This window comes from Haliea sp., assembly GCF_040221975.1.
Classification (GTDB): domain Bacteria; phylum Pseudomonadota; class Gammaproteobacteria; order Pseudomonadales; family Halieaceae; genus Haliea.
Genome location: NZ_JAVJWR010000033.1, coordinates 517399 through 575069, shown reverse-complemented (window position 1 = coordinate 575069; position 57671 = coordinate 517399). Strand labels below are relative to the sequence as shown.

Sequence of the window (57671 nt, the reverse complement as noted above, 5' to 3'; positions counted from 1 at the left end):
GCGCTTCCACGTGGCCTTTGGTCAAGCCTTTGTCCACATCTGTCAATACCGCTTGGAAGCGACGGCACTAAGATCAGTGGCTCCGAAAACGTTAACGGAGCCCGAGATGAAACAAGCGATAAGAAACTGGGCGAGCGCGATTGCAGGAAGCCTGCTGACCGTCGTGGCCGCGCAACTCTCTGCCGCTGACACCGCTGGTGCCGCTGCGGATACCATCTATCTCAATGCGCGCATCTATACCGTAAATCCCGCCCAGCCCTGGGCCGAAGCCGTCGCAATCAGGGATGGATACTTTGTACACGTGGGCGATCGCGCCGGCGCGGAGGCTTTTCGTGCGCCGACAACCTCAGTCGTCGACCTGCAGGGCGCCATGGTCATGCCGGGCATCAACGATGCCCATGTCCATGCCCAGCGCGGTGGCGTAAAAAGCCTCTATGAATGCAACTTCCCGTTCTCGTCCACGCCGGAACAGATTGCCCGGCGCGTGGCGGAGTGTGTAGCCGATAACCCGGATGCGCTTTGGATACGCGGCGGGCAGTGGGATAGCGGCTTCTTTGATACCTACAAGATTGAGTCACCGAAGGCGTTTCTGGATGCGGTCTCGGGTGACAAGGCCGTGTTGCTGAGTGACGACAGCAACCACAATGGCTGGCTCAACAGCCGTGCTCTCGCGCTTGCCGGGATCGACCGTGACACCCCGGACCCTGCGGACGGCACGATCGTCCGGGATCCGGTGACCGGGGAGCCCAACGGCTTGCTGCTGGAAGGTGTCAAGAAAAGGGTGTCGGACCTCCTGCCGGAGTGGAGCGACGAGGAAATGGAAGCTGGCGCCCGGGAGGCCCTGCGCATTGCCAACAGTTTTGGCATCACCGGCCTCAAGGAAGCCTATTCTGAGCCGCGCGCGATGGCTGCTTTTCAGGCGCTTGAACGAGCGGGCGATATTACTGCCCATCTGGCTCTGGGTATCCAGACACCCTACGGTCACCGTAGCGGACCTCTGGACTACGCAGTCATAGATGAGCAGCGCGACCACTACGCCAGCGACCGCTTGCACACCGCATTTGTCAAAGTCTTCATGGACGGCGTTCCCACCGCATCGCGAACAGCCGCGATGCTGGAACCCTACACGCCGGAAAACACCCACGCCGATTCCCATCGGGGCATGCTGCATCTGGATCCCGGGCTGCTGACACGGGATATCATTGAGCTGGACAAGCGCGGCTACACCGTCAAGATCCACACCGCCGGCGACCGGGCGGTGCGCGTGGCACTGGATGCCATCGCTGCCGCCCGCGCGGCGAACGGGGACTCCGGTCTCCGTCACGAACTGGCCCATGCCGGCTATATCGACCCGGAGGACCTGCCGCGGTTTGCCGAACTGGACGCGGTGGCGGATCTGTCTCCCTATCTTTGGCACCCCTCACCGATTATTGATTCCGTAGTGAGTGCCGTTGGCTCTCCGCGCGGCGATCAGTATTTTCCGGTCAGGAGCCTGCTCGAGGCCAACGCACCGGTACTGGCGGGCTCGGACTGGCCCGCCGCAGTGGAAACGATCGACCCATGGCTGGGTATCGAGGCTCTGGTGACAAGAGAGGACCCCCGCGGACAAGTCCCCGGCAGTTTCTGGCCTGAGCAGGCTGTCAGCCTTGCGGACGCGCTGCGGATCATGACTCTTGATGGCGCCAGGGCCATGCGCCTGGAGCAGACCACAGGTTCTATTGAGGTCGGCAAGTCTGCGGAAATGATCGTGCTGGACCGAGATCTTTTCGCCATTGAACCACAGGAAATCAGCGAAGTTGGGGTGCTGCGCACCCTGTTCGCCGGCAACACCGTCTACAAAAAAAGCGGCGCGGAGGATTAGCTCCCCGCCGCAATGCAGGTACGTATTCAACCACTGTCTTTTTAGGGGAAATATCATGATTGCTAGACATCAGATAACGGGATATCAACGCCGCAAGCTTGGCACCGCAGTACTGCTGGCAACGCTGACCACCCTCGGCACAGTTGCCAACGCCCAGCTTGAAGAAGTTATTGTGACCGCCCAGAAGCGCGCCCAGAGCGCCAATGACGTGGGCATTACCATCAACGCTTTCACCGGTGACCAGCTGCGGGATTTCGGGGTTCTGACTGCGGAGGATATCGCTTTGCTCACACCCGGCCTTACGGTGAACGAGACCGCTGCTACCGGTGTGCCGCTCTATACAATTCGTGGTGTGGGATTCCAGGATTACTCCACAGCGGCATCCTCCACCGTCGGCATCTATTTCGACGAAGTCGCCATGCCCTATACGGTGATGACCCGGGGTCTGGTATTCGATACCGAGCGGGTTGAAGTCCTCAAGGGCCCCCAGGGTGATCTCTACGGCCGCAACACCACCGCGGGCCAGATCAATTTCATCAGCAACAAGCCTACCCAGGAGTTCGGCGCGGGGGTCACCGCCAGCTACGGCAGCTACTCCACCTTCGATCTGGAGGGCTTTGTCACCGGCGGCAGCGACCTCGTCCAGGGCCGCCTGGCCTTCAAGACGATCCAGTCCAGCGAAGGTTGGCAGGAGAGCCTGACCCGGAACGACGAGCTGGGCGAGAAAGACGCGACCGCGCTGCGCGGTATCGTCAATTTTGACATCAGTGACACTGTGCGCCTTATGTTGACTGCCCACTATGTAAAGGATGAGTCGGAGAACAAGGCGAACACCGCTTACAGCGGTACGCCGCTCGGGCTGGGCGAGTTCACCAACCCCTATACGCCGCTCGATCAGTACTTGTTGCCGACGGGTAGCAACTTCGGCGAGACCCCACCCTGGTATTCCACCGGCGACAGTGAAGCTGCAGACTGGACCAACAGCTACACCAGCCCGATTACCGGCAGGACCTTCAATATCCGGCCCCAGCGGGACAACGAGCTCACCGGCTTTGCGGCCAGGCTGGAGTGGGATATCGGCAGCATGACTCTGACCTCGATCACCGGCTACAACGAGTTTGAACGGGTGGAAGCCAATGATTGGGACGGCGGCTTCTACAACGATTCCAGCAATATCAACACCACTGACCTGAAGGTGTTCTCCCAGGAGCTGCGTCTGGCCGGTGATGTCGGCCAGCTGAACTGGATAGCCGGCCTGTATTATTCGCAAGATGAAATGGATGAGTACTACCATTATTTCATGTCTGACTCGGTGTTCGGTTTGGGCTCGATTCCCTGGGGGGTTGATCTGTTTGCCGCTACGCCGATCCGGGAACTCGATACCAAATACAGCCAGGAAACTGATTCCCTGGGCGCCTTTGGCCATGTGGAATGGCAGTTCACCGACGCCTGGCGCCTGACCGTGGGCGCCCGCTACACCGAGGAAGACCGGGACTGGGCGGGCTGCACATTTGTCGCCGATGACGGCAGCCTGGGTAACTTCCTCAATGCAAACTTCGGCGCCAATCTGAGTCCGGGAGATTGCGGGACCATCAATGATGACCCATCCTCACCGGATTTTATCTTCTCGGTCATTGGCACACCTGATGTCAACAATGCGTTCCAGGTTTACGAAGACACCATCAGCACGGAGCGCTGGATGGGCAAGCTGGGACTGGATTACGCGATCAATCAGGATGTCCTGCTGTACGGTATGGTATCAGTAGGCTTCAAGTCCGGTGGTTTCAATGGCGCCAACTCCAATACCACCCAGCAGCTGGCTCCCTACGACGAGGAAAAGCTGACCTCCTACGAGCTGGGGATGAAGGCGACTTTGTTGGAGGGCAGGATGCAGCTCAATGCTGCGACGTTCTTCTACGACTATGAGGACAAGCAGGAGCAGGATATTGCCGTGACTTTCGTCGGCAACATCGCCGGCCTGACCAATGTGCCCGAGTCGGAAATCACCGGTGCCGAGATTGATCTCAAGTGGCAACCGCTGACCGGGCTCAACGTCAATCTGGGTGTTGCCTGGCTGGATACGGAAGTGACCAAGTGGAACGCGGTTGATCCGGTACAAAGCAGCTGGCCGGTGACGGTACGGCGCGATGTTTCCGGCATTGAGCTGGCGCAGGCGCCGGAGTGGTCCTATGCGGCTCTGGTCAGCTACGAGTGGCCGCTGGCCAACGGCTTGGTGATGGAAGTGGCGGGTGACCTCAGCTTCACCGATGAAACCTCTGGTGGTGTTTCTCCCGAGAACGCGACCGAGGACTACACCCTGTTCAATGCGCGGCTGGGAATCGGTTCGGCCGATGGCCAGTGGCGGGCCCTGCTGTGGACGCGCAATCTCACCGATGAAGACTATTATCCCGCCGCCTACACGGGAGGCAATGGTCCCTTTGTGCGCAGTTATGGCATGCCCCGCACCTACGGGGTGACGCTGAACTACAACTTCGGCCAATAGGGTTCGGGCAAATGGATGTAGCGGAATACCTGCAATACGACGGTCTGGGGCTGGCGCAGCTGGTCCGTAGTCGCGAGGTTACTGCGGCGGAACTGGCGGACTGTGCACTGGCTTTGGCCACTGACTGGAATCCCCGGATCAACGCGTTGGTAGAGGTCTTCGACGATGTCGCTGCCAGCCTGGCGGCAATGCCGCCGGATGCCGCCTTTGCCGGGGTGCCGTTTCTGATCAAGGATCTGGTACTGCAGGCCGAGGGCCGGCGCTCCGAGATGGGTTCCCGGCTGGGCCAGGGCCTGGTCGCGCCCGCCGACTCCGATCTCATGGCCCGTTTTCGGCAGGCGGGGCTGGTGACCCTGGGGCGGACAACGGTGCCAGAGATGGGGTACAACGTTGCCACCGAGACCGTGGCCTGTGGCGCGACCCGCAATCCCTGGGATGTGTCGCGCAGTCCCGGTGGTTCCAGCGGTGGCAGCGCCGCCGCGGTGGCCGCGGGGATCGTGCCGCTTGCCCACGCCAACGATGGTGGCGGCTCCATCCGCATTCCGGCGTCCTGTTGCGGACTGGTGGGGCTCAAGCCGGGTCGTGGGCGGGTTCCCATCGGCCCGGGTGCCGCCGACGGGCTCGGGGGCCTGGGTATCGAATTCGTGCTCACCCGCACGGTGCGCGACTGTGCGGCCATGCTGGACGCGGTGCAGGGTCCGGGCATCGGTGACCCCTATGTTATCGCGCCACCGGATCGACCCTATGCAGAGTCCCTGCAGTTGCCGGCCGGGCTGCGCATTGCGTTTACCGCCGAGCCCTGGTCGGGGGTGCCGGTGGATCCCGAGATTCGTGCTGCCCTGGAGGCCATCGCAAGGCTGCTGGCAGACATGGGGCATCAGGTGGAGGAGGCTGCGCCGGCACTGGATGGGGACCGTTTTGCCGAGGCCAACACGGATCTCTGGTCTGCCCACATTGCACACTGGGTGGTGGACATCTGTGCCGCTACCGGGCGCAAGGCCGACAGTGACAGCCTGGAGCAGGCGACACTGGCGATTCACGAGCACGGCTTGCGCCTGTCGGCTGTGGATTTGCTGCATGCGGAGGACTATTTCAATCGGGTAAGCCGCGACTTCGGGCATTTTTTTACCCGCCACGATATCCTGGTGACTCCGACAGTGGCACAACTGCCCTGGGCCATTGGCGAGCATGCATCCGCCGGAGGCAATTTCACGGCCCGCAGCTGGACCGATCACGTTTTCCGCGAGGCTCCCTTTACCGCAGTGTTCAACGTCACCGGACAGCCGGCGATTTCCCTGCCCCTGGGGCGCAGCGAAAGTGGCCTGCCGTTCGGTATTCAGTTCGCCGCCAGCCAGGGTCGGGAAGACCTGCTGCTGGCCCTGGCCGCACGCCTGGAACAGGCACGGCCCTGGCCGCTGATCGCGGACCAGTCCATCCACCAAACCCAGTCCCGGAGCTAACGCCATGCAGGCTGCTACGCGCAAAACGGGCTTCGTCGCCCACGAGCTTTACATGTGGCACAACACCGGTAATTACGCCGGGCCGATGCCCTATGGCAATCCGGTGCAACCGGATACACATGCAGAAAACCCGGAAACCAAGCGCCGCTTTCGCAACCTGCTGGAGGTGGCCGGTCTGACCCCGCAGCTGCATGCCATCGCACCGCGAGAGGCCACGGAGGAGGAGATCCTGCGCTTTCATACCCGCGAGCACCTGGAGAAAGTCAGGGCGCTGAGCGCGGACGTCGGTGGCGATGCCGGCCCTTTTACTCCCCTGGGACGCGGCAGCTACGAGATTGCCATGCTCTCGGCGGGTGGGGTGCTGGCAGCGCTGGAGGCTCTCATGAGGGGGGAGATCGACAATGCCTATGCCCTGGTGCGGCCTCCGGGTCATCACGCCCTGGCGGATATGGGCATGGGCTTCTGCCTGTTCGGCAATGCTGCCATCGCCGGTTTCCACGCCTTCGAACAGTTCGGGCTTGAACGCGTCGCCTTTGTCGACTGGGACGTACACCACGGCAACGGTACCCAGAGTGCGTTCTATGATGACCCGCGGGCGCTGACCATCTCGGTGCATCAGGACAACTGTTTTCCGCCCGATTCCGGCTATCGACACGAGAACGGTACCGGCGCCGGCACCGGCTTCAATATCAACGTGCCACTGCCGCCCGGTAGCGGTGTCGGTGCCTATGAGGAGGCCTGGGATCGGGTGGTGATACCCGCGCTCGACCGCTTCAAGCCGCAGCTTATCGTCGTGCCTTCGGGTTTCGATGCCGGCGCCTACGATCCGCTGGGGCGCATGCAGATGCACAGCGACGGCTACCGCAGCCTGACCCGCAAGTTGCTTGATGCCGCGAATCGCCACTGTGACGGCAGGCTGCTGATGTGCCACGAAGGTGGCTACAACACCTGGACCGTGCCCTTCTTCGGGCTGGCGGTCATGGAGGAGCTCAGTGGCGCCGTCACTGGTACCGTCGACCCCTTTCTGGAGATGCATGCAGCGCTCGGTGGCCAGGATCTGCAGCCGCACCAGGCCGAGGCCATCGCTTTGGCGGAAGTCCTGCTGGAGACGCTGCCGTGCCAGAACTGAACTGCGCGAGAGCCACATCGCCGTCGGAGGCACGCTGATGGCACGCGCAGAGCCACTGGCGGCGGTGCAGGCCGTGATCCAGTCCTACATCGGTGCCTGCGCCCGCGGCGACGTGCTGGCACTGCGGGCCCTGTTCCATCACTCCGCAGTACTGAGCGGCTACCTGGCAGGTGAACTCGTCACCGGTAGCCCGGAGCCTTTCTTCTCCGCGGTAGGCGCCAATCCGGCGCCGGTGGATTCCGGTTTGCGCTACGAGGCCCGGATTGATACCGTGCATATTGACGGCCGTATCGCCACGGCCGTACTGCGGGAGACGGGGTATCTGGGCATGGACTTCGTCAACCATTTCCAGTTGCTGGAAATCGATGGCCAGTGGCATATTGTGGCCAAGTTGTTTGAGTCCTTGTAATCGGGTGTAGCCATTGTCATGAGACCTGCCGGCCGGAGCGAGCTGGAATCGCTGTATTTCGAGTATCCTGAGTATCCCTTCCGCAAGCCAGCAGAGCTCGACGGTGCCAGGCCCCGGCACCCGGTCATCATTGCCGGGGCCGGACCGGTCGGTTTGACGGCGGCACTGGCGCTGGCGCGATTGGGCGTGGCTTCGGTGGTGGTGGAAAAGAAAAACACCGTCAATGACGGCAGCAGGGCAATCTGCATTTCCCGCTACAGCTTCGAAACCCTGCAGCAGTTGGGCGTAGTCGCGTCCTTTGCGGCCAAGGGCCTGGGCTGGACCAGCGGTCGCTGCTATTTCCGTGACCAGCTCATTTACCAGTTTTCGATGCCGCATTCGCAAGACGAGCGATTCCTGCCGATGTACAACATCCAGCAGCAGTACATCGAGCAATTCCTCATCGATGCGGCCGCCGACTATCCGGGGCTGATCGATATCCGCTGGCTGTCAGAGGTGGCGGCGGTAACGCAGGACGACGCTGGCGTGGAACTCGACATTGTCACGCCCCAGGGCAGCTATCCGCTGCGGGGGCAATACCTGCTCGCGGCCGATGGCGCCCGCAGCACCGTGCGCAATCTGCTCGGGCTGCGTCTCAATGGCCGCAATCTGCCGGGCAACTACGTGATCGCGGATGTGCGCATGGATCACGACTTTCCCACCGAGCGCCGGTCCTTTTTCGAGTCTTCCGCCAACCCCGAGGCCACGATTCTCATTCACCGGCAGCCGGACAATATCTGGCGGGTGGACTGGCAGGTACCCGCGGGCGCGGATCTGGAGGATGCGGTAGCGGAAGCCACCGTACGGGAGCGGGTAGCGGCCATCCTCGCCATGATCGGTCACCGGGGCGACTGGGAACTGGAGTGGTGGAGCATCTATACCGCCAATACCCTGTGCCTGGATGACTATCGCCACCAGCGGGTGCTGTTTATCGGCGACTCGGGCCATATCGTGCCGATCTTTGGGGTTCGCGGGCTCAACAATGGCATCGCCGACGCGGTAAATGCGGCCTGGAAGCTGGCCTACGCGTTGCAGGGCCGGGCCGGTACGGGCCTGCTGGACAGTTTCACCCCCGAGCGGCGGGGCGCGACCCTGGATGTGTTCCGCAATGCCGGCAAGAGCTCCCGTTTCATGACGCCGCCCAGTCGCGGCTACAGCCTCATGCGCAAGGCGGTGCTTGAGCTGGCGCTGACAGAGGACTTCGCGAAGCCGTTTGTTGATCCGCGTCAGGTACAGCCCTGGATCTACGATGACAGCCCGCTGACCAGCGCCGACACAGCGGGCGAGGGCTTCGACGCCGGCCCCCCACCCGGGGCGCCCCTGCAGAATGTCCGCCTGGGAGAGAACGATTTCCTGCTCGACCACATCGGGCCGGGTTTCACCGTGCTCTATTTCGCCGGTTCAGTTGAACGCGATGCCGAGGTCGCCGGCCTGATGCCCGGCCTGCGAGTGATTGATCCCGACCTGAGCGTGCTGGTGGCGACGCGGGAGAAGAGTGGCGGGGGAGTGACGGGGGAGCAGTGCCTGCCCGATCCGTCGCGCCACCTTGCGGACGCCTACGGTGCGGAGCCCGGTACCCTGTATCTGGTGCGCCCCGACCGCCATGTTGCCGGGCGTTGGCGGCACCCGGACGAAAGCATCGTCACCGCTGCCTTGTACCGGGCCCTGGGAGAGTCGCATGAAGCAGACACTTGAATTTGCCGAACTGGAACAGATCTACGACCTGCTGGCGGAAGCCATTGACGAGGCCGGACCCGAGCAGGAGGCCGTGTTCCTGGCGAAGCTGGCGCTTCTGCTGGCCCGGCAGGTCCCGGATGTGGATTGCATCCGGGAAGCCATCGCCGCGGCGCTCAGGACTTGAACTGTTTGCCGATTCCGTCCCAGCAGCGGATGTAATCCCGCTGGCGCAATTCCGTGTCCAGGGCCCAGGGCGTGGGTTGGTACAGGTAGCGCGACTCCAGCATGAAGGCGAGGGTGTTCTGGTAGCGGTCCGGCACTAGCTCTGCCGTGCTCGCTTTCTCGAACACCGCCGCTTCCGGGCCATGTGGCGACATGCAGTTGTGCAGGCTGCTGCCGCCCGGAACAAAACCTTCCTCCTTGGCATCGTACACGCCTTCAATAAGCCCCATGTATTCGCTCATGATGTTGCGGTGGTACCAGGGTGGGCGGAAGGTGTCTTCAGCCACCATCCAGCGGGGCGGGAAGATCACGAAATCGAGATTGGCCACGCCAGCCGTGTCCGAGGGCGAGGTCAGGACGGTATAGATACTGGGGTCGGGGTGGTCGTAGCTCACCGAGCCCATGGTGTTGAAGCGCGACAGTTGGTACTTGTAGGGGGCCGAATTGCCGGTCCAGGCCACCACGTCCAGTGGCGAGTGGCCGATGGCGGCGCGATACATGTGGCCGCCAAACTTGCACAGCAGTTCGAAGTCACCTTCGATGTCTTCATAGGCCGCTACCGGATACTGGAAGTCGCGGTCATTGGCGAAACCGTTGGCACCGACCGGACCACGCTCGGCCAGGGTGAGGGGAGCGCCGTAGTTCTCGCAGATATAGCCCCGGACGGGGCCGGCCGGCAGGTCGACCGCAAACTTCATGCCGCGTGGCACAACCGCGATGTCACCCGGTTGCAGGTGCAGGCGCCCGCATTCGGTGCGCAGCAGCAACTCTCCCTGCTGCGGGATGAACAGCCATTCGCCATCCGCTGAATAGAAATAGCGCTGCTCCATGGACTCGCTCGCTGCGTACAGGTGAATGCCGACGCCGGTCTGGGCCAGCGCATCGCCGCAGGTGGCAATGGTAGTCATCCCGTCCAGCAGGTCCACGCCGGCACCGGGTAGCGGCAGCGGATCCCAGCGCAACATGTTCGGCGGTGTCGGTCCAGCCAGCGGCCCCGTGTGGATTCCCTGGCCGGTGCTGGTGCAGGGCTCGTAGTCACCCTGTACCACGGAGGGACGTATGCGGTAGAGCCAGGTGCGGCGATTGGCTGCGCGCGGCGCAGTGAACGCGGTGCTGCTGAACTGTTCGGCATACAGCCCGTGGTTGACTCGCTGTGGGCTGAAACGCCCGATGGGCAGGGCGCCGGCGAGAGCCTCGGTTTCGTGTTCGTTGCCAAAACCGGTAAGGTAGCTGAGTTCGGAGGTCTGTGTGTTTGCTGTCATCGGGGCATCACTCTTCAAGGTGGACCTGGCCGGCGATTGCCAGCGCCTGCTCCAGGGTGTGTTGGTCGCCGACCTGGTTCGCCAGTAGCAGAATCAGACGGGCATTGATGGCCGCGCTTTCGGCATCGCTGCGGTCCCGGTGGATCTCGGCCAGCGCGGCGTAGAAGGCATCGGGGTTGGTAAAGTTGCTGTCGGTGATCAGTGTGCTCATGCGGCCTGCTCCTCTGCCAGGTTTTGTCCCAGGGCCCGGTGCACGGCCCGGACCACGGCATCCGGGTCCAGCGTGCGCCAGCGCGCACAGACATGCTGGTCGGGGCGTATCAGGTAGATGGCGCCCTGGCGCAGGTCATAGCGCTGGGCCAGAATTCCCTGGCTATCCGCGATCTCATTGTCGTCCCCGGCCTGCTGACCCGGGGGCAGAACCCACAGCGCACCGATGTGGTTGCCCTCGCCTTCGAGGCTGGCGAGGGCGGCCTCCAGCTGCTGGCGCGCGCTGGCCGCGAATTCACCGTACAGCAGCAGCGTGAAGCGGTTGCCCAGACGTTCCAGCAGCCACTCCTGTTGGCCACCGGCGCCCACGACCGGTGCATCCAGGCAGGGTGACCCCGGGCGCATGCGTTCGGCAAAGTCTGCCTGGTCAGGTGTGTTGAGCGGGGTATCGTCGTAGGTGCAGGGTGTCGACAGCCGGCCACTGTTTACCAGGCTGCGGGCAAAGGGGTAATCGCGGGCGAGATCCAGCACGGTGTCCCGGAACAGGCGGGTCGCCGCATTCTTTGGGGTCATGAAGTCGGTCGCCCGGGTGGAGTGCAGGATGTTTTCCCGGGCCCCGTGCTGGCGCTCGGTATCGTGGGTCGCCAGCAGCGATGCCGGCGCGCGCCCCTGGAGAATGGCCGCCAGCTTCCAGCACAGGTTCTCCACGCTCTGCAGGGCGCCATTGGCACCGCGGGCGCCAAACGGCGAGACCTGATGCGCGGCGTCGCCCATGAAGATAACCCGCCGGTGAATGAAGGAGTCCATCTTCCGGCAGCGGAAGGTGTAGACACTGGCCCACTCCAGTTCCCACTTCTGTTCCTTGCCCAGCATGGCTTCGACCCGCGGCCGGATGTTTTCGATCTTTTTTTCTTCCTCCGGGTCTGCATCCCAGCCCAGCTGGAAATCGATCCGCCAGACGTTGTCTGCCTGCTTGTGCAGCAGGGTCGACTGGTTGGGGTGGAAGGGCGCGTCAAACCAGAACCGGCGCTCCGCGGGGAAATCCGCTTCCATGACGATGTCGGCAATGAGGAAGCGATCCTCGAATATCTGCCCCTTGCTCTCCAGGCCCAAGGACTCGCGGATCGGGCTGTTGGCGCCGTCGGCGACCAGCAGGTAATCGCAGCTGAGGCGATAGGGGCCCTCCTGGGTGTCGACCACGATATCGGTTCGATCGGTGCCGGCGGTCACCTCGGTCACCTTGTGCAGCCAGCGCAGGTCGATCTGCGGCATTTCCAGGCAGCGGTCCACCATGTACTCCTCGAAGTAGTACTGCTGCAGGTTGATAAAGGCCGGGATCTTGTGGTGTTGCTCGGGCAGCAGGTCGAACTCGTAGATCTGTTCCTCGCCAAAATACACCCGTCCGTGCTTCCAGATGACGCCCTTGTCGATCATCGGCCGGGCGCAGCCGTAGCGATCACAGATTTCCAGGGTGCGCTTGGCGATGCAGATCGCCCGGGAGCCGACACTGACCGTGTTGTTGTCATCCAGAACCACCGAGTCTATGCCCTGGAGAGCAAGATCCATGGCGGCCGCAAGGCCCGCGGGGCCGCCACCGACAATGATCACCCGGTGGTGTACCGGTTCGGCAGCATCCTGGTCGGGGCTTCTCCGGTAAGGATACTCGGGGTTTGTGTAGGTGCTTGCCATGTCGCGCATCCTCCGGGGCTGGGCCGTGCTTATAGTTGCAAACGAGAATAAATATAGCGGATAGGGGTGCCGGTTGCAACCGTTGCAAGCGCGTTAAATATACTATGCCTCGGCATTTCAGGTGACCATTGCTCCATGATTAAAGTTGGCTATGCAACTAGTCTGTGATATGGTTCACCCATCATTTGACTGACAGGACGAGCAGATCCATGGCCAAGAAACCGTTTGCATCCTCCGCCGACCTCGGCGAAAAAGTGGAAACCCTGGAGGTCCTCGCCGAGGGCGTCTACGCATTGACCGCGGAAGGCGACCCCAATATCGGCGCCATCGAGGGCGAGGATTTTGTGGTCGCGTTCGAGGCGCGCGCCACGCCCCGGGCCGCCCGCGACTGGCTCTCCAAGCTGCGCGAGCACACCGACAAGCCGGTCAAGTACCTGGTGTTGTCGCACTATCACGCGGTGCGCGTGCTCGGTGCATCCGCCTTCGAGGCGGAGTCGATCATTGCCCACGAACAGACCCGTTTCCTGATCAACGAGCGCGGGCAGCAGGACTGGGACAGTGAATTCGGGCGCATGCCACGGCTGTTCCGCGAGCCCGAGGGCATCCCCGGCCTCACGCATCCGGACATCGTGTTCAATGACCGCCTGGAGATCCCCCTGGGCGGCGACCGCGGCGACCTGGTACTACAGTACTGTGGCCGTGGCCACACCGCGGGCGATATCTGCGCCTGGCTGCCGAAACACAAGATCCTGTTTGCCGGCGATCTGGTAGAGGCGGAAGCGGCGCTGTATACCGGCGACGCGTTCCACTTCGACTGGTCCAAGGGCACTCTGGACCAGGTCAAGGCCTTCGGCGCCGAGACCCTGATCGGTGGTCGCGGCGCCACGGCGAAAGGGCGGGCGGCAGTCGATGCCGCCATCGAGCAGACACGCGGCTTCCTCGAGGGCATGATCGCCAAGGTCGGCGAAGTACACCGTGCCGGCGGTTCCCTGAAGGAGGCCTTCGAGGCCACCCACGCCCACCTCGAGCCCAAATTCGGCCGCTGGCCCATTTTCGAGCACTGCCTGCCCTTTGATGTGCAGCGCCTCTGGGACGAGTTCGACGGCATCGACTGGCCACGGATCTGGACTGCCGAGCGCGACCAGGAAGTCTGGGACCAGCTGCAGGACTGATGCTGCGGGCATGGCGAAGGGGCAGGTGACTGAGCCGGCGCGGCGGGAGCTACAACTCGAGAGCTTTCTGCCCTATCTGGTCAACAATCTGGCAGACCGGATCAGTACCGGCCTTTCGCGCATCTACGCTGGCGACTACGGCCTGAGTGTTCCCGAGTGGCGCGTACTGGCGAACCTCGCCGAGCATGGCGTGCTTAACGCCAAGCAGATTGTCACTACCACTGGCATGGAGAAAAGCAAGGTATCACGGGCAGTAAAGAATCTGACTGTCCGCGGCCTGATCGTCCAGCGGCGCAAGGAAGCCGACAACCGGGCGCGGGACCTCGCCCTGACAGCGGCGGGCCTGGCGCTGTATGGCGATCTGGTGCCCCACGCTCTGGCCTGGGAAGGGGAACTGCTGGACTGCCTGTCGGTGAGCGAATACCGCGATTTCATGTATCTGCTGGGCAAGTTGCGTCAGCGGGCAACAATAATGGCACAGGAGTCACCCGGATGACCGCAATGGACCAGTCACAGCTGGAATTCATCTACGATCCTCTGGTCTACGAGCAGGCGATACCCTTTGAATCGCTGGCCGCCCTGCGCGCACAGGGGCCGGTAGTGTGGGTGGAAGAGCATCAACTGCCCCAGTGGCCGGGTGGCAAGGGATTCTGGTTTGTCACCCGCCACGCGGAGGTTCAGCAGGCATTGAAGAGCGCCAAAATCTTTTCTTCGCAGGTGGGCGGTACCCAGTTGCGGGACCCTGCCACGCCCGACGATCTGGCCTATGTCCAGCAAATGATGCTGAACATGGACCCGCCGGATCACACCCGCCTGCGGCGCATGCTGATCAATGCCTTTACCTCGCGGGCGATCAGGCAGCTCGAGGACAGGATCCGCCAGCATGCCGCCGACATCGTCGACCGGGTCACGGCGGGTGCGCAGTCCGGCGAGTGCGACTTCGTCAAGGACATCGCTGCCGACATGCCCCTGCTGTGCCTGGCGGACATCTTCGGCCTGCCCAGTGAGGATCGCTACCTGATGTTCGACTGGGCGAACCGAGTCATCGGCTATCAGGATCCGGAATACGCCGGCTCCTCGCGGTTCGATGTCGCCCGCGGTACTCCCATGGCGAGGGAGGCCCTCAAGCTGCGCCCGGTTGCCGACGCCAACGGCAAGCTGCCTGACCCGCGCTCCCGGCACGGCATGGACGATCTCTACCGCTATGCCCACCTGCTGGCGGAGTACAAGCGCGAGCATCCGGGTGACGATGTGATGTCCATCCTGCTGGCGCAGATCGACGAGGAGGGCGGCAAGCTCACCATCGCCGAGTTCGAGAACATGTTCTGGCTGTTTGCGGTGGCTGGCAACGAGACCCTGCGCAACGCCATTCCCGGCGGCATGCTGGCGCTGCTGCAACACCCCGCGGCCTGGCGTGAACTGCAGGAAACCCCCGACCTGATGCCGGGTGCAGTGGAAGAGATGCTGCGCTGGTGGACACCGGTAATGAACTTCCGACGCACTGCAGCCGAGGACACTACGCTTGGCGGCGTGGCGATCGGGGCGGGCGACAAGGTGCTATTGTCCTTCCTGTCGGCCAACCATGATGAGCGAGTATTCAGTGCCCCGTCGGTATTTGATATCCGTCGCGACCCCAACCCGCACCTGAGCTTTGGTCACGGCCCCCATTTTTGTATCGGCGGCCAGCTGGCAGTCGCGCAAATGCGGGCCCTGTTTACCGAACTGGGGCGCAGGTTCGACCGGTTCGAGCTGACAGGAACCCCGACTTTCCTGCGCTCCAATTTCCAGCGCGGGGTGAAGACGCTACCGGTGCGCTGGCAGGCCAGGCAATAACGCAACAGGCAGGCACGTTCATGGCAGATACCGCTGCAATCACGCTGGAAACCGCCAACGCACAACTGGGCAGGGTATTCGCGCCCTGGGTCGCCGGCTTGCAACCCCGGGTGGAGAGCATTGATGCGGAATCCGTGGTCATGCGCATGCCCTGGTCGGAGCAGCTGTGCCGTTCCCATAACATGGTCTGCGGCCAGGCGATGATGGCCCTCATCGATACCTGCATGGTGTTCGTCTGCTACGCGGCACAGGGCCGTTTCGGCAACTGTACCACCGTGTCCCAGAATACGAGTTTCATGCGCCCGGTGATCGACCAGGATGTCATTGCCACCGGTCGTGTATTGAAGCCGGGCAGGCAGTTGATCTTTGGTGAAGTGACGCTGCGCGCCGCTGGCGACCAGCGCGTGGTCGCCAGCGGCACCTCGACCTACATGTTGCTGCCGGACTGAAGCGATAAACCTGCAGGGATCTTGCTGTTGCCGGCGCTGCGGTTGCGGCGCATCCTGAAAATCCCCGCGGTTTGGAATATCCAGAATAGTTTCAGCCTCCTGCCGAGTTCTGATGAGGCCTTGATCTCCGCCCGCATTCGGCTCCAGTCGCTCCACTCGGCTGGCATTGGCCAATTTGCGAAGTACTTTTTCGAGCTGTGTACCCCGTCCAGGCTGCCAGTTTTACGGGATTCATGTCTGTCTCCCAAGCCTTGGTCTAATAAAATACAGACAGGATTGTATTTATATAGTGGGGCTCACATAATACACCCCGCGTCCAAATCAGGAGAGAGCGATGAAAAGCTACCAACGTCTCAAGGGACTTCGAGCGATTGTGACCGGTGCTGCACAGGGAATTGGTGCAGGCATCGCCGCCAAACTCGCTGCTGAAGGTGCGCGAGTGCTGGCGGTGGACCGGCCCGGCGTCTCGTTTACCTTTCCCCAAAGGGCTGATCTGGCGATGATCGATACCTTCGAGCAGGACCTCACCGCGTCAACGGCTCCAGAAGCCATCGCTGAAAAAGTTGAACAGATTTTCGGAGGCCTGGATATTCTGGTGAACAATGCTGGCGTAATCGGCACCCCCGAGCGCTTCGATGAATGTAGTGCGGAAACCTTGCGATGGACTCTGGAGATCAATCTGGTTGCAGTGCACCGCTTGTGTGCCGCGATGCTGGGCCTGCTTCAGCGGAGTAATCAGGGCCGCATTATCAATATTGGATCCCTGAACTCGTTGCTGCCTGCAGCTGGATTTGCCAGTTATGTTGCCTCGAAGCATGCGGTGTTGGGCCTGACAAAAAATATAGCCGTAGAATTTGGCGATCAGGGGATAACTGCAAATTGCGTGCTTCCAGGAGCTATTGTTACTCCAATGTCCGTCGAATTGGCCAAGAATGTGGATGGATATGATGAGATCATGCGTCAACGGACACCGTTGCGAAGGCGCGGCAGGCCAGAGGATATCGCCGGTGCGGTGGCATTTCTCGCTTCAGAAGAGGCATCCTTCATCACTGGCCAGGGGCTGGTGGTTGACGGCGGTATCGGTCTGGGCGCGTGATTGTCGATTCATTCGAAGGGATGAGTCCAGGTGGACACAGGTTTCGGTATTGGGGCGTGGTGGCAGCAGTCAGCGGCATACCTGGGCGTCCCCCATACACGGCCATAGCCTGGTTCCGCGGTGCCTTTTGGCGGGAACCCCAGCCTTCTTGCGCTCACACTCGCGACGACTCTGGAGTCTGACCCCCTCGCTTTCACGACGCAGCATCTGTCGAGCGGTGGCTGGGAACCGGGCAAGCATACTTCACACGAGCCCTGACTGATCGACACCGTCGGCTCTCCTTCAAGCCAAGACTCATGACGGCACTTGTCGCAGTGCCTGCCGGAATTCACGAGTTATCGGTGCGTGAGCTATCGGTCACCTGACCGCCGAGTCCAAGCAACAACACGCCAGCGATCATCAGCGCGACGATGCTGCCCGCAAGCGCAGGGGTATAGTCGCCGAGGTAATCCACCGAGACTGCGTAGACCAACGGTGCCACACCCGCGAAGATCAGTGCGATAGCGTAGAGAACACCGAACAGGACCCCGTAGCAGTCGTGGCGAAAATAACGCGCCACCAGAAACGCCAGCAGGTCGATTTCGGCTCCGAGCACCGTGCCCAACAGGAGGGCACCCACAATCGTCCATTGCATATTTCCAAAGCCCACCAGGGCTGTGCCGATCGCCCCCACTATCATTATCGCTGCGCCCAGCCTCGATGGGTGAAAATGATCAAGTGCTGCGCCGATGACGAGGCGGGAAACAATCAGGGCAATACCGATAGTGCCGGCGATTCGGGCCGCGCTCGGCGCCTCAACACCCCGGTCCATCAGCAGCGGCACCAGGTGCACCATTGGCCCCGCGATAGCGACGACCATGAGCATGGTGGCGAAGGCTAGCATCACGAAAGGCCGCGAGAGCAGCGCCTCACGCACGATATCGCGTGACAGTTTGCCGGGGACGCTGGCAGTCGTGTGCTGGACGCCGGTAGTGGGCTGCTCGCTGCGTAGAAAGATCATGAGCGGCAACATGATTATCGATGCGCAAAAGAGCAGGCCGTAGCCTCCCTGCCATCCAAAGTCGCGCAGGGCGCGTTCCACGACGACAGGCCCCCAGATAGCAGTCAGCCCCACGCCCATCAATGCAATCCCCAGGGCGAGCCCGCGATAACGGTTGAAGTGGGAGACCACGATTCGGGTGAACACCACTGCCGACGTGCCACCGCCAACAAAGCCGGTCACAAACATCAGGCCCAGGTAAGCGCCATAGACGCCCTGGATCAATCCGAGACCAAGATAGCCAAGCGCCATGAGGCCGGCGGACATCATGGCGACGCGCCTCGGTCCGCGCCGCTCGGCAAGCCCGCCGACAAAGGGTGCTGACAGTGCGAGACCGAGTGCCATGGCGAGATTGCCGGTGGAAACAGCACTGCGGGACCACCCGAAGGCCTCGCCAAGAGCGACAATGAACAGGCCGGACGTGTAGAAAGGCAGGGCTGATATTCCCATGCCGATACATAGTGTCACCAACAGAAGCTGTGACCAGCCACGGGAAAATTCCCTACCGCCAGGCGGAGGAACAGTGGCCATGCTAGCGAATCACCGTGGATAGTGAGCCGAGGTGCTCCACGGTCAGTTGCACGGTATCACCACGCGCCAGAAAGCGCCCCAGCTCCATGCCACACCCGCTACCGACGGTGCCCGAGCCAAACAGCTCGCCAGCCACCAGTGTCTCGGATGCGGAGACAAAGACAATCATGTCCTCGAACGAGTGATACAGGGTGCGGGTATTGCCCCGCGACCATTCCTCGCCATTGACCTGCGCGGTCATCTCCAGGGCATAGATGTCTGGGATTTCATCCAGGGTGACGATGCAGGGTCCGATGACATTGGCCCCATCAAAGTCCTTGCTCCGGGACGGACCCAGGGGCGCCTGGAACTCGCAGCGCTGCCAGTCGCGCGCGGACAGATCATTGAATATGGTGAAGCCGAAGATGTGTTCTCTGGCTTGCTCTTTGGTAATACCTCGCCCTGGTTTGCCAATGATGGCGGCTATCTCCAGTTCATAGTCAATCTCGGTTGATGCATCGGGCCACGTCACTTCACAGTCAGGACCGATAACGGCATAGGTATTGACCTTGTAGTAAAGTGGCCACCGGTACCAGATGTCGGGCACCTGGCCAGCGCTTGAGGCATGAGTCTCGAAAGCACTGAAGTCGCGCATCCGTCGAGGGCGTGGCAACGGCGGCAGGATCCTCGTGCCCGCTGCTGCCATCACACACTCAGGAGGCGGATTCTCGAGCAATCTGTTGGTGTGTTCCCAAGCGGCAGGTCCGGCATCAATCAGCGTTTGCATGGACTCGTATTCCCAGGGCCGGGGTTTCGCGGTTGTTGACGCGGCAGTGGTTAGATCCAGAATCCGGGTGTGAGTCTTGTCAATAAAAGCGCCGAGGCGTTGTTCGCCATTGATTTGAAATGTAATCAGTCTCATGACGTGCGCTGTCGAAGATTCTCGATCGGCTTCGCATCGACCAGTGTGCATGCGAGTACTGCGGTTTCTTCCGTAGGGTTACTCCAGGCGTGCATGGTTCCGCGCTGGACGACTGCGTCGAGTGGTTTCAGCGCGATATCACGGTCTTCGAGATGAAGAATGGGGGAGCCCTGGACAACGACGACATAGTCGATCGTGTCGGTACGGTGCCAGATCCTGTTGTCAGTATGGAATCGGTCCTCGGAACCGGGAACACCGACACTGGCGCTCATATCCCTGACCTCCTCCTTCGTCAGGTTCGCTATGCTGCTGTCGGGGGGTACGTGAAAGATTCTGAAAAGCGTTCCGCCAGGCGGGGGGCTTAGGCTCGTTTCCCCTGAGCGAAAAAGCGCTGGTTCCGCGTTGTCGGCAGGCGCTTCCGCTGTAGACCAGAAATTGAACATCCAACCGGTGGACTGGGATACGGGAGTGTCTTTGACCACCGTGGAATTCCCTTTCCCGGAGTGTCCTGTAACGAAACAGCGATAGATCATTGTCGGATTATCCTGCGTTGGGTGTGGATGAAACATCAGCCACTCTGCTGAACCAGAGTGAATTCTGGCTGGCTTGTATTTAAAATGCAATCACGAATGATTGTAATGATTGCTGGAGCGGCCTACACTATTCGCTGCAAGAAAATGGCACCCGCGCGAAAAAAAGGAGCGATGACCATGCAGCGACGAGAAGGGGGGAAGAGGAACGGGGCTATCTGCAAGGCGAATTATGAGCCATTGACTCCCATTTCGTTTCTGCTGCGGACACAGTCGGTTTTTCCGGAGCGTGTCGCCGTAATACATGGCGAGCGATCGTTCACCTATGAGGAGTTCGGTCAGCGTGTTCGCAGACTGGCTTCGGCACTGAAGCGGAGAGGAATACAGCAAGGCGATACGGTATCCATCATCGCACCGAATATTCCCGCGCATATCGAGGCCCATTTCGCCGTACCGATGATTGGTGCAACACTCAACAGTATCAATACGCGCCTGGATCCTGCGACGGTGGCATACATTCTGAAACATGGCGAGAGCCGTCTGTTGCTGGCAGATACCGAGTACCTGAGTGTGGCCCGGGAGGCGATGGACACTACCGGAATGGGGATACCGCTTGTTGAAATAGGCGACCCTGCCTACATCGCTGAAGGGACGGAAGAGAGGGAGTACGGGCTGCTGCTGGCGGAAGGCGATCCGGGTTTCGTGCCCGGATCCATCGATGATGAAATGCAGCCAATAGCCCTGAACTACACATCGGGGACAACCGGTGAGCCCAAGGGGGTGATATACAGTCACCGTGGGGCGTATCTGAATGCTCTGGGGGGGATTCTCGCCTGGCAAATGCCAATGCATCCTGTCTACCTCTGGACCCTGCCCATGTTCCACTGCAATGGCTGGTGTTTCCCGTGGTCTGTTGTCGCCCAGGCCGGAACCCAGGTCTGTCTCCGCGGAGTGCGGGCAGATGACATTGTCGCCACGCTGGACGCTCTGCCGGTCACTCACCTCTGCGGTGCACCTGTGATACTGGGTTTGCTGACGGACCTGGTCGATGATCTGGATGCCGATGGATTGGCAGGCTTGAATATCATGACGGCGGGAGCCGCGCCTGCCCCGGCGATTATCAGGGCCATAGAAGCCGCGGGCGCAGACGTCACCCATGTCTACGGATTGACCGAAGTATACGGTCCCGCTTCGGTCTGTGTCTGGAAGCCGGAATGGAGCGCCTTGCCACCGGAGCAACAGGTGAAACTCAAGGCGCGCCAGGGCGTCGCTTACCCGACCATGGAGACGATGGACGTCCTGGATCCTGTATCGATGACGCCGGTCCCGGCAAATGGAGAGACGATAGGGGAGGTGATGTTTCGCGGCAATACCGTAATGGCGGAGTATTTCAACAATGCCGCAGCAACGGAGGAGGCGTTTCAGGGAGGGTGGTTTCGCAGTGGCGATCTGGCGGTAAAGCACCCCGATGGCTATGTCGAGATCAAGGACAGGTTGAAAGACATCATCATTTCCGGCGGGGAAAACATCTCTTCTGTCGAGGTCGAGGCGGCCCTCCACGAACACGCTGACGTTCAGTCCGTTGCGGTAGTCGTCAGGCCGGATGAAAAGTGGGGTGAGACGCCCTGCGCCTTTGTTCAGCTCAGGCCCGGTGCGACTGTGAGCGAGGCCGAGCTGATAGACTTCTGCCGTGATCGACTCGCATCCTTCAAGTTGCCCAGATCCGTGATCTTTGGCGAAGTACCCACTACATCAACGGGCAAGGTGCAAAAATACATTCTGCGGGAGAGGGCCAGCTCATTGTGATGCGGGTGTCACAATGGCTGGTTGAGTTCGGGATACCCGCAAGTCGCTATACCAGATTGGGCCAGGGCCACTCCCGTTCAATCTGCGCGGCAAGCTGAAACAGGAGGTTTTCCTGGCCCATGTCGGCAATGAAGTGGGCGCCGAGAGGGAGTCCTCGCGCAGACAGCCCCATCGGTACGGACATTGCGGGTTGGCCGGTCACATTGCACAGTGCGGGAATTGGATAGTGCCTAAAGATGTGGTTCTTCCATTCTTCCCCACTTTTCCAGGCGCGGTTCTGGTCAAGTTCCCCCACGACCGGCGCGTCGGCTATGCCAACCGGTGACAGCACGATATCCGCTTCCTGAAATACCGCCCCAACCCCACGGATAACGCTATTCAGCGCATCCATGGCGCGCATGATATCAGCGGCGGTCTGGCGTTTGCCATGTTCATAGAAGCGCAGCGTGCCGATTTCCAGGGTGGAATCATCGATTGGGCGCTGCAATCCTGCCGCCAGGCTGTCTATGGCATGCATGGCCCCGGTCCCGGCAAGGTTGAGGAACAGGTCTCCCCCGATACGGTGATCGACAGGCACTGGCGCCTCCTGTACTGCATGGCCGAGTGATCTGAGCCGCTCGGCGAGGTCATGAAGCGATGTCATGTATTCGTCATTGGCGGGCGAAGAGCCGTCGGCCATGGTGCTCCAGAACCGGATTCTCAGTGACCTCGGGGAGGATAGGGTTGCTTGCAGCGCACTTGTTGCTACCGGTGGCAGCACGAACCGGTCACCTGGTTCGCGACCTCTGAAAAGATCGAAAGCTGCTGCGCTATCCCGTACTGTTCTCGAGACTACCAGCTGGGACGCCATGCCAAAGAAGGCTTCATCGGCATCTGGGGCCGAAGATATCATGCCCCTTGAAGGTTTGAGTCCGAATACGCCACAGCAGTGCGCCGGTATGCGAATCGAGCCACCACCGTCGTTGGCATGTGCCACCGGCACGATGCCCGCCGCTACCGCGGCAGCGGCGCCACCACTGGAGCCACCTGCACTGTGGTCTGTATTCCACGGGTTCCGAGTGATGCCGCCGTGGATGGGTTCCGTGGTACCGTTGCAGCCAAACTCCGGAGTGTTGCTGCGGCCAAGGGTCACCAGGCCGGCGTCCTTGATGCGGCGGGCGAGGGCGGTGTCGTGGTCAGGGACAAAACCTTTTCCCAGGCGGCTCCCGAACTCGCAGGGTACGCCCGCGAATGAAAGAGCTATATCCTTGATCAGAAATGGTACTCCAGAAAGGGGTGACTTCGATTTTGTCGATAGCGCACGCTCCGTTTCGTTCGGTGTGCCTCCAATCACGGCATTGATACTGTCGTTTTCGGATTCCAGTGCAGCAAACGCCAGGTCGGCGACTGATTCTGCACTGACAGCGCCTGTCGCTATCAGCTGTGCCAATGCGATACCATCCTGTTGCCTGTATTCGTCGAGTTTCACGTTGGCTCCTGAGATTAACGGCTGTCCATGGGGTATTTTCGATGTATGCTTTGTCCGGCCTTGGTGAAAGAGGTGTCCAACCGGAGGGTAAATAGGAGTGTAACCGATTGCCCCATAAAATCAATCACAAATGAATGTATATGATATCCAGTGACCAGGAGGAGCTATGACTGCCAGGCCGCGGCTGCGGGAAACCAAGCAAGCACGGAGTTCAGCGACGCGTGCGCGGTTGCTTGAAGCGGCGATCGCCACGCTGTGCAAGCGCGGTTACGCCGATACCACAACAACGACCATCGCCGAGGACGCGGGGGTTACCCGGGGAGCCCTGCAGTACCACTTCGCCTCGCGGGAGGCGATGCTGGAGGCGGCACTGGACTATCTCGCCGAGAAGCGCAACAAGGAGTTGCTGGATGCGCTGGCTGCGGAACCGGGGCCTGCTACCAGCAGTGAGTTTCTGGATTTGATGTGGAACGTCTTTTCGACGGATCTGTTTCCCGCAACGCTGGAGTTTTTCATGGGGACCAAGCGCGATCCGGGTTTTACGGATCATCTGCATCAGATCGACCAGCGTCATTCCGAGGGCATTCGCAAGGCGTTCAGCAGCTTCTTCGGCCCATCCCTGTTCAAGGGCAAGGACGGTGTGTTGCTGGTACAGGGGACACTGAATCTGATACGGGGAACTGCCCTGATGCGCTACATTGCTGAGGATACGGGAGCGTCTTTTTTCCTGGGCAAGGATGGCGGCAGGCAGCAGTGGATCTACTGGCGCGACAGTATTGCAGCGCGTTTTGACGAGTACAGGTCGAGCAGCGAGAAAACCAGGTCGAAATGAGTGGCGGTCACAGGTCGGCTTCGCAGCCTTCTGTCTGCAGCGAGATCATTAGCCTGGCTTCATCAACGCAACGAACAGGCGTAGCTGCCTGTCCATGCATTCACTCATGTCCTCGAACTGGACTTCATCATTGGTTACATACTCTATGTAGTGCTGATTGAACACTGAAAACAGGATCACCGCCGCATCCGACATGGCAATTTCGGCTCGCAAAAGATTGCGCTGCTGGTAATCCTCCAGCAGGGCGGCGAGTTGTCGCTTGACTTCCGCTTCAGCCTTTATCGTGAGCTCATCCAGTACCGGCTCCGCCGTCAATCCGGGCCCGATGACTGCCGTGAGCAGCCGGCGGCTGTGCCAGTCGTCCTGGAAGTGGCGATAGATCCGTATCAGTTCCAGCACGCCATCCGCGGGGTCTGCAGGCGGCGCCGACAGCAGTTCGTCGCCCTGGTCGTAGAGTGCCTGGAACTCCGGTCGCAGAATATCCGCCAGCAACTTTCCCTTGCTGCCAAAGTAGTTGTAGACCGTGGCGACGCCGACCTCTGCGGCTTCCGCAATGGCTTCCATGCTTGTGTTCTGGTACCCGAGTGCTTCGAAAAGCTGCCGGGCCGCGCTGATGATCGCAGCCCGGCGCTTTTCTTTCTGGCGCCCGCGTAGTCCAGTTACAGTGGCGCTTTTCTTCATTTACTTTACCTTTCAGCCATACCGTATCTCGCCCTTGGCGGCACTGTCACCGGCGGCAATTGCTGCCTCCGTGGCGGCCTTAAGATCCGCCAGGAAGAGGTCTACATCGGCGTCACTGAGCGAGGGATCCGCGCATATTGTAATGGCTTCAGGGTTCACCAGTCCAAGTGCTGCCCAGCCCCTGTCGGTCAAGCCCTGATAGACAGAGGAAGTGGCAGCTTTCTCGGAGTGGAAATGCAGGGGCATCACGTCCACCTCCCACATTTTCAAGCCTTCGATGACATTGATGCCACGGGTAAAGCGATCTTTTATTTCCAGCAGGCGCCGGGTCAGGCGCAGATAGCCTTCCTCACCCAGGTAGTTCATTACTGCCCAGGCCGAGAAGATGGAGCCTGCCGAACGCGAGCCGGACAGCCCTGCCATCTTGTAGGGGCCGAGGTAGGGGTCATCAATACTGACGTAGTGATACTGCTGCAGTTCCTCACTGCGCCAGTAGATGGTGGACGCGGGTTTCATGCTGTAGCCGAATTTATGCAGGTCGCCGGATATGGACATGACGCCCGGTACCCGGAAATCCCATGGCTTCAGTTTGTGTCCCAGCTTTTCCAGGAACGGGGAGATATAGGTGCCGATGCAGCCATCTACATGCATCCAGACTCCGGCATCCGTAGCGACTGCAGCGATCTCCTCGATGGGGTCGATTCGGGCAAATGCCCATGAAGGCGCGGACGCGGCCACCATGACGGTATCCTCGTTGATTGCCGCCGCAATGTTTTCCGCCACTCCAAGGCCATTTGCATCCAGCTCCGTGACGATGACGTCCATGTCGAGGTAGCGCGCACCTTTCATGAACGACGGGTGAATCGTGTGCGGCGCCACGATGTTGGGCCGTTTTGCGCCAGGGCGGTGTACCTTGCCCCAATTGCGGGCCGCATGTATCGCGGAAAAGTTGCTCTCTGTCCCGCCACTGGTGAAATTCCCCGTTGAGGTTTCATCCGGGTGCAACAGGCTGACCCCCATCGCGATCACCTGCTGTTCTATGGTCTTCATATACGGTGCGTACAGGGAAAAGAACCCGTTATCCGACATGAATTGGGTGAAGGCGTATTTTGCGACCTCCTGCACATCCTTTGGGCCCCTGAATGCGCGGGTGAAGGACGCATGGGGTTCCGGCATGACAAGGGGGTCGAGCGTCTGCTTGATGGTGTCAAAGGACATGCCTTCTTGGGGCAGGGGATGGACAACGCGATCGCTGGTTGTGTCTTCCATGGGTTTCTCCGCTATGGCTGCTGGTTAAAGTAGAGCTGTCCACCGCATGGTGGGCATTGACGGGTTGCGGCGTGGAGGCCTGACTCCAGGTGCGCGACCTGAAATATAGATAAACACATCAAACTATAAAAAACAAAGAAAATGTAATAGACAATAAAACAATAGACGGAATCTCTTGGGTATATTATATTGGCTGTCGTCAATGGCGGTTCTGGTCTCTGTACGAGCGTTTGCAGAGGTAGTTGCGATCGTGAATAGCCGCGTCGGAATGGTCGTCAGGGGCAGGAGCGCGGAGGTTCCCGGATATGAAATACAGGATGTTCACCAGCAAAATAAAACCATTTACGAATGAATGTTTATGTGGCAATCTTTGCCGATAATCAGATTCACCTATGAAGGAGGGGCAACCTCATGCTTGAGAAAAAATTCGGCCACCAACCGGCAGCTCACCGATTCATGCACACGGCTTTGGCGGCTGGGCTGTTGCTCGCGACACAGTCAGTTCAGGCCACCGTATTGGAAGAGGTGATAGTGACTGCAGAAAAGAGAGCCCGCTCCGTGCAGGACATTCCGCTGTCGATAAAGGCCTTCAGCGGAGATGACCTGCAGCAGTTCGGCATGATTCAGCCCAAGGACCTGGGGGCCCAGGTGCCGGGGCTTTTCACCAAGACCACGCTGGGTGACAGCGCGCCGACCTTTACGGTGCGCGGCATTGGTTTGAACGATTTTGTCAGCAACAACAACTCGCCTACCAGTCTTTATATCGACGAGGTCTACCAGCCCTTCCATCCCATGGCGGGCTTTGCGCTATTCGACGTTGAGCGGGTGGAAGTGCTGAAGGGGCCGCAGGGCACACTCTATGGACGCAACAACACCGGTGGCGCGATCAAGTTTATTACGCGCAAGCCTTCCGCAGAGTCAGAAGGGCAGGTACGGCTGGACTACGGCCGTTTCGATACCCTGGAAGGCGAGTTTGCCGCGGGTGGCGCCCTCTCTGACTCGGTCAATGCCCGCGCCGCGCTGTATACGCGCCAGGGCGGCTCCTGGCAGAAGGATCGCTTTACCGGGGAAGACCTGGGGGATGCAGATCGCATCGCCGCACGGGTAATGCTGCACTGGCAAGCGTCCGATGCGCTGGATGTCCTGTTTGAGGTGCATGGTGGCCGCGACGACGGCACCAACATGCAGGTCAAACTGGTCAACTCCCAGGATCCCGCCGATCCCTTTTCCCTGTGTCCTGCCGCGGTAGCCGGCAGCTACGTGTTTGATGGCAGCTGCACCGATCTCATTGGTTTTGTCGAGCCGGACAGGAACCCTAGAACGGTCGGGGGCAGCAACGCCGCCTTCCCGGAGGGACCAAACAACGACAGCTGGGGATGGGGTGGCTCCATGACCCTGAACTGGGACATGAGCAGGATGACACTGACGTCTGCGACCGGCTACGACCGTTACGAGCGCAGCGAAGGTATTGATGCCGACGGCCAGCCCGGTGCGCTGGCGGACGGTCGCTACGATGACTCGATGTATGCCTTTTCCCAGGAGCTGCGGTTGACGTCCGACGACAGCTGGTCGTTCGACTGGATTGCCGGACTCTATTATTCCTATGACAATATCGACCTGCTGCAGCGCCTGGGCAGCAGTGATTTCTTGCCCATTCTCACCGGCATTCCGGCGCCGATTCAGGCCTGGCAGGATTACGAGCAGGATACCCGCTCCGTCGCGGGCTTCCTGCACTTTGAAGTTCCTCTGGCGGAGCGCTGGAGCTTGACTGGTGGGCTGCGCGCAACCCATGAAAAGCGCGAGTTCGAGGGCGGGAGCACATTTGTGACCGGGCTGCTCGGAAACCTGCCCCTGGCTTTCACTGATGACGATATCAGTACCGACGACCTTTCCGGCAAGATTGGCTTGAACTTCGAGCCATCCGCGGATGTGTTGCTGTATGCCCATCTCAGCAAGGGCTTCAAGAGTGGCGGTTTCAATGCGTCATTCGCAGGTTCGATAGATGACTTGCAGCCATTCGACAAGGAAGAACTCTGGGCACTTGAAGCCGGCTGGAAAGCGTCGCTGCTGGACGGCCGCATGACGCTCAACGGCGCGGCCTACTATTACGACTGGCGGGACTTCCAGGCGCAGATATTCGTGCTCAACGATATCGGTACGCCCAACCAGGTGTTGACGAATGCTGGTGATGCCGAGGTGTTCGGCTTTGAAGCAGACATGACCTGGAGAGTATCCTCCAGTCTGGATCTCAATCTCGCCGCCAACTGGATCGATGCCGAGGTCGACTCGGGGCAGCTCAAGGGGCAGAAGCTGGCCAATACGCCAGAACGTTCCCTGAGTGGCTTCGCGCGCTACACAACCGGCCTGGGGGACAGTGGCATGAACGGCTTTGCCCAGCTTGATTTCAGCTACCGCAGCGAAGTGAACTATCGCCTCAATCAGGAAACCGGGCACAGTACTGGCGATGGTTACTGGCTTGCCAATGCCAGGGCCGGTGTCTCGACGGCGGATGAGAAAGTCAATGTAGCCTTCTGGGTACGCAACCTGACCGATGAGGAGTACTTGGTCGATGCCTTCGAGCAACTGCCGATCAATATCCTCAATGTATGGGGAGCGCCGCGGACCTACGGGGTCAGCGTGGGTTACAACTGGTGATGTCGCTATGGTCCTGTAGCCGGATGCGTGCCTGCATCCGGGTGTTGGCGGTGGCAGCCTTGCTGTCACCGCCTTTTTTCATTCTCGGCGCGTCAGTGGCGGCGACAGCGGACGATGAGCAGCTGTTGGCGCAATCCTACGGGAAATGGGCAATTGCCAAGGTTGAACGCAGAGGGGGCACGCCGTTACATCTCGACACCAGGCTTGTAAAGGGTGGCATGTACCTAATGGAGGGGCAGCGGATCTTCGTTGCGATCGGATATGCGCTGGCGGCGTTCGACGATCCAGAACTCGAGGCCGTGGCACGGCTGCTGCCAGAGCATGCCGTTGGTTACGGTACCTATTCGATTGCGGAAGGAGTCTTTGCCTACACCGCGGATGAGAATGCCGGCCCTCCCTACGAGAAAGGGGAGGTGTACCGCCGCAACATTCACTTTCCCGACGCCGCGACCATGGAGCTTTCCGTGGACCTGCCCGAGGGTCAGCTCTGGGTGCTGACCTGGCGACGGTTGAACTGAGCCACGTCTATTCATCCCGGCTTGCGTTGGCCAGGGACACGATATACGCCTGTACTGCATCACTGTCAGCTTCGCTGAGTTCATCGGCAAAACTCGACATGCCTGCATTCTCGAGCAGGCCTCCCAGCACGATATCCTGAAACAGCGCGTGTTTCTCTTTGGTCATCAGCCGCAGATCGGGCAGCATCGGCGTGCTGCCATACATGCCATGGCAGCCCCCGCAATTGTAGACATACAGCAAGCGTCCACGCTCCAGGGTTTCCGGGGCTGTAGTCAGTTCTGGCTGTGGCGGTACCGGACCCCGCGGTGCGACGGGGGGAGGGAGTGGCACCGGCGCCCCATCCAGTTCGAATACCAGCAGGCGGCCCGCATTCTCGAAGTCCAGCAGTGCCTCGTCGCCTCCCAGGGTATTAAAGGCGGGGCCACCCCAGCCGGCCATGACGGCAACGTGCTGCTGGCCATCGACAGCGTAGCTGATCGGGGGCGCTATCATGCCTGTGCCAATGGGCAGTTCCAGCAGGACTTCTCCGCTTTCGTCGTGCAGTGCGTAGAGGTGGCCCGTGGCGGTACCGTGAAAAACCACGCCTCCTGCGGTCGCGAGAGCGCCCCCGTTCCAGATGTTGGCAGTCTCCTTCTGCCAAACCAGTTTCTGTGCCACCGGATCCCAGGCCTTCAGGTAGCCCCGTGTGGGAGGGATGTCCTGACCCTCGGCCAGCTCCTCGAGATTATCTACCCCAAACTCAAACCACTTGTCGCCAGCCTCGTTATGTACCCAGCCTGCATCCCGGGCTGGTATGTACACGAGCCCGGTGGCGGGGCTGTAGGACATCGGCTGCCAATTGTGGCCGCCGGCGGCCGAGGGGAAGACATATCGGGCCTGTTCACTGTAATCCGCAAGACCGGTGAGAGCGGGGCGACCCGATTCGATGTCGACATGACTGGCCCAGTTGGCAAAGACATATTTTTCGGCCGAGATCAGCTCGCCAGTAGCACGATCCAGAACATAGAAAAAGCCGTTCTTGGGTGCCTGCATCAGTACTTTGCGCTGCCGGCCATCAATTTCCAGGTCGGCCAGAATCATGTGCTGGGTGGCTGTGTAGTCCCAGGAGTCACCGGGCGTGGTCTGGTAGTGCCAGACCAGACGCCCGCTATCCGGTCGCAGTGCGAGTATTGAGGCGAGGTACAGATTATCGCCACCGCCGGGGCTGCGGGCGTAGTGCGACCAGGGCCCGCCGTTGCCGGTACCGACATAGAGCAAGTCGAGCTCCGGATCGTAGGCCATGGAGTCCCATGCTGTCCCGCCACCGCCCTGCCAGTTGCTGTCGGGTGACCAGGTGGCCGCTGCCTGTTCCAGCTCCGGGTGTTCAAAGGGTCCGTCGGCACTGCCGGGTACGGTAAAGAAGCGCCAGTCCAGTTTACCGCTGTCGGCGTCATAGGCACTGATGTAACCGCGGACCGCAAATTCCGCGCCACCATTGCCGATGATGACCCTGTCCTTGACGATACGTGGTGCACCGGTGATGGAGTAGAACTTGCCGCGGTCAATCAGCGTGTCCACGCGCCAGAGTTGTTCGCCATCTGCCGCATTGAGTGCGACCAGGTAGCCGTCCAGGGTGCCGACAAACACCTTGCCCTGCCACACGGCGACGCCGCGATTGACGACGTCACAGCACAGTTTCTTGCCCCAGGCACGATCCACTCCGGGGTCGTGCTCCCATAACAATTTACCGGAGCGCGCATCCAGTGCGCGCACCCGGGACCAGGTGCTGGTGGTATAGATGATGCCATCGACAACGATGGGCGTGGCTTCCAGACCGCGACGGGAATCCATCGGCGCTTCCCAGGCGAGCCCGAGACGAGACACATTGTCGCGGTTGATTTGGGCCAGTGGAGAATAGCGCTGCTCGTCGTAGGTGCGGCCGTGAGCGAGCCAGTTCCCGGGTTCGCTGTCCGCGTTGATGACCCTGGCACCGTCTACCTGTGCGATTGCTGCCACGGAATGGCTGTCTGCAATGTCCTGGACCGGCTCGTTGTCGCAGGCTGCCAGTCCTGCCAGGGCGAGTATCCCTAGCCAGCGCAAATGCGTGAAGACAGTACCGTTGCATCGGGTCCAGCCAGTTGTTCTATGCATTTTTTACATTTCTCCCGCCCCGGTTTCGGTCGACAGCTGAACGTTTTTGTGATTTTCTGACCTCGGTGCTTGAAGCTTAAAGTGTTTATACAGCAAACACCATACGAAGAAATCAGATAACTTGAGGCTGGCATTGTTGGTGCCGGGTTTGGCTTACAGGGGAGGCTATATGAGTAATGGACCGATCAAGAGCAGGCGCATTGTCCAGGCGGTTGCACTCGCGACGCTGGCGCTGACGGGCCATGCCCAGGCGCAGGAGTTCAAGGGTCTGGAGGAGGTGGTGGTCACCGCGTCCAAGCGCACACAGACGTTGCAGGAAACCGGTATGTCGATTACCGCCCTGACCGATGTCGAGCTGGAGCGCATGGGAGCGACATCTTTCCTGGATTTCGCGGTGCGGGTACCCAACCTGGCTATTGCCTTTGAAGCGGATGGGCGATTCGACTCCAACTCCCCTGCAATTCGGGGCATCTTCGGACAGGATACCACCGGCTTTTATATCGACGACACCCTGGTCAACGCCTCGGTGCTGCCCAAGGTGCTGGATGTAGAGCGGGTGGAGGTCCTGCGCGGGCCACAGGGCTCCCTCTATGGAGCGCGCTCCATGGGCGGCACCATCCGCATGATTACCAAACAGCCGGATCTGCAGGAAGTCTATGGCAATTTCCACAGCAGTTTGTCGTCGGTCAAGGAGGGTGACCTCAACCATGTTGTGGATGGCGCCATCAATATTCCGGTGATTCCCGATGTCTTTGCGCTGCGGCTGGCGGCCTACGCCGGCGCCAATTCCGGAGTTTTCGATCGGGAATACCAGCCGACCTGGATCGAGGCGGGTACGGGTGCCGTGCGCCAGAATCCGGGCCCTGCCTTTGCGACACGGGAAGATGTGGATGACGAGGACTACTGGGGCGTGCAGCTGGTGGGCAAGTGGATGCTGACCGAGCGTTTGTCCTTCATTCCCAAATTCCTCTACCAGGAAATTGATGCGGACGGCCTGCCGCTGGCGGACATCGATCCCGACAACACCACCGAGCTGCGTTTCTACGATGTACCGGAGAATGGCTCCGACGAATGGTACATTGCCAGCGGTACCATCAACTGGGAGCTGGATGCGGGTACCATCGTGTCAACGACCTCACTCTTTGACCGGACCACGGATGAAAATGAGGAGCAGGGCTCCTTCATTCACTGGCTCTTCAATAACGTGATAGAGATTCCCATTGATCCGCTGTTCGGGCAGATCAACACCCAATCTGAATACGAATTTGTCGCCCATGAAACCCGTTTTACCAGTGAATTTGACGGCCCCTGGCAGTTCTCCGGCGGCATTTTCTACCAGGATACAGAATACCGGCGCATTTATCCGCCGGCGCTTATTCCGGGCATCAACAGCGCGGTAAACGACTTCGTCGGTGCTCCCATTGATATCGTGCCCGGCGACCTGATTTTCGAAACACTGGAGGTGTTCGAGACCCGGGAGTGGGCGGTATTCGGTGAGTTGACCTACAGCGTCAACGAGCGCCTTTCACTCACGGCCGGTGGTCGTTTCTATGATACGGAAACAGAGTTCATTGCCACGTCCGATGGCTTCGCCAACGATGGCTTCAGCCAGGAAAGTGGCGAGCAGGACGAATCCGGCTTCAACCCCAAGGTGCTGGTGGAGTATGACGTCAACGACGCTGTGAATCTGTACGCCAGCGGCGCGAAAGGTTTCCGTATCGGGGGCGTTAACGGCAATTTGCCATTGGGCCTCTGTGGCGACGAGTTGGCGGACCTGAACATTGACCCCTCTGCGACCCCGACTTTCGACTCCGACGAATTGTGGAGCTACGAGCTCGGGTTCAAGTCAACCTTTGCCGACAATCGTATTTCGGTGAACGCTGCCGCCTACTTCATTGACTGGACCGACATCCAGCAGCTCAATCGCCTGGCCTGTGGCTTCCAGTTTACGGCCAACGCCGGTGAGGCGGAGAGCCAGGGTTTTGAGGTCGAGGTTACTGCGGCACCGATGGAGGGTCTGACCTTGAGTCTGGGTGTCGGCTACACCGACGCCGAGATCACCGATGACGGCGGTGTCCCGGGTGTGCGGGTTGGCGACAAGATCCAGGGCATTCCCGAATGGACGGCAACAGCCTCGGCGCAGTACATATTCAGCCTGGGCGGTGGCTGGGACGGCCTGCTGCGGGCCGATGGCAACTATTACGGGGAGAGCTTCAGTGCCAACAACGCCACGTCGCTGGCGGATGCCCGCGTGCGGGACTCGTGGCAGCAGTTGAATCTGCGGGCCGGGGTGATGAATGACGACTGGGAGCTGACGCTGTTCGCGACCAATGTCAATGACGAGCGGGCCAATCTGGCGGACAACCGTTCCATCGCGGCGGAAACTCCCGGACGCCAGCGCCTGGTGACAACCCGGCCGCGAACGGTAGGCCTGGAAGCCCGCTACAGGTTCTGAGTACTGGCCATAATGACCGAGAGCGCGGACGGAGTGGCTCCGTCCGCGTCTGTTTACAGGTAGATAACCATCGACTGCTGGGCGGCTTCCGGGTTGATCAGGTCCACCCGCTTGCGGCGAATGCGATAATCATCACCCTCGGCCAGCAAATGGTGCTCGCAGGTGCCCGCATAAATGCGCTGTTCCTCGCGATACCAGACAATGACGTGAAAACTGGAGGTCACCACCAGCTCCCCGGCGTCGGTCTGGCCCTGCACCTGGATATTGCCCAGCAGGTGTGAGCAGCGAACCGGCCACTCCTTCGAGGCGGAGCGGGGGTGGACAAAGTTGCGCCGCCGGATCTCCATCATCACCCGGTCATCGTAGATGTGCGAGATATGGTTCACGGGATCGGATTGTCCCTCTGTGCCCGGCATCCAGTAGCTGCCGTCCTCGGTAAACAGCTCCATCCACCGGTCCAGGTCGGGCCGGTCCAGCAGGGACGCCTCGCGGTAGAGAAAACCTTCGATAGCCTTGATGTCTGCGTTGCTCACTGGAATACCTCCCCGGTCATGTACTCGCTCCAGGCCTTGTACTGGGTGCGCATGTCGAGGTCGCTGGTGCCGCCACCGATGACGCGATCCTCCAGTTGCTGGTCTCTCCCGTATTGGCGGTGGAACTCGACCCACTCACTGGCGTTGGACTCCAGCCCCTCCTGCGCCCGCCGGTAGACCTCCTGGTCGTCGGGGCCAACCATGCCGAAGGAGGAATTGATCAGGCGGGAATAGAGCAGGGTGCGCTGCAGCATCTCGTCTGGCGCGCCCTTGAGGCGGAAGGACCAGGTCTCGACCACGAAGCGATCCACTGCAATGGGGCGGACGACGCGGATATTCTGTACCGCGCTCTTGATCGTCAGCGAGGGGTAGTACAGGGTATTGTGGGTGTTGAAGGAATAGATCTCGCGCGTCCGTTCTTCGCCGTAGGCCTTGATCATGGCCTCGTGATAGGCGGGCAGCACGGTGTAGTCGGCGTGAATACTGGTCTTGCCGCCGTCGTAGTGATGGCCGTAGCGGAACCCGGTGATACCCGAATCCTCGAACTTTTCGTAGGAGGAACCAAACGGCGGAATGATTTCCGCCTCGCTGCGCTGCTTGACCGCCGATGCCGGCAGGGTGGCGATGTAGTCTTCCGCCGCCTGCACCACGGACTGGTGGACGACCATCGGGTGCATGGTGTCGTTCAGGTTTTCCAGAATGAATTTCCAGTTGCACTGGTGTTCATAGCGCAAGACGCCCCCGGCCACTTCCACTTCACCCTCCGGGGCGCGGTCGCAGAGGTTGTCCAGGCAGTCGACGGCGCCCCCGAGCCAGGTCTTCAGGTCCGGCGCGGCGCTGGACAGGGTGGCGAAGACAAAGCCCCGGTAGCTTTCTACCTGGGCCACGGACTGCATGCTGTAGCAGGGATCGCTGCTGTCGAAGCCGGTACCGTCGTAGCCGCTCTCGTTGGGGATCTTCAGCAGGCCGCCGTCGTGGCGGAAGGTCCAGCCGTGGTAGGGGCAGCGGAAGGCACCGCGGACGTTGCCTTGGCGGCTCTCCACCAGCTTGGCGCCCTTGTGGCCGCAGCGGTTGTGCAGCACATGCACGCTGCCAGCCTTGTCGCGCACCATGACCACCGGGATCTTGTGGTTGATGTTGGTGGTGAAGAAGTCACCGGGGTTGGGAACCTGGGATTCATGGCCGATGAAGATCCAGGCCTGGCCCCAGATCCGCTCCATCTCCAGTTCGAAAACGTCCGGGTCCAGGTACAGGCGCTTGTGCAGCCGGGTTGGCTGCACCAGGCCGGCGAGTTCTTCCTTGCTCAAAACTTTCGTCATGATATGCCTCCGTTTACAGGGACAGTGAGCCCAGGCTGGCGCCGCCGCAGACCATCAGGGTCTGCCCGGTCACGAAACCGTTGTCCGGATCATTGAAAAAGCTGACAGCCCGGGCGACATCCGCTGGCAGGCCCAAACGCCGGACCGGAATGCTGCGGGCCATGCTGTCCAGTTTCGGGCTGTCTTCGGGAATGACCTCGTGGAACATCTCGGTGGCGCTGATGGGGCCGGGCGCCACCGTGTTGACGGTGATGCCGTATTCCCCCAGCTCCAGGGCCCAGGTGCGCGCCATGCCCATCATCCCGGATTTGGTGGCGGAATAGCTGGTGCGGGTCTGCAGGCCGAGGGCGGCGCGCGAGGTAATGAGGATGATGCGGCCAAAGTGCCGGGCCTGCATGCCGGGCAGGAACGCCTGGCTCAGGGTGATGGCCGCGCCAATATGCACCTGGGACAGGTAGTCGTAGTCCTCGAGTTTGACCTCGGGCAGCAGGTTGGGGCGGATCAGGCCGGCGTTGTGTACCAGGCTGGTGACCTCGTGCTCCCGTGCCACCTGTTGTGCGATCGCTGCCGTGGCGGCGCGATCACTGAGATCCAGTTCGATATTGCGCAGGCGGGCGTGATCCAGTTCCAGCGGCCGCCTGGCCAGGTTGATCACCTCGTGGCCGGCGTCGAGAAACGCGCGGCAGATGGCGGCGCCAATACCGGTGCTGCCACCGGTGACGACTATGGTTTTGTGCGCAGCTTGCATGTCAGATGCCCTCGGGGTTGATGGCGGGTTCGAGCAGGCCGAGCCCGGCGGCGATCGCCTGCCGCTGGCTGCGGCTGGCGATGGGCGTAGCGGCAGCCACCGCGATCATGACCGCATTGAGCGAACAGTCGGTGTGGGTGAAGACCTGCACCGGGGTATCCGCGGCCAGGGTCGCTGGCGTGTCGGCAGCAAAGGTTTCGAGTGCCAGATGGGCAAACACGATAGCCCCGCAATCCAGGCGCACGCTGGCCACGGGCCAGGGTTTTTCCACCAGGCGCCGCTTGAAGTATTCCCACAGGCTGTGATGCAGCTCGATCCTGCTGACCAGGCGACCGCTGCCGGGCGTGGGACGCCACACCAGGGCGTCGCCGAGACACCGCTGGCACAGTTCCCGGGACGGATACTGCACGCTGCCACAGTCGCGACAGTGCTGCAGGGCCAGTGCCACCGGCAGGTTGGCGGCATTGAAATCAGTGCCCAGCGGCGTGCGTTGCTTGGGCGGGCGTGCCAGCTTGCGCAGCGAGGGCCGGTTCAGCTTCAGCCGGCTCCGCATGGTGGGCGTGGTACTCATCGCTCACTCCTTGCCAGGATGGCGGCGGCGGAGCACAGCCCGCGGTCGTAGTTGATCATGCCGAAACCGCTGACCATGGCGTGGCGCGCCTGTGCCACCTGATTGGCTCCTGCGCTACCGGTCAGCTGGCGCAGGCTCTCCACTACGCCGAGGTAACCCGCGGCGGCGCCTGCCTGGCCCACGGAGAGCTGGCCCCCCGAAGTATTGTGCGGCAGCTTGCGGGCTTGCGGGCCGCTGCCATCGAAGCGCAGGTCCGTATCCCGGACCCAGCCCGGCGCCTCGCCCTTGACACAGAAGCCGAGGTCTTCCATCTGCAACATGCTGATCACCGGGTAGTCGTCGTAGGTCTGCAGCATGTCGACCTCCTCCGGCCCGAAGCCCGCCCGGTTCCAGAGCCGCTCGGCATATTCGGTCCAGCCACCGCGCAGCTGGATGTCGTCATCCCGATGAGCGTTGTGGAGCTCATCGGCTGCCAGAATCCGGCACCAATCCAGTCCCAGGGACCGGGCCCGTTCCTCGGACATCATCAGGAAACCCTCGCCTCCGGCGCAGGGCATGACACAGTCCAGCAGATGCAGGGGCGCGGCGATGGGGCGCGCCGCCAGGTACTGTTCCAGGGTCAGGGTCTTGTGGCCCAGCAGGGCGTCGGGGTAGTGATTGGCGTTGTAGCGCTGGGCTACCGAGATGGCACCGAAATCCTCGCGGCGGGCACCGAAGTCATCCATGTAGCGCCGGGTGATCATGGCAAAGGCGGCGTTGGGGCCGCCGCCGCCGTAGGGAAAGGAGGCGTCGATGGTAAAATTGCTGAAGTTGGCGGCGGTGGCCTCGAAAGAGCGGTGGGCGGCACCGTCGCCACCGATGCAGGCGATGATCTCGGCGTCGCCGGCCTGGATGGCGCGGGCGGCGCGGCGCAGGGCGAGGATGCCGGAGGCGCCGCCGTAGGGCATTTGCTCGATCCAGCGCGGGCTCAGCTGGAAGTGTTGGGTCAGGGTGATGGCGGAGTCGGCACCCAGGGAAAAGCTCGATACCGCCAGGCCGTCAATATCATCCGGGCCCAGGCCTGACGCCGCCAGCATCCGGCGCAGCGTACTGCCAATGAACCAGGTCGCCCCGCGCGGACTCTGCCGTGCATAGCCGAAGCTGACTGGTGTAGTCAGCGCAACGCCGGCATAGTCTTTCATGAAGCCCCCCGGCGTTTCTTCAGTGCACAGGTATCCACGCAGTCGCCCGCGGCCACTCGTTCCCTTGCCAGGGTCTTGATCTCGCCCCGGCGCGGCTTGTTGGAGGCGGTGACCGGCAGCTCGTCGCAGAACAGCACATAGCCGGGTGCCTTGTAGTAAGCCAGCTGCTCAAGGCAGTGGCGCACGATGTCCGCGGCCAGGGTTGCCCTGTCTGCCGCCGGTGCACTCGCGATAACGGCCGCGGCGACCTCGTCGCCACGCAGTTCATCGGGCACTGCGGTCACCACCACCTGGCTGATGGCCGGGTGCGACAGCAGGGCCGCTTCGACTTCCAGCGCCGAGATGTTTTCCCCGGAGCGGCGGATCACGTTCTTGCGTCGGTCAACGAAAAACAGGCTGCCATCGGGGCCCTCCCGTACCACATCGCCGGTATTGAGCCAGCCATCCTGCCAGATCTCAGCGGTGGCTTCAGGATTTTTCAGGTAGCCGGAGAAGAAGCCCCGGCGCGGATCAGGACCCGCGGCCCGCACCCGCAGCTCCCCTGGTTCGCCGGTCGGCACGGGACGCCTGTTCTCGTCCACCAGCTGGTATTCCAGGCCGTCTGGCGCCCTGCCAAAGCAGCAGCTGCCGACATGGCGCGGCTCATGGTTGGCAATGATGCTGCCGCCGACGCCCGATTCCGTCATCGCCCAGGCTTCCAGCAAGGGGAAGCCGAAACGCTCCTCGAACACGGCGTGGTGGCGCGGATTGACGCCGGCACCGAATCCGAACCGGATCTGGTCGCCGCAGTTGTCGTCCGCAGCCGGCGGCAGCTCCAGCAGTATGGCGGGCAGTACCCCGAGATAGTGGACGATGGTGGCGCGGCTCTCGCGCACGGTCTGCCACCACTCCCGCGGGTGGAAGCGATCCAGCTGCACGATGCAGCCCGCGCTCATGATCATCCCCATGCTCGACACTGCCATGGCGTTCATGTGGGTTAGGGGGAGGGGTGTCAGCAGGCGCTCCTGGCCCTGGCGCAACGCAGCCAGACCATCGAGGGCGTTGTACCACTCGCCGGCATAGAGGAAGTAGCTGTTGTCGAGAATGCAGGCCTTGGGCTTGCCGGTGCTGCCCGAGGTATACAGCAGGGCGCACTCCACGTCAGCGGGTGGGGCGCCAGCGGCCGTGGCGCCGGTAACCGCGGCAAGCGCCTCGGTACGGTGGCAATCACCAACGGGGATGGGTGCTTCCAGGTTCGCGCACAGCGTTGCCAGCCGCGGCAGCAGATCCGGCAGGGCCACCAGCAGGGAGGCTTCGCCGTGGCTCAGGAAGTAACCGATTTCATCGTCCTGCATGTCCCTGCTCACTGGAATCACGCTGCAGCCGAGACTGTTGAGTGCCAGCCAGTGGAGGAAGAATTCGGCCCGGTTGTCCAGCATCAGCGCGACCCGCAGCGGATAGCCATAGCCGGCCTTGCGGTAATGCGCCGCGAGCCTCTCTATTGCATCCAGTGCCTGCCGGTAACTGAGGTCCACGGGCGCGTCGGCATAGGCCCTGGATGCCTGCAGCGGGATGTGCAGGAAAGGATTGTCACCTGCCCTCGCGGCAGTGTCCGCAAACACCTGGTAGACGCTGTTCACACGCTGTTCCTGTCCCTGGTTCACTTGACTGCTGTCACCTCGATTTCTACCATGGCTTCGTCTTCAATCAGCGCCGACACCTCGACCACGCTCATCGCCGGGAAGTGCTTGCCAATCACCTCCCGGTACACCGGGCCGAGTTCGGCGAGGCGGCTGACATAGGCCTGCTTGTCGGTGATGAACCAGGTCATCCGGGTGATGTGCTCGGGACCGGCGCCGGCGGATTCCAGCACCGCACAGATATTCAGCAAGGTCTGCTTCACCTGGCCAATGAAATCATGGGTTTCGAACACGCACTGCGCATTCCAGCCGATCTGGCCGCCCACGTAGATAGTCTCCGTGCCCTTGGCGAGTATGCCATTGGCATAGCCTCGGGGTCTTGGCCAGCCCTCGGGCAGTAGAGTAGTGTTCATATCCTGTGCTCCATAATATTTTCCGCGTTGCGCTGGATTATATTTTAAGCCTAAAATATAATCCAGCATCAAGCGCAAGTATCTTTTTTGTCCGGGTGGAACCAACAGGGAGAAGACACATGACCACAGACCTGCTCAAGGATCTGGCATCGGCACTGCTCACCGGAGGTGTCAGGATCGTGGACCTTACCGCGACACTGTCACCGGAAACGCCTACCCTGCCATTGCCCACCGAGTTCGGCTGGGGCGAGTCCTGGCCCTTCAGTATGGAGACCATCTCCCGCTACGATGAAAAGGGGCCGGCCTGGTACTGGAACAACCTGCGCTGCGGCGAGCACACCGGCACCCACTTTGACGCACCCATTCACTGGGTGACGGGCAAGGACCACGAGAACCACGCCACCGATACCCTGCCGCCCGAGCGTTTCGTCGCCCCCGCAGTGGTGATTGACGCGGTTGCGGAGGCGGAGGCGAACCCGGATTTTCTGATGACCGTGGACTTTATTCGCGACTGGGAATCACGTCACGGCGAGATCCCGGCCGGTGCCTGGGTTCTCTATCGCACTGACTGGTCGAAGAAGGTGGGCACCGATGCCTATCTCAACCAGCACGGGGACGGTTGTCACACGCCGGGCTGGGATCCGGCGACGGTGGCATTTCTCGCGGAAGAGCGCGATGTTATCGGCGTCGGGGTAGAGACCGTGGGCACCGACTGTGGCCAGGCCTCGGCGCAGGAGCCCATCTTCCCCTGCCACAATCTCATGCATGGGGCCAACAAGTGTGGTCTGGCGAGCCTGTGCAATCTCGACCTGCTACCTGCCACTGGAGCCATCCTGATCGCCGCGCCCCTGAAGATCCGTGAAGGATCTGGCAGTCCGGTGAGGGTGCTGGCTCTGGTTCCCGGGAGCTGATCGCGCAATGGCCGAACGTTCGTTTGCCGAAGAAGTCCTGAAGCTGCGCGCCGGTGACGGTGATGTGTTTCGCGGCGAGGGTATCCTCGCCATTACCAAGGCGCTGCTGCAATCCGGTGTCTCCTATGTCGGCGGCTACCAGGGCTCGCCGATTTCCCACCTGATGGATGTGCTCAACGACGCCCGCGAGATCCTGGGCGAACTGGGCGTTCACTTCGAGGCCAGTGGCAGCGAGGCCACGGCCGCGGCCATGCTCAGTGCCTCGGTCAACTACCCGCTGCGCGGCGCCGTGACCTGGAAGTCCACGGTGGGCACCAACGTGGCCTCCGATGCCCTGTCCAACCTGGCCTCCTCGGGTGTTGTCGGCGGCGCCATGGTGATCGTCGGCGAGGACTACGGCGAAGGTTCCAGCATCATGCAGGAACGCACCTATGCCTTTGCGATGAAGGCGCAGATGTGGCTGCTGGACCCGAGGCCCAACCTGCCCAGCATCGTCGACATGGTGGAGCACGGCTTTGGCCTGTCCGAAGCCAGCAATACGCCGATTTTCTACATGATGCGGATCCGCGGCTGCCACGTGACCGGGGAGTTTGTCGCCCGTGACAATGTCGCGCCCGGGTTCAGTGATCGCAATCCGGTGGAACCGAGGCGGGAGCCGGAAAAGATCATTCTGCCGCCACACGTCTACGCCCAGGAGCGGGAGAAGATCAATCTGCGCCTGCCCGCGGCGCTGGATTACATCCGAGAACACAAACTCAATGAAGTCTTTCCCGGCAGGCACCAGCAGGTCGGGATTATCCTCCAGGGCGGCACCTACAACACGGTTATTCGCGCGCTCCAGCGCCAGGGTCTCGCGGACCCGTTTGGCAACACCGACATTCCGCTCTATGTCATGAATGTGGCCTACCCGCTGGTCCCGGACGAACTGGTCGAATTCTGTCGTGACAAGGATCAGGTGCTGGTGCTGGAGGAAGGACAGCCGGAGTATGTGGAGCAGGGTATCCACACGGTATTGCGGCGGGCGGAAATCGATACCCGGATTTGCGGCAAGGGCATCATGCCCATGGCCGGCGAATACACGGGCCAGGTCACCCTGGAGGGGATTACCCGTTTTCTCGAACAGGCAGCACCTGCCATCCCCCTGGCCCTGTCCGCAACCGAAGTCGAAGCCCTGCGCAACCCACTGACCGAGGAAGACCAGCAGGCACTGCTGGCGAATGTGCCGCCGCGACCGTCGGGTCTGTGCACCGGCTGTCCCGAGCGGCCACTGTTTTCCGCGATCAAACAGGTGCAGAAGGAACTCGGCCCGTTCCACATCAGCTCCGACATCGGTTGTCATTCCTTCGCCACCCTGGCGCCCTTCAACCTGGGCAACACCATCATGGGCTACGGCCTGTCACTGGCGAGTTCCTCCGGTATTCGCCACAGCCTGCCGCACAAGTCCATCAGCATCATGGGCGACGGCGGTTTCTGGCACAACGGCCTCACCAGCGGGGTGACCAGCGCGGTCTTCAACAAGCACGACGGTATCCTGGTGATTGTCGACAACGGCTACTCCGCTGCCACTGGTGGTCAGGACATACCCTCCATGGTGGAGCCGAACCAGATCATTGCCACCACTCTGGACGCCGCTTCCGCCAGCCGCACCGATGCCCAGTCCATCGAGGCGGCCTGCCGCGGCGCGGGAGTGCGCTGGTTGCGCACGGTCAGCACCTACAGCGTCGATACCATGATGGGCACACTGCGCGAAGCGCTGACCACCCGGGAACCAGGCCTGAAGGTGATTGTGGCGGAAGGCGAGTGCATGCTGAACCGGCAGCGGCGCATCAAGCCGCTGATGAAGCAGTCCATCAACGATGGCAAGCGCACGTTGCGAGCGCGCTTTGTGGTCGACAGTGACACCTGTACCGGCGACCATGCCTGTATTCGCATTTCCGGCTGCCCTTCACTCACTATCAAGCCCAATCCCGACCCCCTGCGCAGGGATCCGGTGACTTATGTGGACAACAGTTGTGTCGGCTGTGGCGTCTGTGGCAGCAATGCCCACGCCGCGATCCTGTGTCCGTCCTTTGCCCGCGTCGACCTGGTCTACAATCCCGGCCGGCTGGAAAGAACAGCAGCCAGAGTGCGCCGCACGGTTATCGGCTGGCTGCAGGCCCGCACCGCCCGCCGGCAACTGGAGACCGCGCTGTGACCAATACCTCCGGAACCATCAACATGATTCTCGCCGCGCTCGGGGGCGAGGGCGGCGGGGTGCTGACCAACTGGGTCATCGACGTGGCCGACCGCGAGGGCTGGCTCTGTCAGTCGACCTCGCTGGCGGGCGTAGCGCAACGTACCGGCGCCACCATCTACTATCTGGAACTGTTCCCCCGGGATGCCCTGCCGGGTGATGCCCTGCCGGTGATGTCGCTGTTTCCCGCCCAGGGCGATATCGATATCGCCATCGCCTCGGAAATTGCCGAGGCCGGGCGCATGGTGCAACGCGGTTTCGTCACGCCCGGACGCACCACCCTGATTGCTTCCGACCACAGGGTCTACGGCATAACTGAAAAGGAGCATCTCGGTGACGGCATCGTCGATGCCAGCGTGCTGCAGGCCGTGGCCGGCCAGTACGCCCGGGATTACATCCATTACGACATGCTGGCCCTGGCCAATGCCCACGGCACCGTCATTTCCTCAGTGCTGCTCGGCGCCCTGGCCGGCGCCGGTGTGCTGCCCTTTGCCAAGGACAGTTACCGCGCTGTCATCAGCGCCACCGGCAAGGCGGTAGCGAGCAATCTGGCTGCCTTCGAGGCCAGCTACGAGCGCGCCCGGTCGCGGGGCGTGGAACAGTTCCAGCCACCGCCAGCGACGGCGCTCGCACCGGACAGGTTCGAGCTGCCCGCGGCGACTAACGCCAGGGGTGAGGCCCTGTTGCAACGGCTGCGGGCGTTTCCGGCGGCCTGCCACGAAATCCTCTACCTGGGATTGCAGAAGCTGGTGGACTACCAGGACTACGCCTATGCCCACCAGTACCTGGACGAGCTCGAAACAGTGCTGGCACTGGATGCCGGCGATGACGATCACGCCCTGGTGCGGGAGTGCGGTCGCTACCTGGCCCTGTGGATGTGCTACGAGGACATTCCGCGGGTGGCGCAGCTCAAGACCCGGTCCGAACGCATGGCGAAGATCAGGACGGAGGTTCAGGCAGAGCCGGATCAGTTGCTCGCGGTCACCGAATTCTTCCGTCCCCGGGTGGAGGAAATGTGCGCGCTGATGCCAAGGGCGCTGGGGCAGCGGGTACAGGCTTCGCCGGGTTGCCGGCGGGTACTGGGCTGGTTCACCGGCGGCAAGCGCCTGCGCACCGACACCATCCCGGTTTTTCTGTTGCTGCGCACGCTGGCAGGGCTGCGTCGCTGGCGCCGGTCGACCCTGGGCTACAGCCACGAGCACACACTGATCCAGAGCTGGTTGCAGGCGGTGCGAAGTGCCGCCGGCAGCGACCGGGTCCTGGCGCTGGAGCTGGTGGAATGTGGCCGCCTGGTGAAGGGCTACGGTGATACCCGGGCACGAACCACTGCGCAAATGCAGGCTATACTGGCCCATGCGGCAGGTGACACAGTGTCTGCGGACAGTATCGCGGCCCTGCGCGAAGCGGCCCTGGCGGACGACGAGGGCCGGGCCTTTACCCGGGCACTGGCCGCTTAGGCGCGATTACTTCAGGCTTTCCGGGTTGCGCTCCGCGAGAATGTCGATGGTGAAGCGCATCACCCGCTCATTGTACTGGTTGAACGCTTCGTTGCGGCTCTTGATGATGCCCCAGCGGTCGCGGATCACGCGGTCGGGCTTGTCAATGACCTCGTAGGTATAGGTAATCGTGTGCCCCGGCCGCACTGGCAGGAACCACTCCAGGTCCTGCAGGCCCATGCCGGCTCCGTTGCGTCTTCCATCCTGCACGCCGCGGGCAAAGCTCTCCATGTAGCCGACCATCATCTTCATCCACATGGCGGTGAGCTGCCAGCCGGGAGCGACCAGGCCCCGATAGGGCGTATCCAGTGCCGCCACCGGGTCGGTGTGGTAGGCCTCGGGGCTGTATTTGCGCCCGAATTCGATGATTTCCAGTTCGCTGAAGGTGTGCGAGCCAAAGACGTGGAATTCGCCCAGGGGAATGTCCTCGAACCAGCGGCTGCGAATATAGGGTCTATTTTGCATTGGCGGGCTCCTCCATGGCGACCAGCAGGCGGGTGCTGAGCTCGATCACGGGTTTGCCGTGCTGGTTCACTACCACCACATCCAGATCCACGCTGCCGGCGCCGCCGAGCCGGGATGTCGCCTCGCGGCCAGTGACCGTGACCCGGGCTGAAAGTGCATCGTCGACGAATACCGGCATTTTCCAGCGCATCGCGGGCACGGCAGTGACGCCCTGCACCGGTACCGCCTGTCGGTGCAGGGCATCGGTCAACAGTCGCATCATCAGTGCGGCTACCTGCCAGCCACTGGCGCACAGCCCGCCAAAAATGGAATCGGCGGCGGCCTCGCTGTCAAGATGGTAAGGCTGCGGATCGAATTCGGCAGCGAACTCCAGGATATCCTGCCTGCCCAGGCTGAGCTGCCCGGTCTCGAACTGCTCGCCGGGCTGGATGTCCTGCCAGTATCGGGTCATGTGGTCGGCTTCCTGTGCGACTGCGGGAACGGGCCCCGCGAGGCGGCAGCGCAGGATCCGGCGGCGCTACCTTAAACCATCCCGGTAGCGGTCGTCCACGTTCGCCGTGACCGCGGTTCAGGCATCCGCAAACGCGGCCAGGGCCTGGCGCGCGATGATGGTCTGCTGGACCTCGGAGGCACCCTCGTAGATGCGCAGGGCGCGAATGTCCCGATACAGCGACTCGACGATGTTGCCCCTGGTCACCCCCTTGCCGCCGTGCAGCTGTACCGCGGCATCGATGACCAGCTGGGCCGACTCGGTGGCGTGCAGCTTGGCCATGGCCGCTTCCCGGGTAACCCGGTCGGCGACGCAGTCCTTGGTCCAGGCCGAGCGGTAGACCAGCAGGGCGCTGCTGTCGATGGCCAGGGCCATGTCCGACAGCTTGCCCTGCACCAGCTGCAGCTCGCTCAGCGTGCCGCCAAACAGCTTGCGGGTGGTGACATGGGCCAGGGTTTCATCCATCGCCCGGCGGGCCATGCCCAGGGCAGCGGCAGCCACCGTGGAGCGGAATACGTCCAGGGTTGCCATGGCAATACCGAAGCCGCGGCCGGGCTCGCCGACCCGGTTCTCGGCGGGCACCCGGCAGTCGTTGAAGCGCAGGGTGGCGAGGGGATGGGGGGCGACCAGGTCAATCCGTTCCACCACTTCGAAGCCGGGAGTATCCGCCGGGACCACGAAGCAGCTGATGCCCTTCGCGCCCGGGGCTTCGCCAGTGCGGGCAAACACTGTATAGAAATCGGCGATACCGCCGTTCGAGATCCAGGTTTTTTCGCCGTTGAGTACATAGCCGTCGCCGTCCTCGCGCGCGCTACAGCTCATGGCGGCGACATCGGAGCCGGCCTCCGCCTCGGACAGCGCGAAAGCCGCCAGGGCCTGGCCGGCCGCTACCGGCTGCAGGAAGCGCTGCTGCTGGGCCGGGGTACCAAACAGGGATATCGGGCCGCTGCCGAGCCCCTGCATGGCGAAGGCGAAGTCCGCCAGGGCGTGGTGGCGGCCGAGGGTCTCGCGGATCAGGCAGAGGCTGCGAACATCGAGTTTTTCCAGCTTGCCGCCGCCGCTGGCAGGCACCGCGTAGCGGGTGAAACCTGCTTCACCCAGGCCTCGTACCAGGCCAATACAGGTCCCGTCGAGATCCTCGTGCTCCCGCGCCACCAGCGCGGGGATATGGGCGCTGGCCCAGACGTCAATCTCTTCTGCCAGTGCACGGTGCACCGGTTCCAGGAAAGGCCACTGCAGGTAGCTGCTGTCACTCATGATGAAACTCCTCAGTTGCCCTCGAACACCGGGCTCTTTTTATCGACGAAGGCGTTGTAGGCGCGGACGAAATCGCCGGTCTGCATGCACAGGGCCTGGGCCTGGGCTTCCGCCTCGATGGCCTGGTCTACGGACATGTTCCACTCCTGCTGCAGCTGCGTTTTGGTAATGCCATTGGCGAAGGTCGGGCCGCGGGTAATCGCCTGGGCCATGGTCATGGCCGCGGCGTAAGGGTCGTCGCTGACACTGTTGAAAAAGCCCCAGCGCTCGCCCTCGTCGGCTTTCAGGGAACGCCCGGAGTAGAGCAGTTCACTGGCCCGGCCCTGGCCGATGATGCGCGGCAGAATGGCACAGGCACCCATGTCGCAGCCGGCGAGACCGACCCGGTTGAACAGAAAGGCCACCTTGGCATCCGCGGCGGCATAGCGCAGGTCGCTGCTCATGGCGATGATGGCACCGGCGCCGGCACAGATACCCTCGACGGCGCTGATGACCGGCTGCCGGCAGGCGCGCATCGCCTTGACCAGGTCCCCGGTCATGCGGGTAAAGGCCAGCAGCTGCTGCATGTTCATCTTGGTCAGCGGGCCAATGATTTCGTGGACATCGCCCCCGGAACAGAAGTTGCCACCGGCGCCGCGGATCACCACCGCGTGAATGTCTTCGGCGTAGACCAGGCCGCGGAACAGGTCGCGCAGTTCGGCGTAGGAGTCGAAGGTCAGCGGATTCTTGCGCTCCGGCCGGTTCAGGGTAATGGTGGCGACGCCGTCGGTGGCCTCCCACAGGAAGTGAGTGGCGGTGTAGTCAGCGAATTGCGTGGTTTGCATGTCGAGTCCTGTCTGCTTGTTAAATTCTGCGGCCTCAGCCGGTTTCGCCGCCACTGATCGACAGCGCCTGGCCGGTGATCGAGCGTGTGGAGTCGGTGCACAGCCAGAGTACCGTATCGGCGATCTCCTGCGGCTCGATGAGGCGACCCTGGGGATTGGTGTCGGTAAACGTGCGCAGCGCCTCGGTCTCCGTGCGCCCGGTCTTGCCGACAATCCCGGCGACGGCAGTGCGGATGATGTCAGTATCGGTGTAGCCGGGGCAAACGGCATTGACGGTGACGCCTTTCTGCGCCAGTTCCAGCGCCAGGGCGCGGGTCAGGCCCAGCACACCGTGCTTGGCCGCACAGTAGGCGCTGACGTAGGCGTAGCCCTTCAGCGAGGCCGTACTGGCAATATTGATGATCCGTCCCCAGCCGCGGCTGCGCATGTCGCCGACCACCTGGGCACAGCAGTGGTAAACGGCGTTCAGGTTGACGTCGATAACCTGCTGCCATTGCGTGGCGGGCATCTTGTGGAAGGGATTGGTGGGTGCAGCGCCGGCGCAGTTCACCAGGATGTCGATGGGACCCAGGACGTCGGTCGCGGTGCTGAATGCGCTGCTGACCTGCTCCGGGTCGGTGACATCGCAGGTGGCGCAGTGGTGCCGTTCCGGGTAGTCCGCCACGGTCGCCTGCAGGGCCTCCAGGCGGCGGCCCAGCAGGCTGACGCGGTAACCCTGGTCCAGCAGGCTGCGGGCGATGGCGGCACCGATGCCGCTGCCCGCCCCGGTTACCAGGGCATGCTTCACAGCGGGGCCGCCATTTCCTGCGCTCGCTGCAGGTTGGTATGCAGTTGACGAAAGCCGAGGAAATACTGGTGCGGTTCCGATACGCCGATACCGCGATAGCCCAGTTCTGCCGCGGCGCGCAGGGTCCAGTTGGGGTCCGCCAGGTGCGGCCGCGCCAGGCAGACCAGGTCCGCGCGGCCGGCGGCGATGATGCTGTTGACGTGGTCCAGTTCGTAGATGTTGCCCACGGCCATGGTGGCCATGCCGCCCTCATTGCGGATGCGGTCGGAGAGGGGAGTCTGGAACATGCGTCCGGGCAGGGGCTTTGCAGCATGGGAGACCTGGCCGCTGGAGACGTCGATGATGTCCGCGCCGGCATCGCGGAAAGCGCTGGCAATGGCGACCGCGTCGTCCTCGGTGTTGCCGTCTTCTCCCATCCAGTCATGGGCAGAAATGCGCACCGACATGGGTTTGTCGGCGGGCCACGCCTCGCGCATGGCGCGGAACACTTCCAGCGGGTAGCGCAGACGGTTTTCCAGGCTGCCGCCGTACTCGTCCTCGCGCTTGTTGAGGACCGGCGTAATGAACGCGGAAATCAGGTAGCCGTGGGCGGCGTGCAGTTCCAGCATGTCAAAGCCGGCGCGGGCACCGCGGCGGGTGGCCTCGACAAACTGATCCCTGACCTCGTCCATCTGCTGCCGGTTGATGGCCGCGGGCACGGGGCTGTAGCTGTCATAGGGCAGGGCGCTGGCCGAGAGCAGCGGCCACTGCTCTTCCTTCGGCAGCGGTTCGTCGAGGATCGCCGGATCCCACTTCCAGGGCTCCTTGGTGGCGCCCTTGGGGCCGGCGTGGCCCAATTGCAGGGCAAACCTGGCCTGGCTGTGTTGGTGTACAAAGTTCACGATCCGGGTCCAGGCAGCTTCCTGTTCATCATTCCAGATGCCGGCACAGCCGGGGGTGATGCGGCCTTCGGGGGAGACATCGGTCATCTCGGTGTAGACGAGACCGGCACCGCCCTTGGCGAGACTGCCGTAGTGCACCAGATGCCAGTCGTCCGGCAGCCCGTCGACAGCGCTGTACATCGACATGGGCGAGACCACCACACGGTTGATCAGGGACATGTCGCGCAGCTTCCAGGGCAGGAACATCGGCGGAATGGCCTCGTCGCACTGTTCTCCCAGAACCTGGCGGGCGAGGTGCTTCTCCATGCTTTCCAGCCAGGCCTTGTCGCGCAGGCGCAGGTTTTCGTGGCTGACGCGCTGGCTGCGGGTGAGCATGGAGTAGTTGAACTGCATCGGATCCAGCGCACGGGCATAGCGCGGTACGTTTTCAAACCAGACCATGGCATTGCGGGCACTGTTCTGCAGCCGCAGGGCATCGATCTCACGCTCTTCCTGATAGGCGCGCAATGCCGCCGGCACGGGCGCCCCCGAGTTCAGGTGCTGCGCCAGCGAGATGGCGTCTTCCAGCCCCAGCTTGGTGCCGGAGCCAATGGAGAAGTGGGCGGTGTGGGCGGCGTCGCCGATGAGCACGATGCGGTCGTCCTTGACCCAGTTGCGGCAGAGAACGGCGGGGAAGTTGATCCAGGCCGAGCCGCGGATATGGGCGGAGTTGGTGAGCAGTTCGTGGCCATCGAGATAGTCGGCAAAGATCCGCCGGCAGGTTTCCGCGCTCTCCTCGTGGCTCATGTGCTCGAAGCCGAAAGCGTCGTAGACATCGGGATTGCATTCGACAATGAAGGTCGAAGTGTCCTGGTCAAACTGGTAGGCGTGGGCCCAGATCCAGCCGTGCTCGGTTTCTTCGAAGATAAAGGTAAAGGCGTCCCTGAACGTCTGCTTGGTGCCCAGCCAGACAAACTTGTTGCTGCGCACATCAATATTGCAGTCGAAGGTCTCGAGGTCGCTGTTGCGGATTTTCGAGTTGAGACCGTCGGAAGCCACGATCACATCGGCATCGGCGAAGCGGGTGTCGACGTCCTCGGGAGAAAACTCGGTTTCGAAGTGCAACTCCACGCCCAGTTCGTCGCAGCGCTCGTGCAGCATCTGCAGCATGCGCTTGCGCCCCAGGCCGATAAAGCCGTGGCCGTCGGAACGCTGGACCTCACCCTTGAAGTGACAGTCAATCATGTCCCAATGGATGAATTCGTCGACCATGCGCTGGCCGCTGACCGGATCGGTCTGCAGCAGGTTGTCGACGGTCTGGTCGGAGAAAACCACCCCCCAGCCAAAAGTGTCGTCGGGCCGGTTGCGCTCATAGACCGCGACCTCGTGGGACGGATTGTGCAGCTTCATGCAAATTGCCAGATACAGCCCGGATGGGCCACCACCGAGACAGACTATCTTCATACGACTCTCCAACAGGCCCACTGGGGCACGGCGACTGCTCGCCAGATTGATGACAATAGTTTAAGCTTAAAGCGAATCCCCAGTATAGCGCAAACATTTTATGCTTAAAATATATGGAGTGTCCGGTGGCCAGTGAAACTTCCACTGCCGAGCGCCTGGATCACGAAACCCGGCTGCATGAGGATGATCATCATTCGATCAAGCTCTGGTTGCGTTTGCTGACCTGTTCCAGCCTCATCGAGTCGCGCCTGCGGGGCGCCTTGCGCGAAGAGTTCGACACCACCTTGCCGCGTTTCGATTTCCTGGCCCAGTTGCAGCGCGTACCGGAGGGCCTGACCATGGGGGAACTGTCGCGCCGGCTCATGGTCTCCGGAGGCAATGTGTCCGGGATAGCCGCGCAACTGGTGAGTGAAGGACTGGTGGATCGCAACCCGCTGCCGGACAACCGCCGCACCTTCATGGTCAAGCTGACACCGAAGGGCCGCAAGGCTTTCAACCGCATGGCGCAGCGCCACGAACAGTGGGTCATCGGCCTGTTGGGGCATCTCGAATCGAAGGAGGTGGAGCAGCTCATGGTGTTGCTGGACCGGGTGAAACGCGGGCTGCAGTAAGCACCAGGTCCGGGTAGCTTGCGTGCAAAACATTTTAGACCTAAAATGTTTTGCAGTCGTGAACAGGAGTCTGGCCCATGTGGAAGCCCCCCGAGAGAATCAAGTATACCGCCGTTGAAGATGACTGGCCGGACCGGGCCGAGGCGGCAGCCAGCCTGCTGTTCTCGCCCCTGCAGGCGGGTCCCCTGAGTCTGGCACAGCGGACCTGGGTGCCGGCCATGGTGCCCTGGCGCTCGAACGAGGCAGGGGAGGTGACCGACGATGTCCTGCAATGGTACGAGCGCTTTGCCCGGGGCAAGCCCGGTGTCATTGTCGTTGAGGCTACCGGCATTCGGGATGTCCCCAGCGGACCCCTGTTGCGCATCGGCGACGATCGCTATATCCCCGGGCTGGCGAAGCTGGCCGAGACCGTGCGCAGGGCCAGCGGTGGCGAGACCCGGCTGCTGATCCAGCTGATCGACTTCCTGAGTATCCGGCGGCGTCCGGAGCCCGGGAAATTTCTCGACCGCTTTCTGCAGATCACGCCGGCACATCGCCGGGCGCTGGACCTGGTGGATGCACCTGAGGCAAGCGTGCGCGAGCGCCTGCATGAGCTCGACCCGGAGGCCCTGCAAGCGGTGCTGAGTGCCAAGGAGTGGGAGGACATGCAGTACGGCTACCGGGAGCGGGTTACCGATACCCAGGTGCCGGCCATCGCGGAATTGCCGCAGACCCTGCCCGGTCTGTTTGCCCGCGCCGCGTCGAGGGCACAGCAGGCGGGATTCGACGGCGTCGAGCTGCACTACGCTCACGCCTACACCATGGCCTCGTTCCTCTCCGCGACCAATACCCGCAATGATGGCTACGGTGGCAGCCGGGAGCAGCGTGTCAGGCTGCCGCTGGAAGTCTATGAGTCCGTGCGCGAGGCAACCGGCCCCGACTTCGCAGTGGGCTGCCGCTTCCTCAGTGACGAGATTGTCAGCGGCGGCAGCGATCTGGCCGATGCCCGCTACTTTGCCCATCAATTTGCCGCAGCGGGCATGGATTTCCTGTCCCTGTCGCGGGGTGGCAAGTTCGATGACGCCAAGCAGCCGAAAGTCGGGTGGGCCGCCTATCCCTACACTGGCAAGAGCGGTTACGAGTGCATGCCGGGGTATATTTCCGACCAGCAGGGGCCCTTCGGCCGCAATATCGGCCCGGTCGAGAGCATTCGCCAGCACCTGCGCGAGTCCGGCCTGGCGACGCCACTGGTGGTGGCGGGGGGAATTTTCGGTTTCAAGGCCGCGGAAGAGATCCTGCAGCGCGGCCAGGCTGACATTATCGGTCTGGCGCGGCAGGCCCTGGCGGATCCGGACTGGTTCGAAAAGGTGCGAACCGGCTGCGGTGCCGAGGTCATCGTCTGCCGCTACAGCAATTACTGCGAGGGCCTGGACCAGAAACACAAGCAGGTCACCTGCGAACTCTGGGACCGCAAGGATCTGGATGAGCCCGGTATCGCTCTCAGTCACGATGGCAAGCGCCGGTTGCTGGCACCCCTGTGGAAACCCACCCCGTGAGCGATTTGTGGGAGCCCGCTGGCCCAGGCCACCTTCTCTGTCCGCTGCACGGCCATTCACCTTGTCTGCGGGCGATCGCGCAGGGACTGCGCTCCTACCCGGCCATTGTAGAAGCTCACTCTGTGAGCGATTTGGCTCAGCCGCGCCTGAGGTTGGGGAAGCGGGCGCTGAAGCTGGCGCCAGCCGCGGGCAAGGGTCCGTTCCCGCCCTCCAGGTTGTCGGTGATGTATACGGTGGAAGCCGCGGCCAGCTCCTGATACAAGCTGCCGGTGAGGGCCAGGGCTTCGGCGCCGGGCCAGCCGGGCGGCAACAGTTCCTCCGGCAGCGGGGTGTCGTGCAGCAGGACCCGGCGAAAGTCGTGAATCAGCAAGGTACGCACGATGAAAGCCGCTTCGGGTTCCAGTTGCCGTTGTCGCGACACCCAGCGTTGCAGGGGCCTGAAGTTGTCCAGGAAAGCACGGTAGGCTGCCGCGGTGGCGTCGAGTTGCCAGCTTTCGTGGACCAGTTGTCGCAGGCGCCTGGCCGAGCCCAGGGTGGAACTGGTGGCGTCGAACAGCAGCACCTTGTCACTGGCGTCGAATTCCTCGAGGGTTTCCCGCAGGGCCTGGCCCGGGCTGCCGGGCTTGGCCAGGGTGCCGGGCGCTATCGCGCGGAAACCCTGCCAGTTAAGGCTGCGGCGAAAATCGTCGCGATCGGATTCGGCAATGGCAAGGGGAATGAGGATTTGCCAGTGTCCCTCCCAGCTGGTGTCCTCGGTCGCGTAAATGCGCCGGGCGGCACGTTCATACTCGGCGTTGCCATGGGCAGTGAAGCGATAATAGCTGCGACGCCCGACCCGCTCGGCCTCCAGCCAGCCCTCCCTGACCAGGCGAAACACGGAAGTCCGCACCAGCCGCTCGTTCACGCCCAGAGGCGCCAGCGCATGCACCAGGCTTCCCAGCCAGAGGGTGTGCCCGTGCTGGGATACGGTATCGCCAAACAGGGTGATGATCAGCGACGTGCTGCGCATCGGTTTGCGAGTCCTGAACGTGTCCAGCAGGCGCCTGACGGCCGGCGGATGTGCCACGGGTCTACCTCTCAGCTTCAATTGCGGAACCGGCCGCCCAGACCCGGCAGCCGGAGGCGGCATGATACAGCGCCTGTCGCGGATAACCCAGCACCGGCACGCGGACAAAAATGATACATAAATATTGATGAGGCAGCCAAATACGTATTATATTTGCGGCCACAATAATCCGCGTGACCTGCCACCACGGAGTCCCCATGAGTCAAAGTCCCTGTCTCGATCCACTGCATCCCATTGAAAAAGCGAGTCTCGACGAGCTGCGCAGCCTGCAGCTGCAGCGCCTGCGCCAGTCGCTCCAGCACGCCTACGAGCACTCCCCGGTGTACCGGGCGAAGTTCGACGAGCACGGTGTTCATCCCGACGACCTGCAGGCACTGGAAGATCTGGCGAAATTTCCTTTTACCAGCAAGAGCGACCTGCGCGACAATTATCCGTTCGGCATGTTCGCCGTACCCATGGACAAGGTGGTGCGCGTTCACGCTTCCAGCGGGACCACCGGCAAGCCGACGGTCGTAGGCTATACCCAGGGCGATATCGATGTGTGGGCGGACGTAGTGGCCCGTTCCATTCGTGCCGCCGGCGGTCGTGCCGCCGACAAGGTTCACGTGTCTTACGGCTATGGCCTGTTCACCGGCGGGCTCGGTGCTCACTACGGCGCCGAGCGGCTCGGCTGCACCGTCATACCGATGTCCGGTGGCCAGACCGAGAAGCAGGTCCAGCTGATTGTCGATTTCGATCCGGACATCATCATGGTCACGCCCAGTTACATGATGAATATCGCCGACGAGATGGATCGGCAGAATGTGGATACCCGCAAGTTGTCACTGCGCGCGGGCATTTTCGGCGCCGAGCCCTGGACTGATGCCATGCGCCGGGAGATGGAGCAGCGGCTCAACCTCGATGCGGTGGATATTTATGGCCTCTCCGAGGTAATGGGTCCCGGCGTCGCCCAGGAGTGCCTGGAAAGCAAGGATGGGCCGACCATCTGGGAGGATCATTTCTACCCCGAAATCATCAACCCCGATACCGGTGAAGTGCTGCCGGACGGCGAGGAGGGGGAACTGGTGTTCACCAGCCTGACCAAGGAAGCCATGCCGGTCATCCGTTATCGCACCCGGGACCTTACGCGCCTGTTGCCCGGTACCGCCCGCACCATGCGTCGCATGGCCAGGATCACCGGGCGCAGCGATGACATGCTGATCATCCGCGGCGTCAACGTGTTCCCGACCCAGATCGAGGAGCAGCTGCTGGCGGTGGAAGGCCTTGCGCCGCACTACTTTATCGAAGTCACCAAGGATGGGCATCTGGACGCGATGGAAGTGCACGTGGAAATGGCCAGCGAATCCTCCGCGAGTGACATGCAGCGCGCGGCCCAGGCCCTGCAGCATCGCATCAAGTCCATGATCGGGATATCCACCGCAGTGAAGCCGCATGCCCCCGGCGTGATTCCCCGCTCCGAGGGCAAGGCCAAGCGCGTATTCGACAAGCGCCGCTGATGCGCGGCGCTCCGGGGCTCAGCCGCGGCTGTTGAGCGAGCCCAGGCTGTCGCCCGCGACCGCCAGTTCCTGCAGCAGCGGCGCCGGCTCCCAACTCTCGTCCCCGGTGAGTTCGCGCAATTCCCGCAGCCGGGCAATCACGGCGTCCAGTCCGAGGCTGTCGGCATGGAACATGGGTCCACCGCGCCAGCTGGGGAAGCCGTAGCCGTTGATATAGACAATATCGACATCGCTGGGCCGCGCCGCGATGCCCTCCTGGAGAATGGCGGCGCCCTCATTGACCAGGGCGAGAATCAGCCGGTCGACAATCTCTTCTTCGCCGATTTCCCGCTGCGGCACTTGCCACTCGGCTGCGATGTCACGCAGCAGCTGTTCGACTTCCGGGTCGGCCTGGCGGGCCCGGGTGTCGGGGTCGTAGCGGTAATAGCCGGCGCCGGACTTTTGCCCCAGGCGGTCCATCTCCACCAGGGTGTCCGCCAGTGCGGACTCCAGCACCGAGCGCGACTCGATGCCCTGGTCGCGGCGCGAGCGGTAGCCGATGTCGAGTCCGGCAAGGTCGCCAACCGCCAGCGGGCCCATGGCCATGCCCCAGTTTTCCATGGCCTGATCAATCTGTGTCGGCGTCGCACCTTCCAGCAGCAGCAGCTGCGCCTGCCGCGCATAGGCCCGCAGCATGCGGTTGCCGACAAAGCCATGGCAGACCCCCACCGCGACCGGTATCTTGCCGATGGTGCGAGCCAGCTTCATGAACGTCTGCACCACATCGGGCGCGGTTTTTTCCGCGCGCACGACCTCCAGCAGTTTCATGACATTGGCGGGACTGAAAAAGTGCGCGCCGATAACGTCCGCGGGGCGGCTGGTGGCGGCGGCAATGGCGTTGACGTCGAGATAGGAGGTGTTGGTTGCGAGGATGCAGCCCGGCTTGCAGGCCGCGTCAAGCTTGCCGAATACCTCCTGCTTTACCGCCATGTTTTCGAAGACCGCCTCGATCACCAGGTCCACATCCGCGAGGTCGTCGTAATCCAGCGTACCCTGTATGTTGTCCAGCCAGCCCGCCACCGCCTCGGCCGTGAAGCGACCGCGCTTCACTGAATTGGCGTAGTTCTGGCGAATTTTTTCCAGCCCCTTGTCCAGGTACTCCCGGGTTGTTTCCACCAGGGTGACGGGAATGCCCGCGCTGGCAAAACACATGGCGATCCCGCCGCCCATGGTGCCGGCACCGATCACCGCCACGCGCCGGGTCGGGCGCAGGGGGGTGTCCGCCGGGATGTCGGGCAGCTTGCCGGTCGCGCGCTCGGCAAAGAATACGTGGCGCAGGGCCGCGGACTGTGGCGAGGCCTTGCAGGCCAGGAAGCATTCCCGCTCGCGCTTGAGACCGTCTTCCAGGCTGGCGCTCAGCGACAGTTTCACCAGTTCGGCGATATAGCCCGGCGCCGGCTGGCCGCGGTGTTTGCGCGCGGTTTTTTGTAAATGGCGGTCCAGAAAATCGGCCTGGGCAGGTGTGGGGACAGGGCGCTCGCCCGTGGGCCGCACCGGCGCTGATTCCGCCAGCAGGGTTTGTGCCCAGCGGATTGCCGCGGGCTCCAGTTCGCCGTCCAGAATCTGGTCAACCAGGCCCGACTCCAGGGCCTTTTTGGCGCTGATCGGCGCGCCGCCGCTGATCATCTCCAGCGCCAGCTCGGGGCCGACCAGCCGCGGCAGGCGCTGGGTGCCGCCGGCACCGGGCAGGAGACCCAGCTTGACTTCCGGCAGCCCCAGCCGGGTGCCGGGGAGGGCTGCGCGGTAGTGGCAGGCCATCGCCAGCTCTAGGCCGCCACCCAGGGCGGTGCCGTGCAGAGCCACTGCCACCGGTTTGGAGAAATTTTCCAGGGCGATGATGACATCGGGCAGGCTGGGCGCTTGGGGCGGCTTGCCGAACTCGGTAATGTCGGCGCCCGCGATAAAGGTCCTGCCTGCGCAGAGAAT

At 62.1% G+C, this 57671-nt stretch carries 48 protein-coding genes (1 of these 48 running past the window's edge); 23 read left to right on the top strand and 25 right to left on the bottom strand.

Translation table 11 applies throughout. From position 1 onward, the window contains the following. Positions 1 to 106: 106 nt before the first annotated feature. From RLO07_RS17615 to RLO07_RS17585, 7 genes are read left to right on the top strand one after another with little or no spacing between them, the layout of a single operon-like run. Entirely contained in the window at positions 107 to 1861 is a 1755-nt protein-coding gene (locus RLO07_RS17615; protein WP_462293448.1) for an amidohydrolase, read from the top strand. A gap of 55 nt (positions 1862 to 1916) precedes the next feature. Beyond that, positions 1917 to 4364: a TonB-dependent receptor gene (locus tag RLO07_RS17610; RefSeq protein ID WP_462293447.1), complete on the top strand. Its 2448-nt coding sequence runs from the start codon at positions 1917 to 1919 to the stop codon at positions 4362 to 4364. An 11-nt stretch (positions 4365 to 4375) separates the two neighbouring features. Further along, entirely contained in the window at positions 4376 to 5824 is a 1449-nt protein-coding gene (locus tag RLO07_RS17605; RefSeq protein ID WP_462293446.1) for an amidase, read from the top strand. A 4-nt stretch (positions 5825 to 5828) separates the two neighbouring features. Beyond that, positions 5829 to 6953, top strand: coding sequence for a class II histone deacetylase (locus RLO07_RS17600; RefSeq protein ID WP_462293445.1), 1125 nt, complete (start codon positions 5829 to 5831; stop codon positions 6951 to 6953). A 37-nt stretch (positions 6954 to 6990) separates the two neighbouring features. After that, the gene (locus RLO07_RS17595; protein ID WP_462293444.1) at positions 6991 to 7362 is read left to right on the top strand and encodes a nuclear transport factor 2 family protein; all 372 of its coding nucleotides are present in this window, start codon (positions 6991 to 6993) and stop codon (positions 7360 to 7362) included. 18 nt (positions 7363 to 7380) lie between these two features. After that, the gene (locus RLO07_RS17590) at positions 7381 to 9096 is read left to right on the top strand and encodes an FAD-dependent monooxygenase (RefSeq protein ID WP_462293443.1); all 1716 of its coding nucleotides are present in this window, start codon (positions 7381 to 7383) and stop codon (positions 9094 to 9096) included. Next, the gene (locus RLO07_RS17585) at positions 9080 to 9262 is read left to right on the top strand and encodes a DUF2783 domain-containing protein (protein ID WP_462293442.1); all 183 of its coding nucleotides are present in this window, start codon (positions 9080 to 9082) and stop codon (positions 9260 to 9262) included. The genes RLO07_RS17590 and RLO07_RS17585 overlap by 17 nt, the downstream gene beginning before the upstream one ends. On the opposite strand, the gene hmgA is transcribed toward RLO07_RS17585, so the two are convergent. From hmgA to RLO07_RS17570, 3 genes are read right to left on the bottom strand one after another with little or no spacing between them, the layout of a single operon-like run. Further along, a complete protein-coding gene (gene hmgA / locus RLO07_RS17580) occupies positions 9252 to 10562 on the bottom strand; it encodes a homogentisate 1,2-dioxygenase (RefSeq protein WP_462293441.1) in 1311 nt (436 codons plus the stop codon). The genes RLO07_RS17585 and hmgA overlap by 11 nt on opposite strands. A gap of 7 nt (positions 10563 to 10569) precedes the next feature. Continuing rightward, positions 10570 to 10773 carry a DUF2783 domain-containing protein gene (locus RLO07_RS17575; protein WP_462293440.1) on the bottom strand — a complete coding sequence of 68 codons (204 nt, stop codon included), beginning with the start codon at positions 10771 to 10773 and terminating at the stop codon, positions 10570 to 10572. Then, a complete protein-coding gene (locus RLO07_RS17570; protein WP_462293439.1) occupies positions 10770 to 12461 on the bottom strand; it encodes an FAD-dependent oxidoreductase in 1692 nt (563 codons plus the stop codon). The genes RLO07_RS17575 and RLO07_RS17570 overlap by 4 nt, the downstream gene beginning before the upstream one ends. 209 nt (positions 12462 to 12670) lie before the next feature. Here RLO07_RS17570 and RLO07_RS17565 point away from each other — a divergent pair, with 209 nt between their 5' ends. The 5 genes from RLO07_RS17565 to RLO07_RS17545 all read left to right on the top strand — a co-directional run bounded on the left by RLO07_RS17565 (position 12671) and on the right by RLO07_RS17545 (position 17011). Then, positions 12671 to 13633 carry an MBL fold metallo-hydrolase gene (locus RLO07_RS17565; RefSeq protein WP_462293438.1) on the top strand — a complete coding sequence of 321 codons (963 nt, stop codon included), beginning with the start codon at positions 12671 to 12673 and terminating at the stop codon, positions 13631 to 13633. 10 nt (positions 13634 to 13643) lie between these two features. Beyond that, on the top strand, positions 13644 to 14129 hold the full coding sequence (locus RLO07_RS17560) for a MarR family winged helix-turn-helix transcriptional regulator (RefSeq protein WP_462293437.1): 486 nt from the start codon (positions 13644 to 13646) through the stop codon (positions 14127 to 14129). Next, positions 14126 to 15466, top strand: a complete 1341-nt coding sequence (locus RLO07_RS17555) for a cytochrome P450 (RefSeq protein ID WP_462293436.1) — start codon at positions 14126 to 14128, stop codon at positions 15464 to 15466. Before RLO07_RS17560 ends, RLO07_RS17555 begins: the two co-directional genes overlap by 4 nt. 20 nt (positions 15467 to 15486) lie before the next feature. Then, positions 15487 to 15915 (top strand): PaaI family thioesterase, encoded by a 429-nt coding sequence (locus RLO07_RS17550; protein WP_462293435.1) that lies wholly within the window; start codon positions 15487 to 15489, stop codon positions 15913 to 15915. 334 nt (positions 15916 to 16249) lie between these two features. Next, positions 16250 to 17011 (top strand): SDR family NAD(P)-dependent oxidoreductase, encoded by a 762-nt coding sequence (locus tag RLO07_RS17545; RefSeq protein WP_462293434.1) that lies wholly within the window; start codon positions 16250 to 16252, stop codon positions 17009 to 17011. A gap of 328 nt (positions 17012 to 17339) precedes the next feature. Here RLO07_RS17545 and RLO07_RS17540 read toward each other — a convergent pair whose 3' ends face one another. The 3 genes from RLO07_RS17540 to RLO07_RS17530 form a co-directional block, all read right to left on the bottom strand. Beyond that, the gene (locus tag RLO07_RS17540) at positions 17340 to 18500 is read right to left on the bottom strand and encodes an MFS transporter (RefSeq protein ID WP_462293433.1); all 1161 of its coding nucleotides are present in this window, start codon (positions 18498 to 18500) and stop codon (positions 17340 to 17342) included. An 82-nt stretch (positions 18501 to 18582) separates the two neighbouring features. Continuing rightward, complete coding sequence (locus RLO07_RS17535) at positions 18583 to 19266, bottom strand: fumarylacetoacetate hydrolase family protein (protein WP_462293432.1); 684 nt, start codon at positions 19264 to 19266, stop codon at positions 18583 to 18585. Between the two features lie 212 nt (positions 19267 to 19478). Further along, the gene (locus RLO07_RS17530; RefSeq protein WP_462293431.1) at positions 19479 to 19754 is read right to left on the bottom strand and encodes a cupin domain-containing protein; all 276 of its coding nucleotides are present in this window, start codon (positions 19752 to 19754) and stop codon (positions 19479 to 19481) included. A gap of 345 nt (positions 19755 to 20099) precedes the next feature. On the opposite strand from RLO07_RS17530, the gene RLO07_RS17525 reads away from it, so the two are divergent. After that, complete coding sequence (locus RLO07_RS17525; protein WP_462293430.1) at positions 20100 to 21818, top strand: AMP-binding protein; 1719 nt, start codon at positions 20100 to 20102, stop codon at positions 21816 to 21818. A gap of 46 nt (positions 21819 to 21864) precedes the next feature. On the opposite strand, the gene RLO07_RS17520 is transcribed toward RLO07_RS17525, so the two are convergent. Beyond that, positions 21865 to 23286 carry an amidase gene (locus RLO07_RS17520; RefSeq protein WP_462293429.1) on the bottom strand — a complete coding sequence of 474 codons (1422 nt, stop codon included), beginning with the start codon at positions 23284 to 23286 and terminating at the stop codon, positions 21865 to 21867. Between the two features lie 166 nt (positions 23287 to 23452). On the opposite strand from RLO07_RS17520, the gene RLO07_RS17515 reads away from it, so the two are divergent. Next, a complete protein-coding gene (locus tag RLO07_RS17515) occupies positions 23453 to 24118 on the top strand; it encodes a TetR/AcrR family transcriptional regulator (RefSeq protein ID WP_462293428.1) in 666 nt (221 codons plus the stop codon). Between the two features lie 48 nt (positions 24119 to 24166). Here the strand turns inward: RLO07_RS17515 and RLO07_RS17510 are convergent, their stop codons facing one another. Then, entirely contained in the window at positions 24167 to 24799 is a 633-nt protein-coding gene (locus RLO07_RS17510; protein WP_462293427.1) for a TetR/AcrR family transcriptional regulator, read from the bottom strand. 12 nt (positions 24800 to 24811) lie between these two features. Continuing rightward, entirely contained in the window at positions 24812 to 26068 is a 1257-nt protein-coding gene (locus tag RLO07_RS17505) for a pyridoxal phosphate-dependent decarboxylase family protein (protein WP_462293426.1), read from the bottom strand. Between the two features lie 411 nt (positions 26069 to 26479). On the opposite strand from RLO07_RS17505, the gene RLO07_RS17500 reads away from it, so the two are divergent. Both RLO07_RS17500 and RLO07_RS17495 read left to right on the top strand, forming a co-directional pair. After that, positions 26480 to 28723: a TonB-dependent receptor gene (locus tag RLO07_RS17500; RefSeq protein ID WP_462293425.1), complete on the top strand. Its 2244-nt coding sequence runs from the start codon at positions 26480 to 26482 to the stop codon at positions 28721 to 28723. Positions 28724 to 28746: 23 nt separating this feature from the next. Next, on the top strand, positions 28747 to 29241 hold the full coding sequence (locus RLO07_RS17495) for a hypothetical protein (protein ID WP_462293424.1): 495 nt from the start codon (positions 28747 to 28749) through the stop codon (positions 29239 to 29241). 7 nt (positions 29242 to 29248) lie between these two features. Here the strand turns inward: RLO07_RS17495 and RLO07_RS17490 are convergent, their stop codons facing one another. Continuing rightward, positions 29249 to 31372, bottom strand: a complete 2124-nt coding sequence (locus RLO07_RS17490) for a PQQ-dependent dehydrogenase, methanol/ethanol family (protein ID WP_462293423.1) — start codon at positions 31370 to 31372, stop codon at positions 29249 to 29251. Between the two features lie 169 nt (positions 31373 to 31541). Between RLO07_RS17490 and RLO07_RS17485 the strand changes: the two genes are divergently transcribed. Then, entirely contained in the window at positions 31542 to 33827 is a 2286-nt protein-coding gene (locus RLO07_RS17485) for a TonB-dependent receptor (RefSeq protein ID WP_462293422.1), read from the top strand. A gap of 53 nt (positions 33828 to 33880) precedes the next feature. Here the strand turns inward: RLO07_RS17485 and RLO07_RS17480 are convergent, their stop codons facing one another. Genes RLO07_RS17480 through RLO07_RS17450 form a run of 7 tightly spaced genes read right to left on the bottom strand, consistent with a single transcriptional unit; the run spans position 33881 to position 40211 of the window. Next, positions 33881 to 34360 carry an aromatic-ring-hydroxylating dioxygenase subunit beta gene (locus tag RLO07_RS17480; RefSeq protein ID WP_462293421.1) on the bottom strand — a complete coding sequence of 160 codons (480 nt, stop codon included), beginning with the start codon at positions 34358 to 34360 and terminating at the stop codon, positions 33881 to 33883. Then, complete coding sequence (locus tag RLO07_RS17475; protein ID WP_462293420.1) at positions 34357 to 35679, bottom strand: aromatic ring-hydroxylating dioxygenase subunit alpha; 1323 nt, start codon at positions 35677 to 35679, stop codon at positions 34357 to 34359. Before RLO07_RS17475 ends, RLO07_RS17480 begins: the two co-directional genes overlap by 4 nt. 13 nt (positions 35680 to 35692) lie before the next feature. Further along, entirely contained in the window at positions 35693 to 36427 is a 735-nt protein-coding gene (locus RLO07_RS17470; protein WP_462293419.1) for an SDR family NAD(P)-dependent oxidoreductase, read from the bottom strand. Position 36428: 1 nt separating this feature from the next. Further along, positions 36429 to 36998: a Zn-ribbon domain-containing OB-fold protein gene (locus RLO07_RS17465; protein ID WP_462293418.1), complete on the bottom strand. Its 570-nt coding sequence runs from the start codon at positions 36996 to 36998 to the stop codon at positions 36429 to 36431. Beyond that, positions 36995 to 38179 (bottom strand): thiolase family protein, encoded by a 1185-nt coding sequence (locus RLO07_RS17460; protein ID WP_462293417.1) that lies wholly within the window; start codon positions 38177 to 38179, stop codon positions 36995 to 36997. Before RLO07_RS17460 ends, RLO07_RS17465 begins: the two co-directional genes overlap by 4 nt. After that, positions 38176 to 39798: an AMP-binding protein gene (locus tag RLO07_RS17455; RefSeq protein WP_462293416.1), complete on the bottom strand. Its 1623-nt coding sequence runs from the start codon at positions 39796 to 39798 to the stop codon at positions 38176 to 38178. Before RLO07_RS17455 ends, RLO07_RS17460 begins: the two co-directional genes overlap by 4 nt. A gap of 20 nt (positions 39799 to 39818) precedes the next feature. Beyond that, a complete protein-coding gene (locus tag RLO07_RS17450) occupies positions 39819 to 40211 on the bottom strand; it encodes a RidA family protein (protein WP_462293415.1) in 393 nt (130 codons plus the stop codon). Positions 40212 to 40330: 119 nt separating this feature from the next. Here RLO07_RS17450 and RLO07_RS17445 point away from each other — a divergent pair, with 119 nt between their 5' ends. Genes RLO07_RS17445 through RLO07_RS17435 form a run of 3 tightly spaced genes read left to right on the top strand, consistent with a single transcriptional unit; the run spans position 40331 to position 44812 of the window. Continuing rightward, complete coding sequence (locus RLO07_RS17445) at positions 40331 to 41122, top strand: cyclase family protein (RefSeq protein ID WP_462293414.1); 792 nt, start codon at positions 40331 to 40333, stop codon at positions 41120 to 41122. A gap of 7 nt (positions 41123 to 41129) precedes the next feature. Then, positions 41130 to 43316 carry a thiamine pyrophosphate-dependent enzyme gene (locus tag RLO07_RS17440; protein ID WP_462293413.1) on the top strand — a complete coding sequence of 729 codons (2187 nt, stop codon included), beginning with the start codon at positions 41130 to 41132 and terminating at the stop codon, positions 43314 to 43316. Continuing rightward, a complete protein-coding gene (locus RLO07_RS17435) occupies positions 43313 to 44812 on the top strand; it encodes an indolepyruvate oxidoreductase subunit beta family protein (RefSeq protein WP_462293412.1) in 1500 nt (499 codons plus the stop codon). Before RLO07_RS17440 ends, RLO07_RS17435 begins: the two co-directional genes overlap by 4 nt. A 6-nt stretch (positions 44813 to 44818) precedes the next feature. Here the strand turns inward: RLO07_RS17435 and RLO07_RS17430 are convergent, their stop codons facing one another. From RLO07_RS17430 to RLO07_RS17405, 6 genes are all read right to left on the bottom strand, one after another. Next, positions 44819 to 45316: an FAS1-like dehydratase domain-containing protein gene (locus RLO07_RS17430; RefSeq protein ID WP_462293411.1), complete on the bottom strand. Its 498-nt coding sequence runs from the start codon at positions 45314 to 45316 to the stop codon at positions 44819 to 44821. Beyond that, positions 45306 to 45767 carry a MaoC/PaaZ C-terminal domain-containing protein gene (locus tag RLO07_RS17425; protein WP_462293410.1) on the bottom strand — a complete coding sequence of 154 codons (462 nt, stop codon included), beginning with the start codon at positions 45765 to 45767 and terminating at the stop codon, positions 45306 to 45308. Before RLO07_RS17425 ends, RLO07_RS17430 begins: the two co-directional genes overlap by 11 nt. Positions 45768 to 45884: 117 nt before the next feature. After that, positions 45885 to 47063: an acyl-CoA dehydrogenase family protein gene (locus tag RLO07_RS17420; RefSeq protein ID WP_462293409.1), complete on the bottom strand. Its 1179-nt coding sequence runs from the start codon at positions 47061 to 47063 to the stop codon at positions 45885 to 45887. A gap of 11 nt (positions 47064 to 47074) precedes the next feature. Then, on the bottom strand, positions 47075 to 47887 hold the full coding sequence (locus RLO07_RS17415; protein WP_462293408.1) for an enoyl-CoA hydratase family protein: 813 nt from the start codon (positions 47885 to 47887) through the stop codon (positions 47075 to 47077). Between the two features lie 34 nt (positions 47888 to 47921). Further along, on the bottom strand, positions 47922 to 48674 hold the full coding sequence (locus tag RLO07_RS17410; protein WP_462293407.1) for an SDR family NAD(P)-dependent oxidoreductase: 753 nt from the start codon (positions 48672 to 48674) through the stop codon (positions 47922 to 47924). Beyond that, positions 48671 to 50944: a bifunctional salicylyl-CoA 5-hydroxylase/oxidoreductase gene (locus RLO07_RS17405; RefSeq protein WP_462293406.1), complete on the bottom strand. Its 2274-nt coding sequence runs from the start codon at positions 50942 to 50944 to the stop codon at positions 48671 to 48673. Before RLO07_RS17405 ends, RLO07_RS17410 begins: the two co-directional genes overlap by 4 nt. Positions 50945 to 51123: 179 nt before the next feature. Between RLO07_RS17405 and RLO07_RS17400 the strand changes: the two genes are divergently transcribed. Next, complete coding sequence (locus RLO07_RS17400) at positions 51124 to 51609, top strand: MarR family winged helix-turn-helix transcriptional regulator (RefSeq protein WP_462293405.1); 486 nt, start codon at positions 51124 to 51126, stop codon at positions 51607 to 51609. Positions 51610 to 51686: 77 nt separating this feature from the next. Beyond that, the gene (locus RLO07_RS17395; RefSeq protein ID WP_462293404.1) at positions 51687 to 53144 is read left to right on the top strand and encodes an NADH:flavin oxidoreductase; all 1458 of its coding nucleotides are present in this window, start codon (positions 51687 to 51689) and stop codon (positions 53142 to 53144) included. A 136-nt stretch (positions 53145 to 53280) separates the two neighbouring features. On the opposite strand, the gene paaX is transcribed toward RLO07_RS17395, so the two are convergent. Further along, complete coding sequence (gene paaX / locus RLO07_RS17390) at positions 53281 to 54153, bottom strand: phenylacetic acid degradation operon negative regulatory protein PaaX (protein ID WP_462293403.1); 873 nt, start codon at positions 54151 to 54153, stop codon at positions 53281 to 53283. Between the two features lie 254 nt (positions 54154 to 54407). Here paaX and paaK point away from each other — a divergent pair, with 254 nt between their 5' ends. Continuing rightward, positions 54408 to 55706: a phenylacetate--CoA ligase PaaK gene (gene paaK / locus RLO07_RS17385; protein ID WP_462293402.1), complete on the top strand. Its 1299-nt coding sequence runs from the start codon at positions 54408 to 54410 to the stop codon at positions 55704 to 55706. Between the two features lie 18 nt (positions 55707 to 55724). Here the strand turns inward: paaK and RLO07_RS17380 are convergent, their stop codons facing one another. Then, positions 55725 to 57671 carry the 3' portion of a 3-hydroxyacyl-CoA dehydrogenase NAD-binding domain-containing protein gene (locus tag RLO07_RS17380; RefSeq protein ID WP_462293401.1) on the bottom strand. Its footprint extends 153 nt past the window's final position, so the window shows 1947 of its 2100 coding nt (coding positions 154–2100); the start codon falls outside the window, past its right edge — the gene reads right to left on this strand; its stop codon occupies positions 55725 to 55727.

What these genes read in the sequence shown, in the direction of transcription:
- RLO07_RS17615 (WP_462293448.1), top strand. Translation starts at nt 107, where the DNA reads ATGAAACAAGCGATAAGAAACTGGGCGAGCGCGATTGCAGGAAGCCTG.
- RLO07_RS17610 (WP_462293447.1), top strand. Translation starts at nt 1,917, where the DNA reads ATGATTGCTAGACATCAGATAACGGGATATCAACGCCGCAAGCTTGGC.
- RLO07_RS17605 (WP_462293446.1), top strand. Translation starts at nt 4,376, where the DNA reads ATGGATGTAGCGGAATACCTGCAATACGACGGTCTGGGGCTGGCGCAG.
- RLO07_RS17600 (WP_462293445.1), top strand. Translation starts at nt 5,829, where the DNA reads ATGCAGGCTGCTACGCGCAAAACGGGCTTCGTCGCCCACGAGCTTTAC.
- RLO07_RS17595 (WP_462293444.1), top strand. Translation starts at nt 6,991, where the DNA reads ATGGCACGCGCAGAGCCACTGGCGGCGGTGCAGGCCGTGATCCAGTCC.
- RLO07_RS17590 (WP_462293443.1), top strand. Translation starts at nt 7,381, where the DNA reads ATGAGACCTGCCGGCCGGAGCGAGCTGGAATCGCTGTATTTCGAGTAT.
- RLO07_RS17585 (WP_462293442.1), top strand. Translation starts at nt 9,080, where the DNA reads ATGAAGCAGACACTTGAATTTGCCGAACTGGAACAGATCTACGACCTG.
- hmgA (WP_462293441.1), bottom strand. Translation starts at nt 10,562, where the DNA reads ATGACAGCAAACACACAGACCTCCGAACTCAGCTACCTTACCGGTTTT.
- RLO07_RS17575 (WP_462293440.1), bottom strand. Translation starts at nt 10,773, where the DNA reads ATGAGCACACTGATCACCGACAGCAACTTTACCAACCCCGATGCCTTC.
- RLO07_RS17570 (WP_462293439.1), bottom strand. Translation starts at nt 12,461, where the DNA reads ATGGCAAGCACCTACACAAACCCCGAGTATCCTTACCGGAGAAGCCCC.
- RLO07_RS17565 (WP_462293438.1), top strand. Translation starts at nt 12,671, where the DNA reads ATGGCCAAGAAACCGTTTGCATCCTCCGCCGACCTCGGCGAAAAAGTG.
- RLO07_RS17560 (WP_462293437.1), top strand. Translation starts at nt 13,644, where the DNA reads ATGGCGAAGGGGCAGGTGACTGAGCCGGCGCGGCGGGAGCTACAACTC.
- RLO07_RS17555 (WP_462293436.1), top strand. Translation starts at nt 14,126, where the DNA reads ATGACCGCAATGGACCAGTCACAGCTGGAATTCATCTACGATCCTCTG.
- RLO07_RS17550 (WP_462293435.1), top strand. Translation starts at nt 15,487, where the DNA reads ATGGCAGATACCGCTGCAATCACGCTGGAAACCGCCAACGCACAACTG.
- RLO07_RS17545 (WP_462293434.1), top strand. Translation starts at nt 16,250, where the DNA reads ATGAAAAGCTACCAACGTCTCAAGGGACTTCGAGCGATTGTGACCGGT.
- RLO07_RS17540 (WP_462293433.1), bottom strand. Translation starts at nt 18,500, where the DNA reads ATGGGAATATCAGCCCTGCCTTTCTACACGTCCGGCCTGTTCATTGTC.
- RLO07_RS17535 (WP_462293432.1), bottom strand. Translation starts at nt 19,266, where the DNA reads ATGGCAGCAGCGGGCACGAGGATCCTGCCGCCGTTGCCACGCCCTCGA.
- RLO07_RS17530 (WP_462293431.1), bottom strand. Translation starts at nt 19,754, where the DNA reads ATGAGCGCCAGTGTCGGTGTTCCCGGTTCCGAGGACCGATTCCATACT.
- RLO07_RS17525 (WP_462293430.1), top strand. Translation starts at nt 20,100, where the DNA reads ATGCAATCACGAATGATTGTAATGATTGCTGGAGCGGCCTACACTATT.
- RLO07_RS17515 (WP_462293428.1), top strand. Translation starts at nt 23,453, where the DNA reads ATGACTGCCAGGCCGCGGCTGCGGGAAACCAAGCAAGCACGGAGTTCA.
- RLO07_RS17510 (WP_462293427.1), bottom strand. Translation starts at nt 24,799, where the DNA reads ATGAAGAAAAGCGCCACTGTAACTGGACTACGCGGGCGCCAGAAAGAA.
- RLO07_RS17505 (WP_462293426.1), bottom strand. Translation starts at nt 26,068, where the DNA reads ATGGAAGACACAACCAGCGATCGCGTTGTCCATCCCCTGCCCCAAGAA.
- RLO07_RS17500 (WP_462293425.1), top strand. Translation starts at nt 26,480, where the DNA reads ATGCTTGAGAAAAAATTCGGCCACCAACCGGCAGCTCACCGATTCATG.
- RLO07_RS17495 (WP_462293424.1), top strand. Translation starts at nt 28,747, where the DNA reads ATGCGTGCCTGCATCCGGGTGTTGGCGGTGGCAGCCTTGCTGTCACCG.
- RLO07_RS17490 (WP_462293423.1), bottom strand. Translation starts at nt 31,372, where the DNA reads ATGCATAGAACAACTGGCTGGACCCGATGCAACGGTACTGTCTTCACG.
- RLO07_RS17485 (WP_462293422.1), top strand. Translation starts at nt 31,542, where the DNA reads ATGAGTAATGGACCGATCAAGAGCAGGCGCATTGTCCAGGCGGTTGCA.
- RLO07_RS17475 (WP_462293420.1), bottom strand. Translation starts at nt 35,679, where the DNA reads ATGACGAAAGTTTTGAGCAAGGAAGAACTCGCCGGCCTGGTGCAGCCA.
- RLO07_RS17470 (WP_462293419.1), bottom strand. Translation starts at nt 36,427, where the DNA reads ATGCAAGCTGCGCACAAAACCATAGTCGTCACCGGTGGCAGCACCGGT.
- RLO07_RS17465 (WP_462293418.1), bottom strand. Translation starts at nt 36,998, where the DNA reads ATGAGTACCACGCCCACCATGCGGAGCCGGCTGAAGCTGAACCGGCCC.
- RLO07_RS17460 (WP_462293417.1), bottom strand. Translation starts at nt 38,179, where the DNA reads ATGAAAGACTATGCCGGCGTTGCGCTGACTACACCAGTCAGCTTCGGC.
- RLO07_RS17450 (WP_462293415.1), bottom strand. Translation starts at nt 40,211, where the DNA reads ATGAACACTACTCTACTGCCCGAGGGCTGGCCAAGACCCCGAGGCTAT.
- RLO07_RS17445 (WP_462293414.1), top strand. Translation starts at nt 40,331, where the DNA reads ATGACCACAGACCTGCTCAAGGATCTGGCATCGGCACTGCTCACCGGA.
- RLO07_RS17440 (WP_462293413.1), top strand. Translation starts at nt 41,130, where the DNA reads ATGGCCGAACGTTCGTTTGCCGAAGAAGTCCTGAAGCTGCGCGCCGGT.
- RLO07_RS17430 (WP_462293411.1), bottom strand. Translation starts at nt 45,316, where the DNA reads ATGCAAAATAGACCCTATATTCGCAGCCGCTGGTTCGAGGACATTCCC.
- RLO07_RS17425 (WP_462293410.1), bottom strand. Translation starts at nt 45,767, where the DNA reads ATGACCCGATACTGGCAGGACATCCAGCCCGGCGAGCAGTTCGAGACC.
- RLO07_RS17420 (WP_462293409.1), bottom strand. Translation starts at nt 47,063, where the DNA reads ATGAGTGACAGCAGCTACCTGCAGTGGCCTTTCCTGGAACCGGTGCAC.
- RLO07_RS17415 (WP_462293408.1), bottom strand. Translation starts at nt 47,887, where the DNA reads ATGCAAACCACGCAATTCGCTGACTACACCGCCACTCACTTCCTGTGG.
- RLO07_RS17405 (WP_462293406.1), bottom strand. Translation starts at nt 50,944, where the DNA reads ATGAAGCTGCACAATCCGTCCCACGAGGTCGCGGTCTATGAGCGCAAC.
- RLO07_RS17395 (WP_462293404.1), top strand. Translation starts at nt 51,687, where the DNA reads ATGTGGAAGCCCCCCGAGAGAATCAAGTATACCGCCGTTGAAGATGAC.
- paaX (WP_462293403.1), bottom strand. Translation starts at nt 54,153, where the DNA reads ATGCGCAGCACGTCGCTGATCATCACCCTGTTTGGCGATACCGTATCC.
- paaK (WP_462293402.1), top strand. Translation starts at nt 54,408, where the DNA reads ATGAGTCAAAGTCCCTGTCTCGATCCACTGCATCCCATTGAAAAAGCG.